General features: G+C 35.5%; 49 protein-coding genes (1 of these 49 running past the window's edge). 28 read left to right on the forward strand and 21 right to left on the reverse strand.

Features of this window, described 5'->3' with window-relative positions; genetic code table 11:
• Positions 1 to 95: 95 nt before the first annotated feature.
• The 9 genes from Q5N69_RS02540 to Q5N69_RS02580 all read left to right on the forward strand — a co-directional run bounded on the left by Q5N69_RS02540 (position 96) and on the right by Q5N69_RS02580 (position 10,842).
• The gene (locus tag Q5N69_RS02540) at positions 96 to 1,253 is read left to right on the forward strand and encodes a bifunctional tRNA (adenosine(37)-C2)-methyltransferase TrmG/ribosomal RNA large subunit methyltransferase RlmN (RefSeq protein ID WP_304367272.1); all 1,158 of its coding nucleotides are present in this window, start codon (positions 96 to 98) and stop codon (positions 1,251 to 1,253) included.
• A gap of 52 nt (positions 1,254 to 1,305) precedes the next feature.
• A complete protein-coding gene (gene pilW / locus Q5N69_RS02545; RefSeq protein ID WP_304367273.1) occupies positions 1,306 to 2,685 on the forward strand; it encodes a type IV pilus biogenesis/stability protein PilW in 1,380 nt (459 codons plus the stop codon).
• 13 nt (positions 2,686 to 2,698) lie between these two features.
• Entirely contained in the window at positions 2,699 to 3,655 is a 957-nt protein-coding gene (locus Q5N69_RS02550) for a RodZ domain-containing protein (RefSeq protein ID WP_304367274.1), read from the forward strand.
• Between the two features lie 32 nt (positions 3,656 to 3,687).
• A complete protein-coding gene (gene ispG / locus Q5N69_RS02555; RefSeq protein ID WP_304367275.1) occupies positions 3,688 to 4,806 on the forward strand; it encodes a flavodoxin-dependent (E)-4-hydroxy-3-methylbut-2-enyl-diphosphate synthase in 1,119 nt (372 codons plus the stop codon).
• A 118-nt stretch (positions 4,807 to 4,924) separates the two neighbouring features.
• Positions 4,925 to 6,199: a histidine--tRNA ligase gene (gene hisS / locus Q5N69_RS02560; RefSeq protein ID WP_304367276.1), complete on the forward strand. Its 1,275-nt coding sequence runs from the start codon at positions 4,925 to 4,927 to the stop codon at positions 6,197 to 6,199.
• Between the two features lie 9 nt (positions 6,200 to 6,208).
• Positions 6,209 to 6,844 (forward strand): tetratricopeptide repeat protein, encoded by a 636-nt coding sequence (locus Q5N69_RS02565; protein WP_304367277.1) that lies wholly within the window; start codon positions 6,209 to 6,211, stop codon positions 6,842 to 6,844.
• 119 nt (positions 6,845 to 6,963) lie between these two features.
• The gene (gene bamB, locus Q5N69_RS02570; protein ID WP_304367278.1) at positions 6,964 to 8,172 is read left to right on the forward strand and encodes an outer membrane protein assembly factor BamB; all 1,209 of its coding nucleotides are present in this window, start codon (positions 6,964 to 6,966) and stop codon (positions 8,170 to 8,172) included.
• Positions 8,173 to 8,361: 189 nt separating this feature from the next.
• On the forward strand, positions 8,362 to 9,825 hold the full coding sequence (der, locus tag Q5N69_RS02575) for a ribosome biogenesis GTPase Der (RefSeq protein WP_304367279.1): 1,464 nt from the start codon (positions 8,362 to 8,364) through the stop codon (positions 9,823 to 9,825).
• Between the two features lie 339 nt (positions 9,826 to 10,164).
• Complete coding sequence (locus Q5N69_RS02580) at positions 10,165 to 10,842, forward strand: PilZ domain-containing protein (protein ID WP_304367280.1); 678 nt, start codon at positions 10,165 to 10,167, stop codon at positions 10,840 to 10,842.
• 46 nt (positions 10,843 to 10,888) lie between these two features.
• On the opposite strand, the gene xseA is transcribed toward Q5N69_RS02580, so the two are convergent.
• Positions 10,889 to 12,235 (reverse strand): exodeoxyribonuclease VII large subunit, encoded by a 1,347-nt coding sequence (gene xseA / locus Q5N69_RS02585; RefSeq protein ID WP_304367281.1) that lies wholly within the window; start codon positions 12,233 to 12,235, stop codon positions 10,889 to 10,891.
• A 181-nt stretch (positions 12,236 to 12,416) separates the two neighbouring features.
• On the opposite strand from xseA, the gene guaB reads away from it, so the two are divergent.
• From guaB to Q5N69_RS02600, 3 genes are all read left to right on the forward strand, one after another.
• Positions 12,417 to 13,889: an IMP dehydrogenase gene (guaB, locus tag Q5N69_RS02590; protein WP_304367282.1), complete on the forward strand. Its 1,473-nt coding sequence runs from the start codon at positions 12,417 to 12,419 to the stop codon at positions 13,887 to 13,889.
• 372 nt (positions 13,890 to 14,261) lie between these two features.
• Positions 14,262 to 15,839: a glutamine-hydrolyzing GMP synthase gene (gene guaA / locus Q5N69_RS02595; protein WP_304367283.1), complete on the forward strand. Its 1,578-nt coding sequence runs from the start codon at positions 14,262 to 14,264 to the stop codon at positions 15,837 to 15,839.
• A 392-nt stretch (positions 15,840 to 16,231) separates the two neighbouring features.
• The gene (locus tag Q5N69_RS02600; RefSeq protein ID WP_304367284.1) at positions 16,232 to 16,582 is read left to right on the forward strand and encodes a RidA family protein; all 351 of its coding nucleotides are present in this window, start codon (positions 16,232 to 16,234) and stop codon (positions 16,580 to 16,582) included.
• A gap of 51 nt (positions 16,583 to 16,633) precedes the next feature.
• Here Q5N69_RS02600 and Q5N69_RS02605 read toward each other — a convergent pair whose 3' ends face one another.
• On the reverse strand, positions 16,634 to 16,852 hold the full coding sequence (locus Q5N69_RS02605; protein ID WP_304367285.1) for an EF-hand domain-containing protein: 219 nt from the start codon (positions 16,850 to 16,852) through the stop codon (positions 16,634 to 16,636).
• Positions 16,853 to 17,577: 725 nt separating this feature from the next.
• Here Q5N69_RS02605 and Q5N69_RS02610 point away from each other — a divergent pair.
• Positions 17,578 to 20,205, forward strand: coding sequence for a TonB-dependent siderophore receptor (locus tag Q5N69_RS02610; RefSeq protein WP_304367335.1), 2,628 nt, complete (start codon positions 17,578 to 17,580; stop codon positions 20,203 to 20,205).
• 265 nt (positions 20,206 to 20,470) lie between these two features.
• On the opposite strand, the gene Q5N69_RS02615 is transcribed toward Q5N69_RS02610, so the two are convergent.
• Positions 20,471 to 21,697 carry a multifunctional CCA addition/repair protein gene (locus tag Q5N69_RS02615; protein ID WP_304367336.1) on the reverse strand — a complete coding sequence of 409 codons (1,227 nt, stop codon included), beginning with the start codon at positions 21,695 to 21,697 and terminating at the stop codon, positions 20,471 to 20,473.
• Positions 21,698 to 21,836: 139 nt separating this feature from the next.
• Here Q5N69_RS02615 and Q5N69_RS02620 point away from each other — a divergent pair, with 139 nt between their 5' ends.
• On the forward strand, positions 21,837 to 23,465 hold the full coding sequence (locus tag Q5N69_RS02620) for an AAA family ATPase (protein ID WP_304367286.1): 1,629 nt from the start codon (positions 21,837 to 21,839) through the stop codon (positions 23,463 to 23,465).
• Positions 23,466 to 23,521: 56 nt separating this feature from the next.
• Here Q5N69_RS02620 and Q5N69_RS02625 read toward each other — a convergent pair whose 3' ends face one another.
• Positions 23,522 to 24,760 (reverse strand): HD-GYP domain-containing protein, encoded by a 1,239-nt coding sequence (locus tag Q5N69_RS02625; RefSeq protein ID WP_304367287.1) that lies wholly within the window; start codon positions 24,758 to 24,760, stop codon positions 23,522 to 23,524.
• A gap of 236 nt (positions 24,761 to 24,996) precedes the next feature.
• Here Q5N69_RS02625 and Q5N69_RS02630 point away from each other — a divergent pair, with 236 nt between their 5' ends.
• Genes Q5N69_RS02630 through Q5N69_RS02640 form a run of 3 tightly spaced genes read left to right on the forward strand, consistent with a single transcriptional unit; the run spans position 24,997 to position 26,695 of the window.
• Positions 24,997 to 25,677, forward strand: a complete 681-nt coding sequence (locus tag Q5N69_RS02630) for a CsgG/HfaB family protein (protein ID WP_304367288.1) — start codon at positions 24,997 to 24,999, stop codon at positions 25,675 to 25,677.
• A 15-nt stretch (positions 25,678 to 25,692) separates the two neighbouring features.
• Complete coding sequence (locus Q5N69_RS02635) at positions 25,693 to 26,055, forward strand: DUF4810 domain-containing protein (RefSeq protein ID WP_304367289.1); 363 nt, start codon at positions 25,693 to 25,695, stop codon at positions 26,053 to 26,055.
• 1 nt (position 26,056) lies between these two features.
• Entirely contained in the window at positions 26,057 to 26,695 is a 639-nt protein-coding gene (locus Q5N69_RS02640) for a GNA1162 family protein (RefSeq protein ID WP_304367290.1), read from the forward strand.
• 87 nt (positions 26,696 to 26,782) lie between these two features.
• On the opposite strand, the gene leuD is transcribed toward Q5N69_RS02640, so the two are convergent.
• From leuD to leuA, 4 genes are all read right to left on the reverse strand, one after another.
• The gene (leuD, locus tag Q5N69_RS02645; RefSeq protein WP_304367291.1) at positions 26,783 to 27,379 is read right to left on the reverse strand and encodes a 3-isopropylmalate dehydratase small subunit; all 597 of its coding nucleotides are present in this window, start codon (positions 27,377 to 27,379) and stop codon (positions 26,783 to 26,785) included.
• Between the two features lie 9 nt (positions 27,380 to 27,388).
• Complete coding sequence (leuC, locus tag Q5N69_RS02650; RefSeq protein ID WP_304367292.1) at positions 27,389 to 28,807, reverse strand: 3-isopropylmalate dehydratase large subunit; 1,419 nt, start codon at positions 28,805 to 28,807, stop codon at positions 27,389 to 27,391.
• A 2-nt stretch (positions 28,808 to 28,809) separates the two neighbouring features.
• Positions 28,810 to 29,904, reverse strand: coding sequence for a 3-isopropylmalate dehydrogenase (leuB, locus tag Q5N69_RS02655; RefSeq protein ID WP_304367293.1), 1,095 nt, complete (start codon positions 29,902 to 29,904; stop codon positions 28,810 to 28,812).
• 112 nt (positions 29,905 to 30,016) lie between these two features.
• Positions 30,017 to 31,567, reverse strand: coding sequence for a 2-isopropylmalate synthase (gene leuA, locus Q5N69_RS02660; protein ID WP_304367294.1), 1,551 nt, complete (start codon positions 31,565 to 31,567; stop codon positions 30,017 to 30,019).
• A gap of 438 nt (positions 31,568 to 32,005) precedes the next feature.
• Here leuA and Q5N69_RS02665 point away from each other — a divergent pair, with 438 nt between their 5' ends.
• Positions 32,006 to 33,043, forward strand: coding sequence for a CDP-glycerol glycerophosphotransferase family protein (locus tag Q5N69_RS02665; protein WP_304367295.1), 1,038 nt, complete (start codon positions 32,006 to 32,008; stop codon positions 33,041 to 33,043).
• Positions 33,044 to 33,061: 18 nt separating this feature from the next.
• Here the strand turns inward: Q5N69_RS02665 and Q5N69_RS02670 are convergent, their stop codons facing one another.
• Both Q5N69_RS02670 and Q5N69_RS02675 read right to left on the reverse strand, forming a co-directional pair.
• Positions 33,062 to 34,561, reverse strand: a complete 1,500-nt coding sequence (locus tag Q5N69_RS02670; RefSeq protein WP_304367296.1) for a capsule assembly Wzi family protein — start codon at positions 34,559 to 34,561, stop codon at positions 33,062 to 33,064.
• Positions 34,562 to 34,675: 114 nt separating this feature from the next.
• Positions 34,676 to 35,278, reverse strand: coding sequence for a TIGR04211 family SH3 domain-containing protein (locus Q5N69_RS02675; RefSeq protein WP_304367297.1), 603 nt, complete (start codon positions 35,276 to 35,278; stop codon positions 34,676 to 34,678).
• A gap of 241 nt (positions 35,279 to 35,519) precedes the next feature.
• Here Q5N69_RS02675 and Q5N69_RS02680 point away from each other — a divergent pair, with 241 nt between their 5' ends.
• Positions 35,520 to 37,025: an inorganic triphosphatase gene (locus Q5N69_RS02680; protein ID WP_304367298.1), complete on the forward strand. Its 1,506-nt coding sequence runs from the start codon at positions 35,520 to 35,522 to the stop codon at positions 37,023 to 37,025.
• Between the two features lie 23 nt (positions 37,026 to 37,048).
• Positions 37,049 to 37,534, forward strand: coding sequence for a GNAT family N-acetyltransferase (locus Q5N69_RS02685; protein ID WP_304367299.1), 486 nt, complete (start codon positions 37,049 to 37,051; stop codon positions 37,532 to 37,534).
• A gap of 61 nt (positions 37,535 to 37,595) precedes the next feature.
• On the opposite strand, the gene Q5N69_RS02690 is transcribed toward Q5N69_RS02685, so the two are convergent.
• The 8 genes from Q5N69_RS02690 to Q5N69_RS02725 form a co-directional block, all read right to left on the reverse strand.
• On the reverse strand, positions 37,596 to 38,054 hold the full coding sequence (locus Q5N69_RS02690) for a potassium channel family protein (protein WP_304367300.1): 459 nt from the start codon (positions 38,052 to 38,054) through the stop codon (positions 37,596 to 37,598).
• Positions 38,055 to 38,092: 38 nt separating this feature from the next.
• Positions 38,093 to 38,419 (reverse strand): hypothetical protein, encoded by a 327-nt coding sequence (locus tag Q5N69_RS02695; protein ID WP_304367301.1) that lies wholly within the window; start codon positions 38,417 to 38,419, stop codon positions 38,093 to 38,095.
• Between the two features lie 2 nt (positions 38,420 to 38,421).
• A complete protein-coding gene (locus Q5N69_RS02700) occupies positions 38,422 to 39,063 on the reverse strand; it encodes a hypothetical protein (protein ID WP_304367302.1) in 642 nt (213 codons plus the stop codon).
• A 97-nt stretch (positions 39,064 to 39,160) separates the two neighbouring features.
• A complete protein-coding gene (locus Q5N69_RS02705; protein ID WP_304367303.1) occupies positions 39,161 to 39,850 on the reverse strand; it encodes a PspA/IM30 family protein in 690 nt (229 codons plus the stop codon).
• Between the two features lie 29 nt (positions 39,851 to 39,879).
• On the reverse strand, positions 39,880 to 40,293 hold the full coding sequence (locus Q5N69_RS02710) for a YjfI family protein (RefSeq protein ID WP_304367304.1): 414 nt from the start codon (positions 40,291 to 40,293) through the stop codon (positions 39,880 to 39,882).
• 230 nt (positions 40,294 to 40,523) lie between these two features.
• Positions 40,524 to 42,236, reverse strand: a complete 1,713-nt coding sequence (locus Q5N69_RS02715; RefSeq protein WP_304367305.1) for a polyamine aminopropyltransferase — start codon at positions 42,234 to 42,236, stop codon at positions 40,524 to 40,526.
• Between the two features lie 121 nt (positions 42,237 to 42,357).
• Positions 42,358 to 43,260 carry a DUF350 domain-containing protein gene (locus Q5N69_RS02720; RefSeq protein WP_304367306.1) on the reverse strand — a complete coding sequence of 301 codons (903 nt, stop codon included), beginning with the start codon at positions 43,258 to 43,260 and terminating at the stop codon, positions 42,358 to 42,360.
• Positions 43,261 to 43,283: 23 nt separating this feature from the next.
• Entirely contained in the window at positions 43,284 to 44,255 is a 972-nt protein-coding gene (locus tag Q5N69_RS02725) for a hypothetical protein (RefSeq protein ID WP_304367307.1), read from the reverse strand.
• Positions 44,256 to 44,590: 335 nt separating this feature from the next.
• On the opposite strand from Q5N69_RS02725, the gene glnE reads away from it, so the two are divergent.
• Positions 44,591 to 47,461 carry a bifunctional [glutamate--ammonia ligase]-adenylyl-L-tyrosine phosphorylase/[glutamate--ammonia-ligase] adenylyltransferase gene (glnE, locus tag Q5N69_RS02730; RefSeq protein ID WP_304367308.1) on the forward strand — a complete coding sequence of 957 codons (2,871 nt, stop codon included), beginning with the start codon at positions 44,591 to 44,593 and terminating at the stop codon, positions 47,459 to 47,461.
• A 74-nt stretch (positions 47,462 to 47,535) separates the two neighbouring features.
• On the opposite strand, the gene Q5N69_RS02735 is transcribed toward glnE, so the two are convergent.
• Together Q5N69_RS02735 and lpxL are read right to left on the reverse strand one after the other, a co-directional pair.
• Positions 47,536 to 48,216, reverse strand: coding sequence for a TcpQ domain-containing protein (locus Q5N69_RS02735; protein ID WP_304367309.1), 681 nt, complete (start codon positions 48,214 to 48,216; stop codon positions 47,536 to 47,538).
• A gap of 54 nt (positions 48,217 to 48,270) precedes the next feature.
• Complete coding sequence (lpxL, locus tag Q5N69_RS02740; RefSeq protein ID WP_304367310.1) at positions 48,271 to 49,209, reverse strand: LpxL/LpxP family Kdo(2)-lipid IV(A) lauroyl/palmitoleoyl acyltransferase; 939 nt, start codon at positions 49,207 to 49,209, stop codon at positions 48,271 to 48,273.
• Between the two features lie 153 nt (positions 49,210 to 49,362).
• Between lpxL and Q5N69_RS02745 the strand changes: the two genes are divergently transcribed.
• Positions 49,363 to 50,457 carry a glycosyltransferase family 4 protein gene (locus tag Q5N69_RS02745; RefSeq protein ID WP_304367311.1) on the forward strand — a complete coding sequence of 365 codons (1,095 nt, stop codon included), beginning with the start codon at positions 49,363 to 49,365 and terminating at the stop codon, positions 50,455 to 50,457.
• A gap of 346 nt (positions 50,458 to 50,803) precedes the next feature.
• Here Q5N69_RS02745 and tolC read toward each other — a convergent pair whose 3' ends face one another.
• Entirely contained in the window at positions 50,804 to 52,129 is a 1,326-nt protein-coding gene (gene tolC, locus Q5N69_RS02750) for an outer membrane channel protein TolC (protein WP_304367312.1), read from the reverse strand.
• 378 nt (positions 52,130 to 52,507) lie between these two features.
• Between tolC and Q5N69_RS02755 the strand changes: the two genes are divergently transcribed.
• The 6 genes from Q5N69_RS02755 to Q5N69_RS02780 form a co-directional block, all read left to right on the forward strand.
• Positions 52,508 to 53,149 (forward strand): NUDIX domain-containing protein, encoded by a 642-nt coding sequence (locus tag Q5N69_RS02755; protein ID WP_304367313.1) that lies wholly within the window; start codon positions 52,508 to 52,510, stop codon positions 53,147 to 53,149.
• 48 nt (positions 53,150 to 53,197) lie between these two features.
• The gene (locus tag Q5N69_RS02760; RefSeq protein WP_304367314.1) at positions 53,198 to 53,653 is read left to right on the forward strand and encodes a DUF1249 domain-containing protein; all 456 of its coding nucleotides are present in this window, start codon (positions 53,198 to 53,200) and stop codon (positions 53,651 to 53,653) included.
• 16 nt (positions 53,654 to 53,669) lie between these two features.
• Complete coding sequence (locus Q5N69_RS02765; RefSeq protein ID WP_304367315.1) at positions 53,670 to 54,452, forward strand: metallophosphoesterase; 783 nt, start codon at positions 53,670 to 53,672, stop codon at positions 54,450 to 54,452.
• An 8-nt stretch (positions 54,453 to 54,460) separates the two neighbouring features.
• On the forward strand, positions 54,461 to 55,042 hold the full coding sequence (locus tag Q5N69_RS02770; protein WP_304367316.1) for a YqiA/YcfP family alpha/beta fold hydrolase: 582 nt from the start codon (positions 54,461 to 54,463) through the stop codon (positions 55,040 to 55,042).
• Positions 55,043 to 55,127: 85 nt separating this feature from the next.
• On the forward strand, positions 55,128 to 57,017 hold the full coding sequence (parE, locus tag Q5N69_RS02775; protein ID WP_304367317.1) for a DNA topoisomerase IV subunit B: 1,890 nt from the start codon (positions 55,128 to 55,130) through the stop codon (positions 57,015 to 57,017).
• 316 nt (positions 57,018 to 57,333) lie between these two features.
• On the forward strand, positions 57,334 to 57,671 hold the 5' portion of the coding sequence (locus Q5N69_RS02780; protein ID WP_304367318.1) for a hypothetical protein. The gene runs 286 nt beyond the window's last position; the window shows 338 of its 624 coding nt (coding positions 1-338); its start codon is at positions 57,334 to 57,336; the stop codon falls past the right edge of the window.

Consider the following 57,671-nt stretch of genomic DNA (forward strand, 5'->3'; position numbering starts at 1 on the left):
TTATAATGGGGTAGAGATCAAACCTTATGAGATATTTCTCTTTATAAAAGATGAATATTTCACCTATTTAAATGTGTTTCTGAGATTTGTTTATCATGAGTGAAGTGGCTGAAGTATCGCAAGAGTCTATTAAAAAAGTAAACCTACTTAATTTGGACCACCAAATGATGCGTGAGTTTTTAGCGTCGTTAGGTGAAAAGCCATTTCGAGCGGATCAATTAATGAAGTGGATATATCACTTTGGTTATGATGATTTCGAACTAATGACTAACATCAATAAAAAGCTACGTGAAAAACTTCAACGTACTGCTGAAATTGTTGCACCTGATATCTCTGAAAAGCAGGTGTCTAAAGATGGCACCATAAAATATTCATTAAGGCTTGAAGGCGGTCAAGAAGTTGAAACTGTTTGGATCCCTGAAAATGATCGCGCTACTTTATGTGTTTCTTCACAAGTAGGTTGTGCACTTGAATGTACTTTCTGTGCAACAGCGCAACAAGGTTTTAACCGCAACTTGTCTATGGCTGAAATTATTGGTCAAGTGTGGCGTGTAGCTAACGATATTGGCGCAACACGTATCGCAGGCAAACGACCTATCACGAACATTGTAATGATGGGAATGGGCGAACCTTTATTAAATATGAAGAACCTTATTCCTGCACTCGATACCATGCTTAATGATTTAGGTTATGGCTTATCTAAACGTCGAGTTACGGTAAGTACTTCAGGTGTTGTTCCTGCTTTAGACATGCTTAAAGAAAAAATTGATTGTGCTTTAGCTATTTCAATTCATGCGCCTAATAACAAGTTGCGTGATGAACTAGTACCTATTAATAAAAAATATCCGCTAGAAGACTTTTTAGTTGCAGCAGGTAGATACATTGAAGGTTCAAAAGCCAATAAACAAGCAACTATTGAATATGTAATGCTTGATCATGTTAATGACAGCACAGAACAAGCGCATGAACTTGCTATCGCTTTGAAAGATTTACCAAGTAAAATCAATTTAATACCTTTTAATCCATATCCAGGTTCTCCGTATAAAAGATCAAGTAATTCGCGTATAGATCGTTTTGATAAAGTCTTACAAAGTTACGGCTTAACCGTTATTACACGTAGAACTCGTGGTGATGATATAGATGCTGCTTGTGGTCAATTAGCAGGTGATGTTTTAGATAGAACTAAGCGTACAGCAATAATAGATGAAAAAAACAAAGCAAAAACAGAAGAAATTACAGTAAAAGTTATCTGATATGGTTATGATGCGTATGCAATTTATTCTAAATTAAGGGACTTTGCTTCTAATGCTAAAAATTCGTCACATTATTACAGTGAGTATACTGTCCACTTTATTGGGTGGCTGCGTTACAAAAAATTACGAAAATAATGCGGATACGCCTAGAGTTGAAAATACTTCAACTAATAATGAAATCGCGATGACACGTATTTCATTAGGTATGGGGTATTTGAATATGGGTAACACCACGCAAGCAAAACTTAATTTAGAAAAAGCCAAACGCTATGCTCCTAGATTAACTCAAGTACATACAGCCTTTGCGCAATATTTTGATGTGGTTGATGAGCCTGAACAAGCGATAGCTTCTTTCGAATATGCGTTGTCATTAGATGAGGATGATGCTGACACCTTAAATAATTATGGTGTGTTTCTTTGTAAGCGCGAAAGGTATGATGAATCTGAAACTATTTTACTTAAAGCTATTGCGGTTCCAAGCTACCTTTTAGTTGCTCAAAGCTATGAAAATTTGGCTACTTGTCAACTGGAAGATAACAAGTTTGAAAAAGCCGAAATGTACTTAGCTAAGTCTATTTCTCACAGTCCAGGTCGTTCGTCATCATTATTGCAAATGCTACGTTTACAATATGCTATGGGTAAATATGACGAGAGTATCCAATATCTTAGACGCTATGAAAAATCAACGAGACGCTTTACACCTGATGCATTAGCCTTAGCTTATAAAGTTTATGAAAAAATGCATAATCAGCGTATAGCAAAAAATTATGCTGGTTTATTAGTGAAAATGTTTCCAAACTCATATGAAGCAAAACAGTATATCTTAAATAATTTACAACATATTGAAGCCGATGATTTAGCTGAAAAGTATTTATCGTTCAATAGCCAAAAAAGCGATAAACCTAAAAAACGCGTGATGGTACTGTCGCCAAATAAACAATCTGGAATTTCAGTTGCTTCAGCTTCTCAATCTCAAAACAAAGCTGAGATAGTTGAGTCTATTCAAACTAAAGAAAAGTCAGTGGAACCAACAATAAACAAACAAACTGATGATGCTAGCGAAGATATTATAGAGGAATTAACTCAAAGTCCTGCAATTGAAGCTAATGTTAATAATCCTAAAGAAGCTGAAGACGTTGAATCTTTAGTATCAGAAACAACCAATAAATTGAAGGAAGAAGCGGCGGCACTAATAGCTGATGATTCATCAAACACTGGTATAGCTAAAGCTTCAAGAGATGATGATGGCAACAGAATGTTGACTTTGCCTATTCACGTTATTGCAAAAGGCGACAGCTTATATTCAATTTCTAAGCGGCATAATATTAAAATGTACCTTATAGAGCGATGGAATGGTTTCAAGCGCTCTAAAATTTTAAAGATTGGGGATGTTATATATTTAGCTGACCCTAAAAAAGCAGTTAAACACTAGTGGGTTTACTTAAATGAGTAAAGAATTACCTGAAGTAGAAAACGTAATAGCTGGTCCTGGTAAGCTTTTAGCTGAAGCTAGAACTAGCCGAGGTTTAAGTGTTGAAGATGTAGCTGCTAGATTAAATTTTAGAGTGTCGTTAGTTAAAAATATGGAAGCTGATATTTATGATAAAAGCTTGCCTGACACTTTTAATCGTGGTTATTTAAAAAACTACGCAAAGTTACTTAATATCCCTAATGCTGATGTTATTGGCTTATATGAAAGCATGAATGGCGTTGCTATAAATCCGGCACGAATGCAGAGCTTTTCAAATGGCACCGCTAAAAAAGCCCAAAATAACCTATTAATGTGGATTACTTATTTGATTCTTGCCATCTTTATTGGCTTCACCGTGATGTGGTGGCTGCAAGATGATGATAAGGCGATTCAGAAAGATGATATAGCTGCTGTCGAAAATGCCTCAAATTCAGAAGCTAACCTCGTTAACTCTAATTCGTCAGATGAATTATTAGATACAAATACAGAAATACTTGATGAAGAGAGTAATGATGTTAAAACACCTGAAGAGCAGGCTCAGTCAGCAGTAAATACAGCAATAAAACCTTTAATTGATGATAACTTAACAGAAAGTATCGTGAATGAAGGCACTGCAGATAATAGCTTAGCTTCTCAAGAAGAGTCTTCATCTGCAGCAAGCACTATAGAAAAGGCAGAATTAACCCAAGTTGTTTTTACTTTTTCTGGTGATTGTTGGGTAAATATTTATGACGCATTAGGTGAAAGGATCGCTTGGGGTATTAAAAAAACAGGTTATGTAATGACGATAGATGCACAAGCACCTCTAAAAATAACGATCGGAAAGCCAGAGTTAGTGGAAATAGACTTTGGAGGTGAAAGCATCGATATGTCTGTTTATCCTGAAGGGCACATTGCTAAATTAACTTTACCGCTATCCTCACAATCTTAATAGTAAAATAATAAGTAATCGAAAGAATAATTATGTTTAAAGAATCTCCTATTATAAGACGCAAATCTCGTCAAATCATGGTTGGCAATGTACCTGTTGGTGGCGATGCACCTATTACTGTGCAATCAATGACAAATACATTAACAACAGATGTTGCTGCAACTGTCGCGCAAATTAAAGCATTAGAAGCTGTTGGTGCTGATATTGTTCGTGTCAGTGTACCTACTATGGATGCAGCAGAAGCTTTTAGAGAAATTAAGAAACAAGTTAATGTTCCATTAGTTACTGATATCCATTTTGATTATCGTATCGCCCTTAAAGTGGCTGAATATGGTGCTGACTGTTTAAGAATTAATCCAGGTAACATTGGTAGAGAAGATCGTGTTAGAGCTGTAGTTCAATCAGCTCGCGACAATAATATTCCAATTCGTATTGGTGTAAACGGCGGCTCTTTAGAAAAAGACATTCAAGAAAAATATAGTGAACCAACACCTGAAGCTTTATTAGAGTCAGCGATGCGTCATGTTGATATTCTTGACCGTTTAAACTTCGACCAGTTTAAAGTAAGTGTAAAAGCTTCTGATGTTTTTTTAGCTGTTGGAGCATATAGACTATTAGCTAACCAAATAGATAATCCATTACATTTAGGTATTACTGAAGCTGGTGGCTTACGCTCAGGCTCGGTTAAATCTTCTGTGGGTTTAGGTTTGTTATTATCTGAAGGTATAGGTGATACTTTACGTGTGTCGTTAGCGGCGGATCCGGTAGAAGAAATTAAAGTAGGCTTTGATATTCTAAAGTCACTTAAATTGCGTAGCCGTGGTATTAACCTTATTGCTTGTCCGAGTTGTTCACGCCAAGAGTTTGATGTTATTGCTACAGTCAATGCCCTTGAACAACGTATCGAAGATATTATGACACCTATGGATGTTTCCATTATCGGTTGTATTGTTAATGGTCCAGGCGAAGCTATTGTTTCAGATTTAGGCTTAACAGGTAGTAGTAAAAAAAGTGGTTATTATCTTGATGGCATAAGACAAAAAGAGCGTTTTGATAATACTAATTTAGTTGATCAACTTGAAACGCGTATTCGAGCTAAAGCTAAAATGCTTGATAAAGAAAATAGTATTGACGTGAAAGAGATAGATTAATATCTAAATAACACACCAATAACTAGGCTAAGCAAGGTATTATTTACGTTTAGCCTTAATACCCCTATAATGCCCGCAGCAATTTAAGCATTTTGATTATACAAAGAGAAGTACATTAGTGAGTAAAGCAATACAAGCAGTAAGAGGCATGAATGATTGTCTGCCATCTGAAACCAATATTTGGCAAATGGTTGAAACAGTATTAAGACGTGTAGCTAGCAATTATGGTTTTGCTGAAATTCGTATGCCGGTTGTAGAATCTACTGCACTTTTTAAACGTTCTATCGGTGAAGTAACTGATATCGTTGAAAAAGAAATGTACACTTTTGATGATCGAAATGGCGACAGTTTAACCCTTAGACCTGAAGGTACAGCCTCTTGTGTGAGAGCTGCAAATCAACATGGATTACTATATAACCAAGAACAACGCTTGTGGTATATGGGGCCAATGTTTAGACATGAACGCCCTCAAAAAGGTCGTTACCGTCAGTTTCACCAATTCGGTATTGAAGCTTTTGGTTTAGCAACACCAGATATTGACGCAGAAATTATTACCTTATCATCACGCTTATGGCGCGAGCTTGGTATTAGCGAACATGTAACACTAGAACTTAATTCTTTAGGTTCTAATCAAGAGCGTGCAGAATACAGAGATGCATTAGTGGCGTTTTTAACTGAGCGAGAAGATCAGTTAGATGAAGACAGTAAACGCAGAATGCATACAAATCCTTTACGTGTTCTAGATAGTAAAAATCCAGCAGTTCAAGAAGCTTTAATTGGCGCACCTAAATTATCTGACTACTTTGGTGAAGAATCTAAAACGCATTTCGAAGAAGTGTGTCGTCGCCTAGATGCTGCAGGTATTAGCTATGTAATAAATGATCGTTTAGTTCGTGGTTTAGATTATTACAATCGCACAGTATTTGAATGGGTAACAACAAGTTTAGGTTCACAAGGTACAGTTTGTGCTGGCGGACGTTATGATGGATTAGTTGAACAGTTAGGTGGTAAAGCAACTCCAGGTTTTGGTTTTGCCTTAGGTATTGAACGCTTAGTATTAATGTTGACTAGCCTAGAAAAAGTAAACAATGTTCGACCGCAAGTTGATGCTTACTTAATTATGTTAGGTGAAGCCGAAGAGTTAAAAGCCATTGAGTTAGCTGAACAATGGCGTAATTCAGTGCCAGAATGTAGATTACAAAATCATTGTGGTGGTGGAAATATGAAGAAACAAATGAAGCGTGCTGATAAGTCAGGCGCTCAAGTTGCCTTGATAATAGGCGAAAACGAATTAGCAGAGCAAACAGTAACAGTTAAATATTTGCGCGGCCAACATGAACAAGAAAGCATAGCATTTGATCAAGTGCCAAGCTTATTAGAAAAATTAATTTAAGGAAAAGTTGTGGAAATTTACGAAACAGAAGAACAACAAGTAGATGCGATTAAAAGTTACTGGAACAAAAACGGTAATATGATAATTGCAGGCATCGTTCTTGGCTTATCAGGCTTTGTCGGCTTTAATTATTATAAAGATGCACAACTAGAAAAAGAATTAGCAACATCTGATGCTTATCAAGCTTTAGTTGAATCAATTGAGACTAAGCCTGAAGGTTTTATTGCTGCTGGTGAAAAGTTTATTGCTGATAATAAAGATTCAACATATTCAGGTTTAACAGCTTTATCTTTAGCAAAGAAAGCGGCAAGTCATCAAGATTGGTCACAAGTAGAAAAGTATTTAATAACAGCTATTGAGTCTTCTAAAGACGAAGGTATTAAAGCTATTGCAACGTTACGTTTAGCGAGAGTTCAAATACAGTTAGATAAAGTAGATGCGGCGCTAACTACATTAAGTGCGCCTTTACCATCATCGTTTAAATCTGCAATTGAAGAAATCAAAGGTGATGCTTACTTACTTCAAGATAAAAAAGATCTAGCGCGTACTTCATACCAAGACGCGATAGCGGCAACAGCTGGAGCAGCAAGTCAATCACTTCAAATGAAGTTAGATGATTTAGCGGAAAATATTATTTTAAACTAGAACATTAACTTCTGTTTTTAAAATAATGTAAAAAATAACATATTGAGTGACTTTTTTTCGAATTGTGTTGTCTTAAGATAACGCTCGATATGTTTTATGACCAATAAGTGGATTTTGATGTGCTAATTTTTGATAAGAAAAGTTTAAAAAATAAAATTGCTGTAGTTTTTTTAATGACATTAGGTATTTCAGCATGTTCATCAACAGACGAGATTGATGAAACATTACCCGTTGAATTAACAGAAATTAATCAACAATTCGAACCCGAAGTATTATGGGAAGAAAATATTGGTGGTGGTGCAGAAGGTTACTTCTCTCGAATTACTCCTGTAGTTGCTTACGACAAGCTATTTACAAGTAATCGTAAAGGTGATGTTGCAGCTATTGACCTTAAAACTGGCGATGAGATCTGGACTGCTGATTTAAGTGATATTGATAACAAGCGTGGCTTTTTTGAAAGCCGTAAATCAGCGCTAATTAGCGGTGGTATTGTTGCTGGTATTAATAAGATATTTTTAGGCAGCGAAAACGGTAAAGTTTACGCGCTAGATGCTGAAACAGGTAAGTTAGACTGGCAAGCAGATATTAAAGGTGAAGTATTATCAGCTCCTGCTATTGATTCAGGCGTTGTTGTTGTAAATAGCTCGTCAGGTGTTATGAAGGCATTTAATGCAACTAATGGCGAAGAGCTTTGGAAGATTGACCAAGACACTCCAGCATTAACCTTACGTGGTATTAGTGCTCCAGCTATTGCTTCTGGTGGTGTATTTATTGGTACTCCAGATGGTAATTTATCTGTTTATATTTTAGAGAATGGACAACAAGGTTGGTCAGCGATCGTAGGTGAACCTTCAGGTTCTACTGAGTTTGAACGTGTAATTGATGTTGATTCATCGCCTGTTATATTTGGCGATAAAGTTTATTCAATTTCTTCTCGTGGAAATTTAGCGGTAATTGAATTACGAACAGGTCAAATAGCATGGAAACGTAAGTATTCGTCTTATACAGATTTGTTAGTAACACCTAGTACTATTTATTTAACAGATATAAAAGGTCATGTTTATGCTGTTGATAGATTAAATGGTACTGAGAAATGGAGCCAACTTTCTCTAACAAATCGTGATGTTACTGCCCCTGTTGAAGTAAAAGGTTATATCGTTGTTGGTGATTATGAAGGTTATTTACATTGGTTAGATAGTACTACAGGCGAAATAGTTTCTCGTCATGAGCTTGATTCAAGCGGTACTCATGTTGCACCCATTGTTTATGAAGACATATTATATTCACAAGCACGAAATGGTGATTTACAGGCAATTCAAACGCCTTAAATTACACAGGTATTACATCTAATAACGGCTCCTCACATTTAGTGTTGGAGCCGTTGTTTATTTTAATAAAAACATAAATCATCTAAATTTGAGATAATGTATTTCTTAATTAATTATCTCAAATTTAGGTTATATATTGAGTTTTGTCAGAAGTACAAAACTTATCATTCTTTTTAAATCGAGGTATTCATGCTTCCAGTTGTAGCGCTTGTTGGTCGTCCTAATGTAGGTAAATCAACGCTATTTAATCGTCTTACTCGTAGTCGAGATGCACTTGTTGCAGATTATCCGGGTTTAACGCGTGATCGCCAATATGGTAAGGCTGAAGTTGAAGAGCACCCATTTATCGTTATTGATACTGGTGGTATTCAAGGTGACGAAGAAGGAATTGATGCACTCATGGCTGAACAGTCATTAATGGCTGTTGATGAGGCTGATGCTGTTCTATTTATGGTTGATGCTCGTGCAGGCTTAACTTCTGCTGATTTGGGTATAGCGAGTTACTTACGTAAACAAGATAAAAAGATTTTTCTTGTTGCTAATAAGGTTGACGGTATAGATGCTGATTCTGCTGTTGCAGACTTTTATTCGCTAGGTCTTGGCGATACAGTTCATCAAATTGCTGCGGCTCATGGTCGTGGCGTAACTCAATTGTTAACTTTGGCACTAACGCCTCATATTGAAGCATTATCTGCTCCTAAAGCAGAAGAAAATGATGAGTTTGATGGCGAGATGGAAAGCGAGTTATCAGACCAAGAAAAAATTGATGCTGCTCCAGAAGAAAATGATCGTATCAAGCTTGCTATCATAGGAAAGCCTAATGTAGGTAAATCAACATTAACTAACCGTATTTTAGGTGAAGAACGTGTTGTTGTTTACGATATGCCGGGTACTACACGTGATAGTGTTTATATTCCTATGGAACATAATGGGCGTGAATACACATTAATTGATACGGCAGGTATTAGACGTCGTAAAAATGTAACGGATATTGTTGAGAAATTCTCTGTTATTAAAACATTAAGAGCGATTGAAGACTCTAACGTATGTTTATTAATTATAGATGCTCAAGAGGGTATTACAGATCAAGATTTGAGTTTACTTGGCTTTATTTTAGAATCAGGTCGTTCTTTAGTCCTTGCTGTTAATAAGTGGGACGGCTTAGATGACCATGTAAAAGATCGCATTAAAACTGAATTAGATAGACGTTTAGGTTTTATTGACTTTGCACGCATTCACTTTATCTCTGCTTTGCATGGTACCGGTGTTGGACATTTATACGAATCAGTTGAAGAGGCTTTTGTTTCGGCAACTAAACGTATATCAACGTCTATGGTAACTAAAATATTAGATATGGCTGTGTTTGATCATCAACCGCCAATGCATCAAGGTCGCCGTATTAAATTAAAATATGCTCATGCAGGTGGTTATAATCCACCTATTATTGTTATCCATGGTAACTCAGCTAAAAAGTTACCCCCATCTTACAAACGTTATTTAATGAACTATTACCGTAAATCATTAAAAATAATGGGAACACCAATAAGAATAGAGTTTAGAGAAACAAGTAATCCGTTTGCAGGCAAGAAAAAGCTCAATTATACCGAGCAAAAGAAACTTGCTAGATTAACGCAAGGTTATAAGAAAGATTAAAAATTAGGGTCGAGTTAATTAAAATAAAGCAGCTTTAGGGCTGCTTTTTTATACCTAAACTGAACTTGCTTTAATATTGTTAATTTATTGAAATATTACTAATCAAAGTTTAACGTAAGCGCTAGTTTGATAGTTTCACTTTAAGACAGTCCTTGCGTCAATACCGAGCTTATTACAAGTAAACTTAACAATGAAGCAAGAATAACTAGATGCTAGAGAAGAATCTATCCAACTGAATTGAGGTTGTTTATCTAACTGAGTTGTAATGGGTATATATTGCTTTTAAGTACCGATTTAGCTACTGTGGATTGCAATAACATTAGGAATAGGTCAAATGGCGTGAGCGCTAAAGAAGTTAATACAACTAATAGGTTAAGTAATCACTTAGCTCTTCTTTTACCAGGGACTACGGTATCTTTAGATATTGTCACTCCCGCAGGGCAAAGAGGAAAATTTAGAACTTGTTTTATTGGTTATTTCCCCAAAAAATATGTACTTGTTCAATTCCCAGATAGCAATAGATTAGGTAGTTTTACAAATTTTATATCTCAAGGTACATCAATTACTGTACGCGGGTTAATTGAAGGTCATGAAGGCTCAGTTGTTGCTTTTGCTTCAACTGTAAAACAAACTGTACAAATACCTTCTCGAATGATTGTTCTAGAGTTTCCAAAAAGAGTTACGTTACAAAGTTTACGTTCCTCTCTTCGTATTGACGTTAACATTCCAGTGAAATTGAAAATTGATAATGAATACTGGAAAGGTAGTATTAGTAATATCTCAGTTCATGGCTGTCAAATAACCATAAATAATGGTGAGTCATTAGCACTCACCTCAGATAAAAAAATTAATATTATTGTTGAAGATTTTCTCGGTTTACAAAACATCAATTTAAGTGGTGATGTTTGTAATTTAAAAGCACAAATTGCAGGTGTTTCATTAGGTGTTAAGTTTTTGGAACAAAGCAAAGAGAATGTCACTAAGTTAGTTCAGTATGCTGTGGTTGCTGAAATTTAGCTTTACTCATAAAAAAGATAAACTTGGGATCAGGTTCAGTTAATCTCTATTTAATTTCAGTTTTGTTATTCACTCTTGCTGAAATAAAGCCATCAACTAACTGTATTGAAATATCATTACCTACTTGTATTTGCGAAATACTGGTGATGACCTTATCTTTATTATCTTTAGTAACACTATAACCTCTAGCTATTGTTGCTAAAGGGCTAACTAAATTTAATTGCTCAATCGTGTATTTAAATTGATTTTGCTTACTTTTATTGGTTGAGTGAATAGCATTAATAAGCCGTGCTTTTAGTTGACTTATTTGTTGCTGCTTATCATGAATCCTTTTAAGTGGCGATTGTAGTAATAAACGTTGGTCAAGTTGTTCTTTTTGTAGTGCTAAACGAGATTTTAACTGTTTTAAATTATTATTGAGTCTAAAGCTTAATTCATCAAACCTCTGTTGTTGTACTGTTAACTTTTGCGCAGGATGTAATAAAGATAACCTATGCTTTATATGGCCCAGTCTGGTTTTGTGATGAATAAGGTTTCTTTGTTTTACCTGACGAATTCTTTGATTTAGTAATGAAAATCTTTGTAGTTTCTCTTCAATATCTGAAGATACTAATTCTGCAGCTGCTGAAGGCGTTGCCGCACGAAGATCTGCAGCATAGTCTGAAAGCGTTGTATCTATTTCATGACCTACGGCACTAATAACAGGGATTTGACTACGATAAATTGCTCTAACAACATTTTCCTCGTTGAAAGACCATAAGTCTTCTAGTGAACCTCCACCTCGGCCGACAATCAGTACATCACATTCTAGTCTATGATTAGCTGTGTTAATCGCTTGTTCTATTTCAAACTTAGCTTGAGTTCCTTGAACTAAGGCAGGGTAGATAATGACATTAAGCAGAGGATTTCTACGCTTTAAAACGGTAAGTATATCTTTCACAGCAGCGCCAGTGGGCGAGGTAACAATACCTACAGTGTTTATATGTTTAGGTATTTCTTTTTTATATAAAGAGTTGAATAAGCCTTCAGCAAGGAGTTTGCTTTTGAGTTGCTCAAATTCTTGTCTAAGTAGACCTTCGCCGGCATCATCAAGTTGTTCAATAATTAATTGAAAGTCGCCTCGAGGTTCATACAGTGAAACTTTAGCCCTTACTAAAACTTGTTGACCATTTTTAGGTAATCCAGAAGACAATCTTACTTTGCGATTATTACCTTTAAACATGGCACATTTTACTTGAGACTTACTGTCCTTTAACGACAAGTACCAATGACCTGAGCTTGCAGCAATAAAGTTAGAAACTTCGCCACATAACCACACGGTATTGAGTTCGCTCTCTAAAATAAAGCGTACTTTTTTGGTTAATTCACTAACTTGTAAAATATGATGATTCATGTCGACTTTTCGTTTGATTTTGGTTTTTAAGAGCTGAAAACAACATTATATCGTGGTTAATTATTTTAAAGGTGATTTATTTTGCATTTTACGAAAATTTAAGTTTACCTTAGGTGCGAAAGCGGTTAAAATTCTGCCGCAATATTTACTCCTGATCACCCCTTATTAGTGAGATGTTGCGATGCTAAGAATTGCCCAAGAAGCGTTAACTTTTGACGATGTTCTACTTGTACCTGCCCATTCCAAGGTACTTCCTCATACAGCTGATTTAAAAACTAAATTAACTCGTAAAATAGATCTTAATGTACCCATGATCTCAGCATCTATGGATACAGTTACCGAAGCTCGTTTAGCTATTACGCTTGCTCAAGAAGGCGGAATCGGTTTTATCCATAAAAATATGACAATTAAAGAACAAGCCAAAAATGTTTCTAAAGTTAAGAAATATGAAAGTGGTATTGTTTCTGATCCTGTTACTGTTTCTCCTGATGATACAATTGAAGATGTAATGAAGCTTGCAGACAAGCTAGGGTTCTCTGGTTTTCCTGTTGCTGATGCTGATAACAAGTTAGTGGGTATTATTACTGGTCGTGATTTACGTTTCGAAACTGATTTAACTTTAACTGTTTCTAAATTGATGACGGTTAAAGAAAAACTTGTCACTGTAAAGTCAGGCGCTAAACGTGAAGAGATTCTTGGTTTAATGCATGTGCACCGTATCGAAAAAATTCTTATGGTAGATGACGCCTTTAAACTTGAAGGTTTAATTACAGTTAAAGATTATCAAAAAGCAGAAAGTAAGCCTAATGCTTGTAAAGATGAATTAGGTCGCTTACGTGTGGGGGCTGCAGTTGGTGTTGGTGCAGGTACCGATGAGCGTATTGATGCTTTAGTTGCGGCGGGTGTTGATGTTTTATTAATTGATACTTCTCATGGTCACTCTCAAGGTGTTTTAGATCGTGTAGCTGAAACTCGTAATAAATACCCAGAATTGCAAATCATTGCAGGTAACGTAGCAACAGGTGCTGGTGCTAAAGCATTAGCCGATGTTGGTGTAGATGCAGTTAAAGTAGGTATCGGCCCAGGCTCAATTTGTACTACTCGTATTGTTACTGGTGTTGGTGTTCCACAATTAACAGCTATTTCAAATGCAGTAGAAGCATTAAAAGGTACAGGTATTCCTGTTATTGCTGATGGCGGTATTCGTTTTTCTGGTGACATTGCAAAAGCTCTTGTTGCTGGTGCTCATTGTGTAATGGTGGGTAGCATGTTTGCTGGTACTGAAGAGTCTCCAGGTGAAGTAGAACTATACCAAGGTCGTTATTATAAATCATACCGTGGTATGGGATCTTTAGGCGCAATGAGTCAAAAAGAAGGTTCTAGTGATCGCTACTTCCAAAAATCTGATGGTGAAGCTGATAAATTAGTTCCTGAAGGTATTGAAGGTCGTGTTGCTTATAAAGGTCCTGTTGCTGCAATTATCCATCAACAAATGGGTGGGTTACGTTCATCTATGGGACTAACGGGTTCAAAAGATATTGAAACCATGCGTACTAAACCTGAGTTTATGAAAATAACTTCAGCAGGTATGGGGGAGTCGCACGTACATGATGTGACCATCACGAAAGAAGCTCCAAACTACCGCATGGGCTAATCGAATAGATTATTTCTTTGCTAGTTAAAATAATAACGGCATTAGAAGTACTCACTGACTATTGTCAGCTCTGTGCTTCTGCTTTGTTCTTGTATTAACTATCTTCGAACTAATCCATTCTTAGTTTTTTGATTTACATTTTTGTTGATAACTTTATCAGAAATACTCACTTACATCCGTAAGCTCCGTGTTTCTTCTTCGTTATCAATCAAAACTATTTTTCAAAACATTATTAATCTCTTTGTTAAATAAGAGATAAAAAATTCAAATAGGCTGAGTTGAAATCTTGTAATGAGAAAGCTCAGCCTTTTTACTTAAAATACTCTGCTTTAAATGAACGATCTTTAAAGCCATTAATATGAGAGAAGAACCATGAGTAAAGACATTCATGATCACCGCATACTAATTTTAGATTTTGGATCACAATACACTCAGTTAATCGCACGTCGCGTACGTGAAATTGGTGTTTACTGTGAACTATGGGCTTGGGATGTAACTGAAGAGCAAATTAAAGGTTTTAATCCTACAGGTATTATTCTTGCTGGTGGGCCAGAGAGTGTTACTGAACTAAATTCACCTCGTGCACCTGAATACGTGTTTAGTGCTGGTGTACCTGTTTTAGGCGTATGTTACGGCATGCAAACTATGGCGGAACAATTAGGTGGCGGCGTTCAAAGTTCTGAGCATAAAGAATTTGGTTATGCTTCTGTTGAAGTGATCACTGAATCTGCTTTATTTAAAAATATTGAAGATAGTGTTAACGATGCCGGTAATGCTTTATTAGATGTATGGATGAGCCACGGAGATAAAGTTTCTGCTATTCCAGAAGGTTTTGTATCTGTTGCACAAACACCAAGCTGTACTTATGCAGCAATGGCTAATGAGGAGAAGAAATTTTACGGTGTTCAATTTCATCCAGAAGTAACTCATACCAAACAAGGTTTACGCATTTTAGAGCAATTTGTGCTTGATATTTGTCAGTGTGAAAAGCTTTGGACTGCAGCGTCTATTATTGAAGATGCTATCTCAAAGATGAAAGAACAAATTGGTGACGATGAAGTTATTCTTGGTTTATCTGGTGGTGTTGACTCTTCAGTAGTGGCTATGTTGTTACATAGAGCTATTGGCGATAAGTTAACGTGTGTATTTGTTGATAACGGCTTGTTACGTTTAAACGAAGGCGAGCAAGTGATGGATATGTTTGGTGACCACTTTGGTCTCAACATAATCAAAATTGATGCTGAAGATAGGTTTTTAGATCGTTTAGCGGGTGAAAATGATCCAGAGAAGAAACGTAAGATTATCGGTAATGTGTTTGTTGATGTTTTTGAAGAAGAATCAAATAAATTAGAGAATGCTAAATGGCTTGCACAGGGTACTATTTATCCTGATGTTATCGAATCAGCGGCTTCAGCTACAGGTAAAGCACACGTTATTAAATCTCATCATAACGTAGGTGGATTACCTGATTATATGAAGTTAGGTTTGGTCGAACCGTTACGTGAACTTTTTAAAGATGAAGTACGTAAAATTGGTTTAGAACTCGGTTTACCTTACGACATGCTTTATCGTCATCCATTCCCTGGTCCTGGATTAGGTGTGCGTGTTTTAGGTGAAGTGAAGAAAGAATACTGTGACTTACTACGTCGTGCAGACCATATCTTTATTGAAGAACTACATAAACATGATTTGTATAATAAAGTAAGCCAAGCGTTCACCGTTTTCTTACCTGTACGTTCAGTAGGTGTTATGGGTGATGGACGTAAATATGATTGGGTAGTTAGTTTAAGAGCGGTAGAGACTATCGATTTTATGACAGCAATTTGGGCGCATTTACCTTATGATTTCTTAGGTTTGGTTTCTAATCGTATTATTAACGAGATAGATGGTATTTCTCGTGTGGTTTACGATATATCAGGTAAACCACCAGCGACTATTGAATGGGAGTAGTTTTTTTGTAAGCTTGTTATAACATCCAACTACCGCGTTGGAAGTACTCACCTATAGTCATAGGCTCCGTATTTCCGCCTTGTATTTGAATGTTTTACCAACGCTTTCAATAAAAACTCAGCTAATTAATTAGCGCTTAAACAATACTTAAGCAATAAATTTTAATCAAACCTCATTGTTGAAAAACCTTGGGGTTTTATTTTTTAACACACAAGGAAAGCTAACTAGTTAGAAATTTAGCAAAGCCATTGAATGCTTTATTTATGTTCAGGATGAACGGTATGTCACAGTGGCTTGGATGCCAAAGAGTGACTAGCTTATGACTATAAGTGATGAAATAAAGTATGAAAATAATGCCGATAAAGCTTCTACTAGGACGAGCAAAAATTTTTATGACAATTGAAAGACTAGAAACAAAGCAACGTATGAGTCGTATAGTTAAACATAACGGCACAATTTATTTATGTGGCCAGGTATGTGCTGATGCAACTAAGGGCATTACAGAGCAAACGCAAACTATGTTAGATAAAGTAGATGAGTTATTAATTGCTTCTGGTAGTGACCGTGAACATATTTTGTCTGCAACTATTTATCTGAATAAAATGGATGATTTTCAAGAAATGAATGCCGTATGGGATGCTTGGGTACCTGAAGGGCATGCGCCTGCTAGGGCTTGTGTTGAAGCCGCTATGGCACGTGATGCTTTATTAGTAGAAATAAGCGTGATTGCAGCTGAGAAATAATTTCGTTTTGACGAATGTTACTTATTGGTAGCATTCGTCAAAAAAGACTGCTTATAAAGCGAGCTCTATAACCATCTCTTTAAGTTCACTTTTAGATATAGAATTGTCGTGATTTTTATCAAAACGATGGAAAATCGTTTCACACATTCTAATCCCTTTATCTTGTAATAATACATCGATTAATTCAACGAATTCGCTACGGCTGATGACTCCGTCTTTATCTACGTCAAACACTTCAAATAATTCATCAACCCATTGATTCAATTCCATGAGTATACCTCGGTTATCAATTCTAATTATGTGTGACTTTATCGCTTATCAATCAGTATGTGAATGTTTAATTGTTATTTTTTACTATTTGATATTAAAAAATTCTTTATGAGTTTGTTTTGACATATTTTATTGCATTCTATTTCTAAAAAATAAGTTAAAAAATTACCAGTTTAAAAGTTTATGCTTGTTAAATAAGTAAACTTTTATGATTTAAGGTTCTTGTTTTTGTGGTTTTTTATTCGTGTTAAGTGTTTTTTTATTCACTTTTGTTTTTTGTAAATAAAAAGTAAATTTAATTTAATTTAAAACCTAAATATAAAATCTGGTTAAAAAATAGCTTATTTTTATTATTACTCTATATTTATAGATGAAAGTTTTTGTATCGTAATTTGTAATATTTTTGTTACATTTAAGTACGAAGCTTATACTACTAATTTTTTTTAGGAAATATTTTAACTTATTGTATTTTTGAGGTATTTTGTTTTTGTTGTTTTTATCGGAAAAAATCAATAAAAAAATAATTCTCGAAATAAATTGTATTTAAAATAAGAATATTAATTAAAACAATTATTTTAAGTGCTTGTAATGGGTTATTACGTGTTCTATAAAGAAACCAGCTTATTTAAAGCTATATACATAATATGTATTTTAATTAATTATAAAAATAAATAAAAATTCAAAAATAAAGTTAGTCTTAAAATTTATAAGGGAAAAATATGTCTATAAAATTTCGTAATGCTACATTAGCTATTGCTGTGAGTGTTGCTTTAGGAACTACTGCTAGTGTTTCAGCTGCTGAAAATGGTTCTAATGCTAAAGAAGAGAAAGTGGAACGAATTGCTGTAGTAGGCTCGCGTGCTGCTCCTCGTTCTGTTGCTGACTCGCCAGTACCAATTGATATCATTGGTGGTGATGAATTAGGTAAAAATGCATCAAGCGATATGCTAGATATGCTTCAAGCTACTGTTCCATCATTCTCAGTTCGCCAACAACCTATCTCAGATGCTGCTTCATTTATCCGTCCTGTTAACTTACGTGGCTTATCATCTGATTCAACGTTAATCCTTCTAAACGGTAAACGTCGTCATCGTGCATCTGTAATTGCATTTCAAGGTGGTGGTGTGAATGATGGTGCACAAGGGCCAGATATTTCAGTTATCCCAAGTGTTGCTTTAAAGCAGGTTGAAGTATTACGTGACGGAGCAGCAGCACAATACGGTTCAGATGCTATTGCTGGTGTTATGAATTTTGTATTAAAAGACGCTTCAGATGGAGGTTCAATCTCTGTTCGTCGTGGTGAGTATTACGAAGGTGATGGTGATTCAACTGTTGTCGACGGTAACATTGGCTTACCTTTTACCAAAGACGGTTTTGTTAACTTAAGTTTTCAATATAAGAATGCTGATGCTACTAGTCGTTCAGTTCAACGTCCAGATGCTCAAGCTTTAGCTGATGCAGGCAATACATACATTAATGATCCTGCACAAACTTGGGGTAATCCTGAGATTGATGAAGATATTACTTTATTTGGTAATATGGGATTAGATTTAGGTAATGATAAAGAATTCTACATGTTCGGTAACTATTCAGACCGTACAGCAACTGGTGGTTATTATTACCGTAACCCTCAGAATCGTGGTGGTGTATTTACTGGAGTAAATCCAGCTATTTTAGCCGCAGACCCAACTGCTTACGATGGTATCGATAATCCATTACTTGTAGGCGATTCAACAGGTGATTTATCTGGTAACTGTCCTATTATTGACGCATCTCAAGCTAATGTTTTAAATGATCCTGCATATATTTCTGGAATTCAGAATAATGATGATTGTTGGGCATTTAATGAGTTATTTCCTGGTGGTTACACGCCACAATTCACAGGTGTAATTAATGATACATCATTAACTATGGGAACACGTGGTGAGATTAAAGGCGGCTTCCTAAATGAAACGTTTTATGACATCAGTGGTTCTGTAGGTCGTAACAAGTCAACTTATACATTAGTTGATACTGTTAACCCATCATTAGGTGCATTAAATCTTGATCAGCCTAATAATGCATTTGAAGCTGGTTCTTATACCCAATTAGAAAAATCATTTAATATTGATCTATCTAAAGGTGTAGATATTGGTCTTACTGATCCTGCAAACGTTGCAGCGGGTTTAGAATGGCGTCAAGAGAGCTTTGAAATTACATCTGGTGAGCAAGCTTCTTGGGAACAAGGAGACTTAGCAACTCAAGGTTTTAGTGTTGGTTCTCATGGCTTTGCAGGTTTCTCTCCTGAAGCTCAAGGTATCAATTCGCGTCAAAGTATTGCCGCTTATGTTGATGTAGAAGCTTATTTAACTGATGACTTCTTGCTAGGTGCAGCGTTACGTTATGAAGACTTCTCTTCTTTTGGTGATACGCTTAACTATAAGCTTTCAGCACAATATACGCTTAATGATGAATTATCATTCCGTGCTTCACATAGTACAGGTTTTAGAGCGCCAACTGTTGGTCAAGCTAATGTTGTAAATACACAAACTTCATTGGTTAGTGGAGAGTTAATTCAATCAGCTACTTATCCGCCAACTCACCCAGTTTCTGTTGCATTAGGTGGTGTTGAGTTAGAACCAGAAGAGTCAAAAAGTTTTGCTGTAGGTCTTGTTTATCAAAGTGGTGATTTCTTCATGACTGTTGATGCTTATAACATTGAAGTTACAGATCGTGTTGCTCAGACGGATAAAATATTTGTTACTCAAGCACATGTTGATGCTCTACAAGGTTTGTATGCTAGCCCTGAATTATTATTAGGTGGTTCTGTTACTTTCTTTGCTAATGATTTTGATACTAAAACTCAAGGTGTTGATGTTGTCGCTAACTACGCAATGGAATTAATGGGTGGCGACACTAAATTAAGCCTTGCTTATAACTATAATTCAACAGATGTTGAAGATGCCGGTGAATATACGTCAGGCTTTAAAATACGTCGTCTAGAAGAGGGTATTCCTGAGCATACTGGCACACTAACGTTATCTCAAAACTGGGAAGATATTAGTATGTTCTTACGTGCTAACTATTATGGCGAGTGGTTTGCAACGCATGCTGATGAACCAGATGAGTTTAGCTCGTACGGTTGGTCAGAAACTGTTGGTTCTTCTGTTACTTTTGATGCTCAAGTTAGTTATTTCGTAAATGACAGCTGGACATTATCTGCAGGCGCTAACAACATATTTGATAAAGATGCGCAAGAATTACAAAAAACTGATGGTGCTGCTTTTGGTGCTGTAAGTGGTGTGTACTATGAAAGTGGTCCTTATGATTATAACGGTGGCTATTACTACGTAAAAGCAACTTATAACTTTTAAGTTATAGTTTTATATACAAAAAACCACATCAATTGATGTGGTTTTTTATTCTCTTTCATCAGGTTTTCTGTGTAAAAAGTTTAATAGATAAGATCTGAAGCATTACTAATGCATATGAATTTCACCAAACTTAAAGGTATCATTCATATTAACGTGTAAATTGTGTTGATTAATACTTGAACTCTTTGTATAAAAAATTATGTAAGTAGGGGACTTAAGAAAGTGTTATTTCAAGTAATTAACTTAGATAGAGTCTATACTTGCTTTAACTAAAGCTTTCTTTCACTAATTTAATCTCATCTAACCTTTCTTTTTCAATAGCTTCTTTAATAGCTAAACCTTTTAATCCTTGTTCTACAAATGCTTTAGCTGTTACTTTTTGTGCTGCTTGTAAACATGCATGTAAAAAATCAGCTTGAGGGTATTCTTTATCTTCAAAACCTGTTCGACCACGCATGTCTGCTGTACAAGCTAAAATGAAATCATTAAATTCTTCAGGCTTTCTCCACACATCTAACGCATTAAATACTCTTAAGATAGTGCTAGGTTTTAGTTCGAAGGCTTTATGACAATGTAGGTGGTATTCACATACTTTAAGTGCTAACACTTGATATGAATTAGGTATCTTTAGGCGTTTACATAGAGCTTTTACTAGCGGTAATCCTGATTTCTCATGGCCTCGATGACTAGGCCATTCTTCTTCAGGTGTAATGCCTTTACCTAGGTCATGGCATAGTGCAGCAAACCTTACCTCAGCTTTATTTGATAATTTACCCGCTTGCTGCAATACCATCATGGTATGAATACCTGAGCATATTTCAGGATGCCACTTTGCAGGGTTAGGTATACCCCATAGGGTTTCTATTTCGGGTAAAAGAACCGACAATGCTCCACAAGATTTAAGTGTTTCAAAGAACACTTCAGGGTGCTCTTCAAGTAAACTTTTATTGAGTTCAATAAAGACACGTTCACTACTTAGTGATTGCAGTTCGTTACTTTGAGATATCTGCGTCATCAAAGCTAAAGTTTCTTCAGCAATGGTAAAGCCGTAGCTGTGGTAACGGGCTGCAAATCTTGCAACTCTCAGGACTCGTAATGGATCTTCAACAAAAGCATCAGACACATGACGAAATATTCTGTTTTTTAGATCTTCTTGGCCATTGTAAGGATCAATTATTTCGCCATTGGGTTTTAAAGCCATGGCGTTAATGGTTAAATCTCGTCTGAGTAGATCATCTTCTATAGTAACAAACTCAGAAGCATCACAGGTAAAACCAGTATATCCAGTATCAATTTTTCTCTCGGTGCGAGCTAAGGCATATTCGTCTTTGGTTTTGGGATGTAGAAAAACAGGAAAATCTTTACCGACTTGTGTGAAACCTAAGGATAGCATTTGTTTAACAGTTGAACCCACCACAACATAATCGTGATCGTAACTATTTCTGTTAAGTAGTTTATCTCTAACTGCACCACCAACAAGGTAACTGGTGATTTGTGATTCTGGGTCTGACATTTAGCTTCCGATAAGAATAAGTTTATTACGCGTTAAGTTTACCATAAATGAAATAGTGTTTTGACATATGCTGAGCTAAAGGTTAGCTTCTTTATGTGAATTTTTTTGATGTTAATTTATGTATACAACTTATTTTGGTTTAAAAGAAAAACCTTTTTCAATTGCCCCTAATCCTCAGTATTTATTTATGAGCGATCGTCACCGTGAAGCACTTGCTCATTTAACTTATGGTTTGGGCGATGCAGGCGGTTTTGTTTTACTTACAGGTGAAGTTGGAACTGGAAAAACAACGGTTAGCCGGTGTTTGATGGAGCGCTTACCTGAAAATACTCAAGCGGCTTTTATTCTTAACCCTACTTTATCAAGCCACGAATTGCTGGCGACTATTTGTGATGAACTCAAAATTCGTTATCGGAAAACCGGTGCTACATTAAAAACACTAACAGATAAGATCCAAGATAAATTATTAAAGAATCATAAAGCAGATATTAATACCTTATTGATCATTGATGAAGCTCAACATTTAAAGCCAGAGGTTTTAGAGCAGTTAAGGCTATTAACAAATTTAGAAACTAATACTAAAAAGCTATTACAAGTTATTCTTATTGGGCAGCCAGAATTACAAACGTTATTAAAAAGAAGAGATCTGCGCCAACTAGCTCAACGGATAACCGCTAGATACCACTTATTACCGTTAAATAAACAAGAAGTCACTCAATATATAAAACATCGTTTGTCTATCGCTGAAGGGGTGAGGGCGTTGTTTTCTGCATCTGCGATGAATGCTATTTATAATATTTGTGGCGGTATTCCCCGATTAATTAATTTAGTGTGTGAACGTGCACTTATTAATGCTTACAACAGTAATATTGCGGTTGTAGATAAAAAAACTGTTTTGTTATCGGCTAAAGAAGCTTTGGGTGAAGATCATCAGATAACACCTTGGTGGCAATTTAGAATAGTTAAAATTATTTTTATTCTCTTAATCATGATTGGGTTTTCAGTCGGTGCTTATTTTGCTGGTTCATACTTTTCTGATAATAAAAAAGATGATGTTTTAGGTGAAAAAGTAGAAACGACTGAGTCAGATGTTAGTGGTGATGGATTAAAGCTGTCAGGAACAAGCCTAGAAGACCTAAAAGATGTTAAGGCACAAACAACTAATAGTGATAATTCGGAACAAGCTTTAAATGAAGCTTTAGAGCCAAAACCAGAATTAGATAGTACTCCAACAGATGTTGTCGCTTCAGCCGTTAAAGAAGAAGTTACGCCAAGTGTTAAAGAGTCTACTGTATTTAAAGATGATAAATCTTCTGAAAGCGTCAACAATATAGTTAGTTCCCCTGTTATTGAAGAAACAAAAGAATTAAATAAAGAGCTGGAACTTACCAAAGTTGAGGGTGTTTCTGATGAACTATTAGAGCAGTTTAAAAAAGCACTTAGCCATAATGATAATCAAAATACATTGAATAGCAGTACTTACCGTAATAATACAGAAAAGAATTCTGTCCAAATTGAGCCCATTGAAAATATGCCTTCTTGGGTGCAAGATGGTATTCCACCATTACAGTTTGAACAACATATTTACGCTAGTGATAGACAAGGTTGGGTTAAAGTAAATGGAAGAGATAGATATGAAGGTGATACTATTTCTCGACAATTAATCTTGGTGGAAATTTTACCTCAAAAAGTAGTACTTAACTTTAGAGGTGAGAAGTTTACTATGAGAGCTTTATCTAGTTGGTAAACTTCTACAAAAAGCGCAGGATTATCTGCGCTTTCAGGTATATTCAAAGCTTTCTGTTATTCTAGAAATGCACTTTTAAAGAATTTCGTAAAGTCTAAATTAAACTCTTCAGGTTTAACGCATGACTCTATTTGATCGTTATACTTAGGCTTACTTAAATCAATCTCTTCCATTGAGATCACCTGATTCAAACGAGTGTTATAAAATACTCGAACAAAAGGTTGTAGTGGTTTGTTTTTATTGAGTTTGCTAATTAAGCCTACCTTTCCACTATTTAATTTTACTAGCGTACCGATAGGATAAAGACCTAAGCATTGGATAAACTGCTCTACTAACTTTTTGTCAAAAGCACTTGGTGACTCGCTGATCAGTATTTTAAAGGCTTTGATAGGGTGCATACCTGCTTTATAAACTCTTTCTGCTGTCATAGCATCATAACAATCAGCTATGGCTATCATGCGGCTGTATTGAGATATTTGTCCTGCGGTTAATCCGTAAGGGTAGCCTTTTCCATCTAAGCGTTCATGATGTTCTTTTACTACCATCATTGATGTTTCAGGAATGTTAGGTGTATCTTCAAGTATTTTTACACCTAACATGACATGTGTTTTCATTATTGTGTATTCTTCGTCGGTAAACTTTCCTGGCTTTTGCAGCACTTTATCAGGTATTAGTGTTTTACCAATATCATGCAAGAAAGCACCTAAAGCTAAATCTTCCATTGTTTTTCGTTCTATTTTCATATGTTTGCAAAATATGGTCATTAAAATAGAAACGTTTAGCGAATGCTCTACTAAGTAATCATCTTTTACTCTTAAACGCGACATACACGAAAGAGCATCTTGATTACGGAAAATTGAGTCGACAATAGCATCTGTACTTTCCTGTACAGACTCCAAATCAATTGCTTTATCTTGAGTTATATCGTGCAATATCTTCTTTTGCAGAACTTTTGCATTATTGTAAAGCTGTTCGGCTTTTTTCATTTCGCTATCTAAAGAGGCTGTGGAAGTTATTTCTTCAGCTTCTTGAGTTGCAGAGTCTGAAGAAGGCAGAGTGTTTTTTTCTTTTTCTTCACTTTGTTTAGTTCTTGTTGGATCGATATCGACAAACGTCACATTCGACTTTTTAAGTTGTTGGATGCTTGCCGTTTTTAATATATAACCTTCAGATTTTATATTTACTGATTTATTTTTAGTATAAATAGATAAAACATACATACCTACTCTTAATTCTGATAGAGATATCTTTTGTGTTTTTACAATTTTAGACTCTGAAGCTGTTGAATTCGACATGAAGTTCCTAAGAAATAATGTAGAGTTTTTTATTGGAATTATTAAGTGACTCTCAATAAAAGTAGTCCTTTTTTATAGATCTGTAAATGTTTAATTGGTTTATTAATAAAGCAGGTTAACAATTTTTAATTTTTTGTTATCACTAAGTTAAACTTTGGGTGATGAACAATTAATTGCCTGTTAATTGATACTTTCTTAATAGATAATAAAGGGAAATTTATTTAAGGAAAAATATTATGAAGTTATTAGGTATCAATAAATCTTGGGTATGTTTAAGCGTTTTAGTGATGACTCTTATGGGGTGTACGACTCAATCACACAGAAAAATAGAAATAGAACCAGTACAAGCTGTTAATCAAATCTATACCGGTGTTAAGTCTACTCTGGTTATTGGTCAATTTAATAATCGCTCTAATTACATGCAGGGATTGTTTTCTAGCAATACTGATAAATTAGGTAATCAATCAAAGACTATTTTAATGGCTCTGTTACAACAAACTAATCGTTTTAAAGTTGTTGACCGAGATAACTTAGCTCGTATGAAAGAAGAAGCCAAATTATTGGGTGTTGAGCAAAATATTAAAGGTGCTCGATATACGATTAGCGGCGATGTTACAGAATTTGGACGTAAAGCTGTGGGCGATAGTCAGTTGTTTGGTATTTTAGGTCGAGGAAAGAGCCAAATCGCTTATGCTAAAGTTACTCTAAATGTTATTGATGTTTTAACTTCTGAAGTAGTTTACTCAACTCAAGGTGCTGGCGAATATTCTTTAAGTGAGCGTCAAGTTGTAGGTTTTGGTTCTACTGCAGGTTACGATGCAACGTTAAATGGCAAAGTTCTTGATTTTGCAATAAAAGAAACCGTAAATAATTTAACGCGCGATATTGATTCTGGCGTTTTAGTTTTATCTGAATAACCGTTTAGGATCACTATGAATAACTATTTAATAGCCAGTATTGCTGTACTGGTTTTAGCTGGATGCGCTAATAATAAATCAATGTACTACTGGGGGGAATATGAAAACTTAATCTATAAAAGTTATCGTACTCCTGGTGAGGCAACTCCTGATATTCAGGTTATAAAATTAGAGGAAGATATTGAAAAAGCTAAAGCTAAAGGAAAAAAAATTCCGCCGGGTATCTATTCTCATCTCGGGATGATGTACGCAGCAACAGGGAATCATTCTTTAGCTTTGGAAGCACTAGAAATGGAAAAAACATTATTTCCTGAATCTAGTGTTTTGATTGATGGAATGATCAGTCGTTCTTTACAGTCTCCTAAGGAAGGTGAGTGATATGATGTCTTATTTTAAATTTTATCCTCTGGCTTTTCTCTTCATAGCTGGTTGTGCAACAGTTCAGCCTTATAACTACGAAGCGTTAATTAATGAAGCGCCACGTTCAATTTTAGTTATTCCACCGGTTAATAATTCTGTTGATGTGAATGCCTCTTATACTTACTTATCTACAGTTACCCAACCCTTAGCTGAGAAAGGGTACTATGTCTTTCCTGTTAGTGTTATTGATAATTTCTTAAAAGAAAATGGCTTGCCAACTCCTGCAGAAATGAACAATATCCCATTAGATAAAATACATGAACATATTGGTGCTGATGCTGTGTTATATGTAGTTATTGAAAATTGGGGGCAAGAGTATCAAGTGCTTTCTTCTGTAACGGTGGTTCAAGGGTATGCGAAGTTAGTCTCCGTTAAAACGGGAGAATTACTTTGGGATGCGCCAATTGTAGCTCAACAAAGTTCTAATAATGGTAATCAGGGATTAATTGGTGCTTTAGTGACTGCAGCTATTACCCAAATTGCAGGTAATGTAACTGATTACAGTCCAGCTGTATCTCGACTAGCTAATAATGTAGCTTTTAATTCAGCTAAAAGAGGCTTGCTTAACGGTCCTTATAAATTAAAGACTGAGAAGTAACTCTAGTTGAAAAGCTGTTACAAAAAAGCCGTGATATTTTACATATCACGGCTTTTTATTTTTAGATATTTAATTCAGATTCAGACTTCATGCCCAGCTTGGACGCTTAGACTCAAAATCTTCAATCATATCTATTTTATTCAATGTCCAACCAACACTATCTACACCTTCAGCTAAACAATATTTATGAAATGTATTCATCTGAAAGTTAAAAGTTAAGTCACCACATGAAACACTTTGGCTAGGTAAATCAACTGTGATATTTATGTCGTTAGCTTCAGCTGCTTCGAATAATTGTTGCACTTCTTCATCAGTCAATTTAACCGGTACAATACCAATATTAATGCAGTTACCGTAGAATATATCAGCAAAACTTGGTGCGATAATTACATCAAAACCAAACTCTTGTAATGCCCATGGAGCATGTTCACGACTTGAACCACAACCAAAGTTTTCGCGTGTTAATAAAACACTCGCACCTTTATATTTTGGATAATTTAAAACAAAGTCTGGGTTTTCTTGTGTGCCATTATTATCTAAGTAGCGCCAGTCATTAAATAAATGCTGACCAAAACCTACACGTTCTGTTTTTTGTAAAAACTGTTTAGGGATGATTTGGTCTGTATCAACGTTAGCCATATCTAACGGAGCAACTAAACCTGTATGAGATGTAAATTTTTCCATTACTTGCTCCTATTTATTGTTAGCATTAAGGTCTACAAAGCGACCTTCAATTGCGGCAGCAGCTGCAACTTCTGGACTGACTAAATGAGTACGGCTATCACGACCTTGACGGCCTTCAAAGTTACGGTTTGATGTAGAAGCACAACGATCACCAGGCTCTAAACGGTCATCATTCATACCTAAACACATAGAACAACCAGGTAGACGCCATTCAAAACCAGCATCGATAAATATTTGTGATAAACCTTCTTCTTCAGCTTGAGCTTTTACACGATAAGAACCCGGTACAACAATAGCATCAACAGTATCTAATACTTTCATACCTTGCTTGGTATAGTCGCTTACAATACTAGCAGCGGCACGTAAGTCTTCAATTCGTGAGTTAGTACAAGAACCAATAAAAACTTTATTAACCGTAACATCAGTTAATTTAGTACCAGCAGTTAATCCCATATATTTTAAAGCTTTAACACATGAGTCTTTTTCAACAGGGTCTGTAAAATCGTCTGGAGATGGAACAACTGAATCGATAGAAGTTACTTGGCCTGGCGTTGTACCCCAAGTCATTTGTGATTTAATATCTTCACCTTTTAAGGTTAATACATGATCAAAACTTGCACCGTCGTCAGTTTTTAATGTTTTCCAGTAGGCTACAGCAGCATCCCAGTCGTCTAACTTAGGTGCATATTCTTTATGCTGTAAGTAATCAAAAGTTGTTTGGTCAGGAGCAATAAGACCAGCTTTAGCTCCAAATTCAATACTCATGTTACAAATAGTCATACGTTCTTCCATGGTTAATGCTTCAATAGCATCACCACAGTATTCAACAACATAACCTGTTGCACCAGCCGAACCTGTTTTTCCGATAATTGCTAAAATAATATCTTTAGCGCTAATCCCTTTACCTACTTTACCTGTTACTTCAATTTTCATGCTTTTTGCACGACTTTGACGTAGTGTTTGAGTAGCTAATACATGTTCTACTTCTGAAGTACCAATACCAAAAGCTAATGCGCCAAATGCACCATGTGTTGCCGTATGAGAATCACCACATACAATAATTTGACCAGGTTGAGTAATACCCAGCTCAGGCCCCATTACATGAACAATACCTTGGTTCTTATGACCCATGCCAAAAAGCTTGATACCAAATTCTTTACAGTTTTCTTCTAAAGTACGTAACTGGTTAGCAGCACCAGGACCTGCAGCATCAATATCAGCTTTACGTGTTGATATGTTGTGATCCATTGTTGCTATTGTTTGTTGTGGACGACGAACCACACGGTTATGAAACTTTAAGTTAGCAAACGCTTGTGGAGTAGTAACTTCATGAATTAAATGACGATCTACGTATAAAAGTGGTGTTTCACCTTCTTTGCTCTCAACTAAATGTTGAAAATATAATTTTTCGTATAAAGTAGTTGCCATGATTACTGCTCCTTAATGTTTGCGCAGATGATGTCACCCATTTCTGCTGTGTTTTTAGCTTTAACTGTACTGTCTGGCGTTAATAAGTCACCAGTTAAGTGACCATCATCTAATGCTTTTGAAACTGCTTTTTCGATAGCATCTGCCGCTTCACTTTGGTTAAGGCTATGACGTAGCATTAATGCTGCAGAAAGAATTTGTGCTATAGGGTTAGCGATACCTTTACCTGCGATATCTGGAGCACTTCCGCCTGCTGGCTCATACATACCAAAACCATCTTGATTTAAACTTGCTGAAGGTAATAAGCCCATAGAACCAGTGATCATGGCACAGATGTCTGACAAAATATCACCAAATAGGTTTGAACAAAGCATAACGTCAAATTGAGCTGGATTTCTCACCAACTGCATTGCCGCGTTATCAACGTACATGTGCTCTAGTTCAACTTCTGGGTATTCTTTTGCTATATCTGTAACAACTTCACGCCATAGCACTGAAGCTTGTAATACATTAGCTTTGTCGATAGAGGTTACTTTGTTGCCACGCTTTTGAGCAGCTTGAAAAGCAAGATGAGCGATGCGACGTATTTCTTTACGAGAATACACCATAGTATCGTAACCATATTCATCTTCACTACCTGGCTCTCCTTCACGACCTTTAGGTTCGCCGAAGTAGATGCCACCTGTTAATTCGCGCATTACTAAAATATCAAAGCCTGTACCAGAAATATCAGCACGTAATGGTGAAAGATGAGAAATAGCAGAAATTAAGCTAGCAGGACGAATATTACCAAACAAGCTGAAGTGGCCACGTAAGCCTAATAAAGATGCACGTTCTGGCTGTTCAGCTGGTGGTAGGCTTGTCCATTTAGGGCCACCTACAGAGCCAAATAAAATAGCATCAGCTTGTTCACACCCTTCAATAGTACTTTGTGGGAGTGCTTGACCGTCATTATCAATGGCATAACCACCAACATTGTAATCATTTAAGGTAAGGTCGAAATTAAATTTTTCAGCAACGGTTGCTAATACTTTTTTTGCTTCAACCATTACTTCTGGTCCGATACCGTCACCAGCTAATACTGCTATCTTAGACATTTTTTATCTTCTCTCTTAAGTGTTACTTAACTTTGAACCTAGCCAACATTCAACTTATTTATATTCAATGTCTTTTGTAAGTTCGCCTTCATTACGTAATATTTATCTTTTATTATTTATTTGCTTTACGCTCTTCACGTAGCGCGGCAATGTGTTTTGCGCGTTGAATGGCATTTAATGCCGACACAAATGCTTGGCCAGATGCTTCAATTACGTCAGTAGCAATACCATAGCCATGAAAGTTACGTTCTTGCCATTTTACAACTAAATTTGCTACACCTAGACCGTCTTCACCTGCGCCTTTATTTGATATTTTATAATCAGCAACCTGAATCTCATCATCTACCGCTTTTTTAATAGCTTGGTATAGTGCATCAACAGGGCCATTACCCGTAGCAGATTCAGTTTGAATATTACCGCCAACATTTAATTTAACGCCAGCCGTTGCAAACTCACCACTGCCAGATTGAACGTTAATATCAATTATTTGATAATGTTCTTCATTGTCTTGTTGCTGAATGTTAAATAATAAAGCTTCTAAATCATCATCAAACACTTGACCTTTTTTATCAGCTAACTTTAAGAAATCTTCATATAAAGCTTCAATATCGAAATCATCTTCGTTGTAACCTAAAGTTTCCATTCTATGCTTGATAACATGACGGCCACTTCGTGAAGTTAAGTTCAATTTTGTTTTACTAATACCGACACTTTCAGGTGTCATAATCTCGTATGTGTTTGATGCTTTAAGCATACCATCTTGATGAATACCTGAGGAATGACTAAAAGCATTGCTTCCTACAATTGCTTTGTTTGGTTGTATTGGCATATTACATAAATGGCTTACAAGCTTTGAAGTACGGGCGATTTCTTGATGATTAATATTTGTGTGAACATTCATTAAATCTTGACGAGTTTTCATGATCATCGCGATTTCTTCTAATGAACAATTACCTGCGCGTTCACCAATACCGTTAACGGTACATTCAATTTGTCTAGCACCTGCTTGAACTGCTGATATAGAGTTAGCTACAGCTAAACCTAAATCGTTATGACAATGCACTGAAATAACCGCTTGATCGATATTTGGTACACGATTAAATAGTTGCGTAATAATGCCACCAAATTCATTAGGTAATGTATAACCAACAGTATCAGGAATATTAATAGTTGATGCGCCTGCTTTAATCGCATTTTCAACCATACGACATAAATTATCGATTGGTGTACGACCTGCGTCTTCACATGAAAATTCAACATCATCAGTAAGATTACGGGCAAATTTGATTGCATGTAATGCCATGGCTTCAACGTCATCAAAACCTTTACGTAATTTTTGTTGTACATGAACATCAGAGGTAGAAATAAAAGTATGAATTCTGAATTGTTCTGCAACGCTCATTGAATCTGCACAGGCTTGTATGTCGCCTTCTACAGCACGAGATAAACCACATACAATTGAGTTCTTAACAGTACGAGCAATTTCTTGCACTGAGTGGAAATCACCAGGTGAAGATACCGGGAAACCCGCTTCAATAATATCTACACCAAGACGCTCAATTGCTTGTGCGATTTGAATTTTTTCGTTTACAGATAAACTAGCCGTTAAAGCCTGCTCACCGTCTCTTAAGGTGGTATCAAATATTATTACTTTATCATTCATGGTTATGTCCTTAGCGGTTTTAAACTTACTATACGCAGGCAAAAAAAAACCCGCGAATTATAGCGCGGGTTTGATATTTATTCTTTATAAATTTTAAACAATAATAGACCATCCGCGTATTTTAAATACGAGGAGGAGTAAGCTGTTTAATGTGAAATTTATATTTTGCATGTGGCTTTTAAGAAAATCCCTTAAAATTAATACAGTTAACGAATAAATAGTTTCTATGGTCTATTAGTATCAAATTTATGGCTATATAGTCAAATACTAATTTCGTAAAATAGTTTAAAAAAGCATATATCATAACCATTCAATTAATTTGACTAAATAACAGGCTTTATTCAGTTTTATTGCTTAAGACTGACTTAGGTTGTATAGGTAATTTTTATGCTTTACGTTAATATATGTAATTATTAACAATTAATTAAGTGTGTATCAGTGTCTCGTTATTTATTTTATATTTCTCAAAATTACAGTTTTGCTATATTAAGACCATTGCAAAAGGCCATTCTTGCTAGAGGAGGCGAAGCTGCTTGGTTTGTTGAAGGTGATAATGTTAATCATGAATTTTTTAATAAAGATGAGGTTTTATTGCCGAGTATTGATGCGGTTAAAGAATATAACCCTAGAGCGGTTTTTGTGCCTGGTAATGTTGTCCCTTCATTTGTCCCAGGATTAAAAGTGGGAGTATTTCATGGTTTCAATTCCGGTAAACGAAATAGAAAAGGTAAAGAAGACCATTTTAACATTCGTGGTAGTTTTGATTTGTATTGTACACAAGGACCAAACACCACAGAAACATTTAAGATTTTAGCAGAAAAAGCGGGTTACTTTGATGTTAAAGAAACTGGTTGGCCAGCAATTGATCCTCTCTATGAGCCACTTCTAGTTAAAAAGGAAATAGAGCGACCTACAATATTATTTTGTTCTACATTTTCTCGAAATTTAACCAGCGCTCCACATCTTTTTGAAGAAATTAAACGTTTAAGTATAACTGGGAAATACCGTTGGCTTGTTCAATTTCACCCTAAAATGCCAAAAGAGATTATTGAACAATACAAAGCTATAGAAAGTGAGCATTTAAGCTTTGTTGAAACTGATAATGTTATTCCTCTTTTACAAGAAGCAGATCTTATGGTGTGTGATACTTCTTCAGTATTACTTATGTTTTTATTATTAAATAAACCTGTTGTTACGTTTAATAACATATCACCTAAAGAGTATCTCATTAATATCTCTGAGCCTGAATTACTTGAAAGTTCGATTGAACTTGGTTTAACAAAACCTAAAGGATTGATGACGAATATAGAGTCTTTTATTGAACAAACACATCCATATCAAGATGGCGGATCATCTGAAAGAGTATTGGATGCGGTTGATGAAATATTATCACGACCTCAGAAATCAGTTAAAAAGCCCTTAAATTTATTAAGACAATTTAAAATGAGGAAGAAGCTTGGTTATTGGAAACTTTAGTAAGCTAATACGCTTAGCTTACAAGTTATATTCAATATTTAAATAACCATTAAAGTCTGTGTCGTCTTTAATATCATTATCAAAAGATGATTGGCTATATGAACTACCTACTGTAAAACGCCAGTTTTTATAACTGTGTTGTACTTTAGCTGATAGCATTACCATATCTTCTGCAATAGGGGTTAAAGGATTGCCTATTATTGGGTTATTAGGGGCTTTATCTGAATTGTCGTAGTTAAGTTGTAACTTACGTAATTTTAATTCTAAATGAGTATCTTTCCCCAGTTCTGACATGCTACCCAATACTAAAGCTTTAGCATCATTATCATAAATGTTGCCAATAGCTCTTAAGTTATAGCGCATACCTGTTTGGTAAATATGATGCTCATTAAAGCAATTACCGTTGTCAAAAAGATCACCATCACTACAGTCAGCGAAAGTATCGGTAAATTCAAAATACACGGTTGTAGGTTTATTGAATGGTCGTATATGACTATCTATACCCACTAAAGTAACTGGTTCAGTTAAAAAACCAAATGAAGAATTGTTATCACCATCTTCAGCATAATACTGCCCGTAAAGTGATAATGGAGTATCAAAAAGGTTAAACGAATAACGCAAGTCGTAACCCGCTTGTTGGTTACCTGGTTCTAATTCTCTATTTTCACCACAGTCTAAACCACCGGCACCACAATTATCTTTACCTAATAATACATTCCAAAAGGTAGAACTACCTTGAGGACGACCTTCGCCACTCCATTGAGCTAAGCGGCTAATGCCTATTTCTAGGTTTTCGAAAGGTTTAAAATTGAGACGAAAACCCCATAAAAGCGTGTCTTCAATAACTCTTTCATCATCCATCACACCCATAAAAGAGGTGACTGTCCATGGAATACCATAATCAGTGAATGGAATAACAAAAGGTTCAGCTGATTTACGTGAGAGTGCTAATGCAGGAATAGGGCGAGCATTATTTGATAAGGCTAAGCTACTATCCCATCCAGGTCCCCACCAGCGATCTTGCATGCCAACTGATACAACCCAATTTCCTATATACCCAGCAAGATAACTGCCATCATAACGAACTTTGTCGCCATCAATAGGTGAAGGATTGTAGCTTGTAGATAGTTTAACTGCGAAAGAATCTGTCATCCATGTTGTATGAATGGTGATGTTGTTTTTATCTCTAAAATCGTCACCGAAGCTTGTAAATCTTTTATCTTCTAGCGAAGCGTTTAACTCAATTGTTTTTTGATTACGTTTAGCTAATCTCAGTTGATTCATTACATAATGATAGGCATTTTCGCTACTTTCATTTAATGATCTATACGACACATTATTTAAATTTTTTGCAATATCACCCCACATAAGTGGGTAAGTCGTGGTTGGTGTTTTGATAATACCAACATCGGACAAATATTGAATTTGTGCTCTAAGAAATATATTTGAAGTGTCTACCCAAGGTTCAGCAACACTTGGGAGAGATAATAATGCGATTAGAGAGAGATATTTTTTCAATGTGAGTAGAGTCTTTAATGGTGGAGTAGGGAATTCAATTACCTGTTTATTAAAGATAGAATACAGTAAATTAGCTCTGTATTCTATCTCGGCAAGCTAACAAGATGTTTTGTTTTATTTCCAGCTGCCCATGTTACTTTTCTTGCTAGATGATAATCTTGGCAACACTAATCCTAAAACTAAACCAATACATAAAACGATAGCACCATTAAAAAACCATTCTTTTTTAATGCTTGTATCTTGATCTTTTAGTTTTAATGAAACTTCGCTAAGGGTTTTGTTCAGTGACGATATTTCGTTATTGAGTTGTGTTTTTTCACTACTATATTGGTCTACTTTTTTATTAGCACGTAATAAGCTTTCAGATATTGCGCTTGAATTACCTTCTAAATCAGCTAATTTACTATTAAGTTGAGCAATAATAACTCGTAAGCCTGGTTCAGATGTTACGTATTTGCTTTCTAGCCAAACAGTACGATCTTTATCATCAATCACTTCTGAATAATCGTCTTTAGAGTTACCTGTAATTTGAACTTCAGAGCCAGAAGTCACGGTACCTAAAATACGATAATTTTTCCCAGGACCAGAATGAACAAAAATAGGAAGCTCATCAGAAATATAGCCTTGAGTCGTATTTGCTTGAGCGCTTGCTTGTAAATAAATACTTGATGAAATGAGCAGTAATAAGAAGGTGAATAAAGGTTTTGACAATGTCATACGATAACCAAAGTTTAGTTTAACAAGAATGGCTGAAAATATTAGGGCTTTGCTACTTTGATAGCAAGTATAAAGGCAATTATTTTCGGCTATTTTAATATATGCTTACAATTTTAAAAAGATTGCCTATAGGTACAAGCTTTTGTATTGTAGTCATTCATGAGCTATATCATTTATTTTGAGGGCAAACTTGAAGATAAATTATCCAATATAGCGACTAAAAGACTTAACTCGAGACACCATGGCTACAGAGATAGAGCTAAAATATTTAGTTTTTAGCAAAAACACAGCAGAAATCATTTCATCCTTATTATCAAAAAATAATATTGAGTTTATCGAAAGTAGAACTCAACTTGGTAATTGCTACTTTGACACACCTGATTTAAATCTACGAAAGCATGACATGGGTTTACGTATTCGTGAAAAAGATGGAATGCTGGAACAGACCATTAAAACAGCTGGGAAAGTGGTTGGTGGCTTACATCAAAGACCTGAATTTAATATTCCTATTACAGAAAAACAGCCCGATTTAAGCTTATTTCCTGATGAAATATGGGCATCAACACAAACATATCAAAATATTCAATCGCAGCTTGTTTCTTTATTTACAACGGACTTTGAAAGACAAATATGGTTAATTAATACTGCTAGAGGTGGTGTTGTTGAAGTTGTATTTGATCTAGGTGAAGTTTCTAGTAATGGTTTAGTTGATCCTATTTGTGAAATTGAATTAGAGCTTATTCGTGGCGATGTTTCTGAATTGTTTGATTTAGCTGAATTATTTCTAACTGAATTAGATTTAAGACCAGGCCTTAAAAGTAAAGCTGCTCGCGGATATGGCTTGTGGGGCGGCGTAAAATCTGTGCCTACATGTATGCCACTAACGTTATTACCAATAAATAGTAGTGATAATATTAGCGACGTTTTTATAGCAGGGTTAACTCATACTCTCGGACATTTACAAAAATCAGTAGACTTTTACATTGATAAACCTACTTTATCAGCGTTGGCTGTAATTAAAGAAACCCTTTCTTTAATGGAGCACGGCTTCTTGTTTTTTGAAGAGTATCTTAATTCAGAGCTTACCGAGACTAAAAGTGAATTAGCTTATTTTTCTCGTGTGTTTTCTTGGGTAGACCATCTGATTTACTTGAAGGAAATAGTGAATAAAACAGGTAACTATCGTAAGAAAATTAATTACAGTGAAGACCTAGTAACAGCATTAAAATTAGAAAAAAGAAGATTTCCTGATATTGATGAAGTGAAGCAAATTTTCCATTCACAACGTTTTAACCAACTACAGCTTTCTATTCTTAAAATGTTAATGCCTAACAGAAAACTATTTACTCAAAAAGTTGATGATATTCGTATGGTGAGCTTTGCTACTGCGCAATTATCTAAAAGTTTAAATGTTTTAATTGAGGCGATGGCAGGTTCCAAGTCTTTAACAAGTGATCAATATATAGAATATGCACCGCTATTGAATACTAGCCTTCATACTGGGATCTGGTTTGCTGATTTATTTGATGAAGAAGATCGTACTAAATACAGAGCGCCGTGGTTAGATATTCGAGAGGGTATTAATGAGTTACAAGTATTATGGCTTATTCAAAAACAGCTTCAACGTTTACCTGAGCAACCTGAGAAATTAGTTAACTGGCAAAATAGTAAGGTTGATAACTTATTGCATGCGTTAGATCACTCTAAACAAAGTGCCATGGCCACGCAGCCTTATTGGTTATATTAATTTTGACTTAAAGGAGCTATTACTTGAGCGCTTTATCTGTTCGTACTGCTGTGAAAGACGATGCGGCAACCATTTTATTTTTTATCCGAGAACTCGCTATTTATGAAAAAGCAGAGCATGAGGTTTTAGCAACTGAAGAGACGATAGTGGAAACTATTTTTTCTGATGCTAGCCATGTTAATGCTCTTATTTGTGAGCTTGATGGTAAAGGGATTGGTATTGCTATTTATTTTTACAATTACTCTACTTGGTTAGCTAAACCAGGACTGTACTTAGAAGATCTTTACGTTTCAGCTGATGCTAGGGGTAAAGGAGCGGGTAAGTTATTACTACAAAAAATGGCTAAAATTGCTTTAGATAAAGGGTGTGGTCGTTTTGAATGGAGTTGTTTAGATTGGAATAAGCCATCTCGCGACTTTTATGAATCTATCGGTGCCGTATCTCAAGATGAGTGGGTTGGCTATAGAATGTCAGGTGAAACTTTAGTTAACTTTGCTGCTGGGAAATAACTTCTCAGTATTTTTACTATTTCCCAGTATTTCTCATAATTTGATGAAATGGATATAAAACCTAAGACTTATTCATTTCATCAATTTTCTTTTCAAGCTCTAATAATTTAGCGTAAATATCAGCATTTTGTTTACGCAGCTCTCTGTTTTTAATATTAGTATCAGCAAAGCCGAAAATACGATTAGCAAAAATAGCACCTAATGTACCTAAAGTACCTACGCCCAATAAAAACATAGTGTATACAGCGATTCGTCCCATAAGGGTTATAGGATAAACATCACCAAAACCTATTGTTGAGGCAGACATCACCATAAGCCAAATAGCATCACCATAAGACTTTACTGGAGAGTTTGGATTTTCAATTTCGAATATGTAGGTAATATGGCCTAATGAAAGTGTAAGACAAGCCATGACTAAAAAAAGAAAACAAGTTAATACCAAAAAATTATAATTTTTAACGCCAAAGTCATCTACTTTGTATAAATGCGTTTTTTCCATAACAGATTCAAATATTAACACAGCTTGTTACCTTCTTTTTATGCGCTTAATTCTACAAGTTATTTATCATTATTATTAACGTGATTGACTAAATCGTCCATAAGTCTTTTTTTGATCTCGAGTTGTTGATCTGGAGATAGGTCATACTTTTTCGCAAGTAACTCATAATCAGCAGGTGCTAAACTAACAGTCAAACGAGGGCGTTTAGGACGTTTATTTGTTGGTAATCCAAGGATGTCGCGTATTTGATCTGAAGGACTAAAGCCTGCATCTAATGCTTCTTTTCGAATAGCCAGTTGGATCTTTTCATCCATATCAAAAGCGACTTGAACCGCTTTAACTGCCTTAAGTGATGATTCCCATTTTTCAGGTATTTTACGCGCCACAATTAGCTTCCTGGATACATGTCTACAATATCAGTTGTTGGTCTAAATAAAGTTAGAAATACTTCGGTATCGCCATCTTGCCATACTTCAATATCAACACCTCTGGTTTCATCTTTATCGAACAATGCATAAAGTTCGAATTGTTCACCAGCGTCTTTACCTTCATATTCTGAGATTGATTCTACTCGATTATCTTTTCTGTGAAAATAGCCAACTTGCGCAAAGGTATGTTGTTGGTATTGCTCACTACTCCATGAAGAGGTGGTTGAGCTGTCAGATTGCCTATCAAGAAAAGCATTGCCTGGTTCGTCAAATATTGTTGAGAAGTCATCTAAAATAAATAAGGTTTCAACATCTTCATGTTGTATTTTTAATGAAAATTTAAGATAGGTTTTGTCGTCAATATCCAATGTTAGGAATATTTGAATATTGTTTGTGCCTTGAAGTACCCATTCAGTTTCTGTTTTATGTTCATATTCATAACTATTAATAGCAGACACTTGGAGCTCTTGACCACGTAATGCTTCTGGTAAACCAAAGCTATCGCTCAGTACTATAATATCGTTAATTTTTAGTTGATTAGCGTGTGTTAATTTACGTTGTTCTGCTTTTTCTGTTTTAAAAATATTCTTAAAAAATCCCATATTTACCACCATAAAAATCGCCTGCTATTTTCATAGCAAGCGATTGTTTCAGTATTTACTTAATTTACGTTTTTATTTTTACGCTAACGTATTAAGTTTATTTTTGCTTCGCTTTTATACGATCAAGTACTGAGTTTGCGCTTGCATCAGCTGAACCAATACCGGCTTCTTTGAGTTGAGCTTCAAGAGAAGTATCAGAGTTTTCAGATTCTAATATTTCTGCAGCTTTCATTTGGTCATCAAATTTCTGCTGTTTTGCTTTGATACGCTCTAAAGAGTCTTTCGCACTTAATAGTTTAGAGTTACTTGAAGAAAAGTTATCTGTAATTGCTGATGTAGCTTTTTGAACACTTTCAGTGGTTTTTACCATTGAAAGTTGACGCTTGTGCTCAGCAACTTGACGTTCACTTTTCTTAACTAATTCTTTTAAGCGATTTGCACTACCTTCAAAGCTATCTAAAGATTGTTGTTGGCCGCTTAATTCACTTTCTAATGATGCGATTTTCTCTGCTACAGCTAATGCTAAAGTTTCGTCACCTTTTTCAAGTGCTTGAACAGCATAACCTTCGTGTTCTGTAATTTCACGTTTAATACGGTCAACTTCACGGCTTGAAGCCATTTGTTGAGCCATAACGCCTGTAAGGTCACGTTTAGCTTTAGTTAAATGATTTTCAGCATCACGGATTTCTTGTTCGAAAATACGTGTAGCATTTGAGTCGATAATTGCTTCACCAACTTCAGACGCACCACCACGGATAGCCGTCATTACCTTTTTGAAAATACTCATTTTGTTACTCCTAATAATAAGGTGGTCGTTTAAACTAAAAATTCAGTCATGTCGTCGATTATTTCGACAGCATTGTTGCTTAAAACTGCGAGCTCATGCTCGATATCGTCGTAGGTTGAGTTAATTGACAAAGCGCCGAAAATTACATATTTATCGCCAATTTTCGAAAATGACGATAATGGCATAGGTATATTCATTTCTAACATACTCTCATGCATTTCGTGTATCTTGTCAGATTTAACTTCTTCTGCGCCCCAAAGGTAAGTTATGCAAAGAATTTGATCATCAGATATTGATAAAAAAATAGGTAATTCTTCACGATCTACCACTGAGATTTGTAAAACATCAACTTCACCTGAAATTGGTTGGCAATCAAAAACCATTCCTGTATCTGAATTATCAGCCATTGTATTCAAGTGGTTTGCTATCGTATGAATGTTCATGTTGTTCCTCTTCATGTTAATTCTTTGCAATATCGAATATTGAGTTGCTAGTAGACGATTTTGCTATCGACATATTATGTCAATGAGGTTAATTTAACACTTAGACATAATATGTCAAGCATGTTTTTTCTATTTTCTAATTTATTACTTAAATTTGTTGAAACTTATGGTCTGTTAGAAACTGAAATTACCTGCCAACAGACCTGTAGATTTTTTGTTACTATCTTTTATTATTGTTGCAAGTGAGAGTTATTCAAGCCTTGCTGATCTTGCCAAGCACTTTGGTGTAATTGGTAAATAGCATGACTACCTAAATAATTTATCGGGATAGCGTCTTTGTCGCGATAAAAATTATGCGGAAATTCAAATGAGCTCTTAATCATAGGTAGAGTCAGCCAAAAATGTTCTACGGGTAATTTTTCTAGTGCTTGCAGTCGTTGTAGTGGGCTAGCGCCCATTTTACTTGCTATTGTCCAACCCCATTCGCCAAAGCTTGGTACATTGTCATGATATTGCTGAACAGAAGAATAATTAGCAGCTTCCAAGGTTTTTAATACGGAAATAAAAGAGTTTTTAGCGTGATAAGGACTTGTCGATTGAATACCAATAAGTCCATCACCTGCAAGCATTTGTTTTAAGCGTGCATAAAAGTTAACAGAGTAAAGTTTATTTAAATCTGGATGGCTAGGATCGGGTAAATCTACAATAATAGCATCAAATACTTTACCTTGAGCCAACAGTTCGTCTATCGCAATAAAGGCATCACTTTTTATTACATGTACCTTTTTATCTTGCAAACTATTCTGGTTAAGTTCTGTTATATGTTTAGCTAATTTAGGAGGTAGTTTATCTTCTGGCTTGGTGAATATATCAATTAATTCATCGTCTAAATCGATAAGAGTTACATGCTCTGGCGACCATTGCAGTACATCGCGTAAAGCAAGCCCATCACCACCACCTACAATAAGAATATTGTCGTGTCGGGCTGAGCCTGCTAGTACAGGAGTCACTAGATAACTGTGGTAAATAAACTCATCTGAAGATGTAAACTGTAAGCGACCATTTAAATAAAAGCTGATAACGTTTGATTGTTCTGCGCCCATATAACGTTGAGTAAAAGTTAATTGTTGGAATCTTGTTTTGTCGGTGTAAACAACTTTATCAATGTAGAGGAGGTTACTCATTTGATTTAACCAAGTATTACCTTGTTGATACACAACTCCGACAATAACAAACAAAAGAATATGTAAGGTAACGATGGTTTTTTTCCAGTTAAGCTTATGCCAGTAATAGCCAATGAACATTGAACCAACAATTAAGTTTAGTGCCGCCGTTAAAGCACTTGCTTTACTAATATCTATTGTTAATAAAAATAAAACCCAAATAGCAGCGCCAATTCCTGCGCCTATATAATCAGCCCCGTAAATTGTGCCTATATTATTTTTTAAATGTTTTTCATGTATCTCTTCACGTATTCGGGCAATTAAAGGTATTTCCATACCAATAAAAAAACCAAGTAAAAAACCAAAAAAGTAAGGGCTGTTAAAAGCAATAAAACTCAGTTGTTTGAATATTCCACCACGAGGTAAGGCATCTGGTGGTAGTGAAAACATATCTGAGATAATAAGAGGGAAGGTTTGTGTGATCGCGATAAAACCACCAATAACCAGAATCGATAAGCTACCCAATATAGCAATAGTTAGTTCAAGCCACACAAAACCATTAAAAGCACACTTAATATTACGAGCAGCAAATGCTCCTAAACCCATTGCAACTATCATGAGACCGATCATTGCGTAAATAGTACTTTCCATTGCTCCTAATACGCGTCCTGCGTAATGAGAGAGAAGATATTCGTAAATTAAGCCACAACCTGCAAGGATAGCCATTGCTAAGATGAGAAAGGAGTCGTGCCAAAATAGAGAGTTTTTATTGGATTTCATGAAGGCTTATTTAAAGTTGTTTAAAAAGATAAGCCGCATAAACTCTGAGTTAACATGAGTTGTATACGGCTTTATTGATAAATGAGTTATCACTCGTCAGTACTAGGCTGAATATGTTTTGTTATGCCATTAACCCGGTAAGGATTAGGGCAATTGAAATACTAATAGCCATTTCAACACTGGCGACACCAATGTTATGTTGTTGATCAACTTCTTCAACTAAGTTAATTCCCCATAAAATAAGTTTTTTAGCTATGGTTGTTAGTACAAATACTAATACTGTCATAATTACACTGAACACCAACCAACCTAATAGATTCATAATAATGGTGTCTGGCGAGTAAGTTAAAAAGTAACTTGCTGCGGTAACAGCTAATGCTGTACTTATCACTTGTCCTGCATATCTAATAGCTAATGCGGTTTGACCATCAGCAAATGCTTCTTGCATACAATCACCTTGGTTATTATTTGCATATTGCTTTTCTTTAATACGAGTAACAAGTACGAGCATCGCTTGAGAAACAACAAAACCTGCGGCAATAGCGATGAAAGTATTTAAGTCTAATCCGTGCACCCACAATAAAACGGCTTTAATGATAATTGCGGTGGCAATTGCACCAGCAGCATCAACAATACCAACTGATATGTTATGAGCTTTAATTTGCGCCGTTTTATCAATTTGATTTAGAGCGATGCGATCGTGAACTATACGACCAATTTTTATTAGAATCAATCCAAATAGACCATAAGACAACATACCCACGGCTTCAAGCATATAGCTACTGGCACTTTCACCTGTAATAGCACCCGTTAGCACAATACCCATGGCGGCCACACTACCAGCTACACTTATACCAAAAGCAAAGTTATCTTCTTTGGATAGCTCATCGGTGGAATTTACTTTTGCACTAAAACCTGAAAGAAAGCGCATAGCACCAAGTAGCAATATAGCGATTGTAATATCAATGGCTAAGTAAATAAGTAAATCTTGGTTTAGATTGGTTATATCAATTAATGTATTCATTATTTTTCCCTATTCTCTACTCGTTATTTGCCGCGTGAAAAGCCACGAGAAGTAGAGCTTGAGCTATTTCTGAAACTGGCGTTTTTTGATGAACTTTTTGAATACGAGCTTTTCGCTTTGCTCGTAGACTTGAATTTATTTGCACTGGTTTGCGCTGTTCTACTTTGGCTAGATAGCGAAGAAGAACCAGTACGGTTTTTGCTGTAAGCGCTAGTAAATTTTTGTCCACGACTTTCAAAGGTTTTACGTGTACGGTTTTCTACTGATGTTTGCTTACTAAGCTGACTTGGCGAGCTGTAGCGTTTTCTTCCATAGTCGTTGTAGTAGCTGTAATTTCTGCCGCGGCTCCAATCATTATAAGAAGTTCTACGTGAACCAAATACATCACCAATCATAGAGTACATGCCATACCATGCCCAGAATGACATACCATTACTGCCAGTACTCCATTGGCCATAATTTGGGTTACCAATAAGTTGTTCTCCGGTACCAAAATCTTGTGCATTATTAATTTGCGCGCTTTGATTTTTTGCAAGAGAATTAATGCGCGGTAATTGACCGTCAGACATATCTGCTAGTACATTCAGAGGATCACTTAAAGCATCAGAATATAATGTAGGATCTGCAGCTTGATAAATATTAAGTAACTCATCATAAATAGCTTGCTTACTGGCGAACATATTAGGCTGAGTTTTAATGGTGTTTAAACGATCAATTAACGCCAAGTACATTGGACCTTTAACGGTAGCGTCTTTTTTGAATTCATTAATTAGGGGCGATAATTCTGGTTTTAGTTGAAGCACTTTTTCAGCATACTGATTAATAAGTGTCGCGTTTCTAACGCCACCATTTGTTAATGCTTGACCTAGTGTTTCAACTCGTTGCTCAGAAATAGCTGTTTGTTGGATTATTTGATCATCTAATGGATCAGAACATCCTGCTAAGCCAATAATGAGTATAAGTAGTAGTATTTTTATGTATTGCATTCCTGCCATAGGGTCCTCAAAAGTGCTATGGTTATCCTACATTAATATCATTTTTGACATAATATGTCTAATGGTTAGATATTAATGTAAATATAAAACACTTGGGTTGTCATTCACATTTTGCCTATAAATAATCTTCTATAAACATGTTACTCGAGTGTATATCTTTTAAGGCTCTGAAGCCTGTATTTTGAATAGTAACGAGTATATATTGCTATAAAACAATAACTTTTAACTTTTAACTTTTAACTTTTAACTTTCAATTTTATCTAGGTTCAAATAGATTTGATCTACTAGAATTAAATAATTCGATAAAAATATGCAATTTATTGATGGAGTATATGATGCATAGCCACGTAAAAAAAGTAACTTCTGCTTGTTTAATGGAGCAGAAAGAAAAAAGTTGGTTACAATTTTCTTCTCAGCATCCTGATGCTACACAATCGTTAACACCTGAACAGCTAGAACACTTTAAAACTGCACTTATGTTAAGTGACTATATTTTAACAAGTGCGCTGCAAGCTCCTGACATTGTTATTAATGTATTTGTATCAAATTATGTTTATCAAGAGACAACACCAAATTATGAGACTCAACTAAACGAGCTCACAACAACTTGTGTTACTGAAGATGAATTACATCGTGTGCTCAGGTTATTTAGATTACGTGAAATGGTTACTATTGCAACTGCAGACCTTGTTTTAAACATTCCATTAGAAGAATCTCTCAAACGTTTGTCCTATCTTGCTGATGCATTAGTACAGGGCGCGCTAAATTGGTTAAGTACATTTTGTTATAGTAAATGGGGTGAGCCTAAAAATAGTGAAGGTGAAACTATTCCTTTGCTGGTTTACGCCATGGGTAAACTTGGTGGAAAAGAATTGAATTTCTCTTCTGATATTGATCTTATTTTTGCTTATCCAGAATCAGGTGAAACTCAAGGTGTAAGACGCTCAATCGATAATCAACAGTTCTTTACTCGTTTAGGGCAAAAGCTGATCACCGCACTGCATCAAAAAACAGCTGATGGTTTTGTCTATCGTGTTGATATGCGTTTGAGACCCTTTGGGGAAAGTGGACCTTTAGTTTTAACTTTTAGCGCAATGGAAGACTATTACCAAGAGCAAGGTCGAGATTGGGAACGTTATGCCATGCTTAAAGCGCGTTTAATTGGAGAAGGTAAGTACCAAGAACAATTAGACAAACTACTAAAACCTTTTGTGTACAGACGATATATTGATTTTAGTGTGATAGACAGCTTACGTCGTATGAAAACCATGATTGCTCAAGAAGTAAGACGTAAACATCTTATCAATAATATTAAGCTAGGCGCTGGTGGTATTCGTGAAATTGAATTTATTGTTCAGGTATTTCAGCTAATACGTGGTGGGCAAGTAAAAACGTTAAGACAACGTAATGTGCTTACTGTTTTGCCTTTACTTGTAGAAGAGGGCGAAGTACCCGAAAGTAGTATGTTAATACTAAGAGAAGCTTACGTATTTTTACGACGAGTTGAAAACATTATTCAAGCCCTTGATGACAAGCAAACACAAACTTTACCTGATTCTGAACTCGATAGAATGCGAATTCTAGCAGCCTTAGAGCAAGAGGGGTTAACAACTTGGGAGTTATTTTTAGAACAGTTAAAAATACATATGAATGGTGTACATAAAGAATTTATTGCACTTATCGGCGAAGAAAGTTCACATGAACATATTAAAGACGCTCATTGGGTAACTTTGTGGTACAGCGATTGGGGTCATGAAGAAAGTTGTGCCTGGATAAGCCAAGTAAATAAAACTTGGCAGGTAGAAAATGTGTGGAGTCAAATAAGTCATTTTAGAGATGATTTAACAAAAAAAGGTATTGGTAATCGAGGTCGTCAAACCTTAGATAAGTTAATGCCATTACTTTTGTATTTTTTAAATGAAGAGAATGCGGTCGATACAACTTTAGATCGTGTGTTATCTATTTTTAATAAAATAATCACGCGTACAGCCTATCTTGAGTTACTTAATGAAAACGAAGGTGCCCTTAAACATCTTATAAAATTATGTCGTTCAAGTTTATGGGTAACTGAACACATTGCTAAATACCCAATATTACTTGATGAGTTAATTGATCCTGAGCTTTTGAATAATCCACCGTCAGAGAAAAGTTATGGTGCAGAACTAAGAGAAGCCATGTTGCGTATTCCTGAAGATGATCTCGAAGCGCAAATGAATATGTTACGTCAATTCAAACAAGTGCAGCATTTGCGTTTAGCTGCGGCTGATATTTCAGGTGCGTTACCTATTACAAAGGTGAGTGATCACTTAACTGCTATAGCCGAGAGTATTGTAACTGAAGTGATTAATGTCGCTTGGTTGCAAGTGACTCAGCGTTTTGGTCAGCCCATTTCAACGGAAGGTTCTGACGACAAAGGTTTTGCGGTAATAGGCTACGGAAAAGTTGGTGGTATAGAGCTAGGTTATGGCTCAGATCTCGATCTTGTGTTTTTACATAACAGTTCAGCCAATGATATGACTAACGGCAGTAGAGAAGTTCCTGCTAGTCAATTTTATGGGAAATTAGCTCAACGCATTATGCATATATGTAACACGAATATGGCCAGTGGTATGTTATATGAACTCGATATGCGTTTAAGGCCTTCAGGTAATTCTGGACTGTTGGTTGTAAATATTAATACCTTTGAAGAATATCAAGAAAAAGAAGCTTGGACATGGGAACATCAAGCACTCGCTCGAACTCGTTGTATTTATGGCACTGAATTTTTTGTTAAACGCTATAACGAAATTAAGGGCAATATAGTTTCATCTAAACGAGACCCTGATAGCCTTAAAAAAGATGTTGTTGAAATGCGACAGAAGATGAAAGCGCATTTAGATAAGTCGACAGATGAGATTGTTGATATCAAGCAAGGTGAAGGTGGTTTAGTTGATATCGAATTTTTGGCGCAATATTTAGTATTATTAAATGCCAATGAATATCCGAGTTTAAGTCTTTATTCAGATAATATTAATATCTTTAATGAATTAGCTAAACTTGCTTTGATTAGTGAAGAGGATAAATATGCATTGATTAATGCATATTGTCATTTACGTGATTTCGGTCACAAAGCCACATTGCAAGGCCTTGATGCTTTATTAACAGTGAGTGAGTTTTCAAGTATTACGCAGAAAATATCATTAATAAAAGACAAATATTTACTGTGATTTTGTCTGTTTTGTTTTCAGAAAGCACCTACTTCCATTTGGATTAGGTGCTTTTTTATCTTTCAATAATAAGCTTAATATCTTGAATTAGATTTTAGTAAAGAACAGCGTTCGTCAAGGTAAGACTTAGTACCTTCAATAACTACAATTGAACGTGAGCTATAACAAAAATAAATAGAAACACCATTTTGAAAATGACCATTAATACCTTGTCCTAACTGTAATGCTGTTTTTAAAATAGTTTTGTTAATTCTAAAAGCATCTTTCACAACATAGTCACGATTAAGTCGCCAAAATACAGCTAACTTTTCTTCTTTTGCATACTCAGCCAATTTTTCATGAATAGTTTCGCCTAATCTGAAAGGGCGAGATTCAATAGAGCCTTGCCAATTTTTAGGGTAAGGGCGAACCACTTTTTTTCTAGCATCTAATAAAAGTTCTAAATCATCTTCAGGTTCTGGTAAATAGACAATATTATTTCGTATTGTTGGCGTTTTAACATTCGGATCACCATTTATATTGGCATAAAATTTAGATAAACCAGTTGCTGCTTTATTTTCTTTTTTCTGTGGTTCTGCTGACGCTTTTTCTTTTACTTGTGGCGCTGCAACCGTATCAAGTTTTTGTACAGGTGTACTTGCGCTTACTTCAGTGTCATTACCAAATGATAGAAGTAAATCCTGATTGGCAAAAAAGAAGTAGGCCAAAGTGGCTAATATACAACCAAAAATAATATTACGTATCCAAAAGCCCATAGAACACCTTACTTATTAATAACGTTAGATAAGTTATACCTTAACTAACAACGTTTATTTATACAAACTTGCATCGTTTTCATTAGGTCGAGTTTTAAAGCGCCTATGTAGCCACATGTATTGCTCTGGTTTGCGGAGGATTGCCTTCTCAACTTCTTGATTAATACGAGTTGTATCTTCAATATCATCTTCACTAGGGAAGTTATCCAGGGCAGGCGTAATTTCAACTGTATAGCCACTACCATCATCTTTACGTTGGGGTATTAGCATAAATGTTTTGGTTTTAGGCTGGCGCGCAAAAATGAGAGTACCTGTTGTAGTAGCCGTTTCTTTAACATCAAAGAAAGGCACAAATACACTGCGATTTCGGCCATAGTCTTGATCCGGTAAGTACAAACTAGATTCGCCCGTTCTAATCGCTTTAATTAGGCCTTTTACATCTTTCTTACCTAACATGTATTTATTAGATCTTCCTCGGCCTCTGAACTGAAAAAACTCCATCAGTTGATTGTTATGCGGGCGATAGAAAATAACTAATGGATGACTATGACCAAAGCCTCGGCCAATAATTTCAGCACATAAATAGTGCATAGCTAAAATAAATACATGATGACCATCTGCTTTAGCTTTCTCAATATGTTCTAACCCGGTCACTGTAAATTTTCGTTTTATACGCCAATCTGGCCACCACCAACCCATGCCAGTTTCGAGTAACGCTATACCTGTGCTTTCAAAGTTTTTGCGTAACAGTTCTTCGCGCTCAGTTTCTGGCATTTCTGGGAAGCATAATTCGATATTACGTGCCGCGACTTTCTTTCGACTTGAACCCATTTTAAATAATAATTTACCAATTTGACGCCCTAAAAATATTTGAAATTTATAAGGTAGCCAGCTGATCGAGTACATAATGAGTACTGCTATCCAGGTTAACCAATATTTTGGTAATAAAAATGATAGTTTGAAATTTGGTTGTAAAACTTTATTTTTACTCACGATAACGATCTTAATTATAGGTGTGATTAGGCAAAAACAATTATACCCAAGTTATTTTGAAATAGGTAACCTATTGGCTTTTAAGTTATTTAAATCGACTATCCTTTAACGTAGAATATGAGCATATTTTAAAGAAATTGGTTTATATATTCGATGAGTTCAAACACAAAGCAATCAGGTAATTCAGATGAAGTAGAGTTAATTATTGGTAACTCAAATTCAAACTTTTCAGGTGTTACCTCTACAATGCTACAAGTCTTATCGGAACAGCAAAAGTTAATTAATTTACGTGTTATGGGCAAGCATCACCTAAGTGACGAATCATTGAATATAAGCTTTTGGGATGTAGTGAAGATGTGCCGAAAACCATTAAGTGATGGTCGATTCCGTATTTTTCATGCACGTCGTGTAGATGAAATGATCCAGGCGCTATTATTGAAGTATGTGTTTGGCGCAAAAATCAAAATGATTTTTAGTTCTGCCGCGCAACGCAAGCGTGCAGGTTTTACAAAATGGCTCACCAATCGAATGGATGCTGTATTAGCTATGTGTAAAGCTTCTGCAAGTTATTTACATAAAGCACCAGACGCTATCATTTATCATGGTATTAAAACCGATATGTATACGCCACCTGAAAACAAAGAAGCAGCCTGGCAATCACTAAAATTATTACCTGCAACAGCACAGCAAGGTAAATACGGTATAGCTATTTTAGGGCGTGTTAGAAAACAAAAAGGCGTGCATCTTTTTGTAGAGTCTTGCATTAAAGTATTAGAGAAACATCCTGATTACACTGCTGTTGTGGTGGGGGCGTTCAGAAGTGGTGATGAAGAACTTGTTGAATCGTTGAAAGTAAAAATAGAAGAAGCAGGTTTAAGCCATCGAATTATTTTTGCTGGAGAACAAAACTTTGCCGATATTCCTAATATCTTCCGTTCATTATCTTTGGTTGTTGCCTTAAGTGATAATGAAGGTTTTGGTTTAACCATATTAGAAGCTATGAGTAGCGGTTCAGCTGTACTTGCAAGTGAAGCAGGTGCTTGGCCAGAAGTTGTAGAAGAAGGTGAGCAAGGTTATGTTGTGCCTACGAAAAACTTGCCTGCAGTAGTTGAGAAAATGGACTTGTTATTAAGTGATCCTGAAAAGCTTGTGCAAATGGGAATATCAGGTAGAAAACGAGTACTTGAGCACTATACCGTAGAAAGAGAAGCTAACGAATTAATCGCATTTTATCGCACTCTAATGTGAAGTTATTCTGATATTAAGGTTGACATAAAAGGTAGCTTCTCAGAATAATTAATAGAATGTCAGAACAAAAAAAGAGATATTTTATTCAAATATCTCTTTTTTATAAGTGTTACAGAGTTAATTAACCTCAACTCGGGTTAATGGATTTAATAACTCATTGATTTATTAAAGTATCTTTATCAAGATTAATAACATAAAAGGCCTTAATTCTCTCTCAATGATGAAATTTATGTGATTATCAAGGCATTTTTATAAACCAATAGCTGGCTATTGGGCGTAAAAATAACGTAGATAGGCGCTTAAATAGCATTATTGAGTAAAATAGCTTAACCCGAGCTGAGGTTAATTACACTGAAGGTAATAAACCTTTATTAATATCTATTAAATCTTGCTCTGTAATAGTACCAGCAGCTTGTTTTAAAGATAAAATTGCTTGAATGTAACTGTATCTTGTAGATGAAAGGTTACGTTTAGCGTTATACAAATTACGTGTACTGTTTAACACATCAACAATTGTACGAATACCTACTTCCATACCTGCTTGTGTTGCGCGTAAAGCACTTTCAGCACTAATTACAGATTGCTCTAAAGACTTAATCGCAGATACAGCTGTAATAACTGTGTTGTATGCATTACGTGTACTTCTTACAACACTGCGGTGTGTTTGAGCTAAATCTTGACTTGCTGAAACATAATTACTTTGTGCTTGGCGAACGGAACTAGAAATTGCTCCACCAGAATATAATGGTACATTTACTTCAATACCAATAGATTGATTATTGTAATTAGAATCAAGTCGATTAAGTAATTTATCTTCAGTATCTGTTTTCGTATAAGAGCCCGTTAGGCCGATCGTCGGATAATGACCTGCACGAGAAATATTTATAGTATCTTTAGCGACATCTAAACTGATTTTTTGAGCAATCAAGTTCAAATTTTTAGCTTCAGCTGTTTTTTGCCACGCATCTGCACTATCTGGAGACGGACGATAAGCACTAAAGCGTTGAGTGTTTAATTCATCTAAATTACGCGGGTAAACATTAGTAATTTCACGTAAAGCTTCTTCAGCATTATAAACGTCGTTTTCTGCACTGATTTCAGCGGTAATTGTATTATCGTATTGTGCTTGAGCTTCATGCACATCAGTGATATCAGTTAAACCAACATTAAAGCGTTGTTTAGTTTGATCTAATTGACGTTCAACAGCTTTCTTTTCAGCTTTAGCAAATTCAAGATCGTCTTTTGCACTTAATACATCAAAGTAAGCTTTAGTAACTCTAATAATTAATTCTTGTTGAGCTACTTGATATGCAATATCACTTTGATGAGCCGTTTTCTTAGCTGTACCTAATTTTAACCATGAAGCATGATTATAAAGTTCCATTGATAAGCTAGCACCAATGGCTTTAATTCTGTCATCTTCAAAGTCTACATCATCTAATTCACTTTTAGAGTAGGTGTAGCTACCATAAGCAGACAATTGTGGTAATAACACTGCACGCGCTTGAATAATGTTTTCTTCAGAAGCATTAAATTGTGCTTGAGCTTTTAGTACAACAGGATCGTTCGCTTGTGCTTGTCGGTAAACATCAACTAAGTTTTCAGCAGATGAGAACTGAGATGTTGCCATAGCGCTCAAGCCAACAATGAAAGATATAAGTTTTTTTTGCATGGATACACAATCCCTTTAGGTATTTTTTCATCTAGGTAGATAATTTTTAGGTACCTAGAGCTAAGCATTCTATTATACTTATTTTCCTCCGTTTGGGTTATTCGCCAAACGAAAAAAAGTTGTTATAAATCTATTCTAGTGTAACAAAATATTTATGGATAGCGATACAGCCAAAACTGCATAATTATTATAAAATTAGTCAACTAAAACCTAACTATTTTCCTTGATATTTTCACTTCTCTCTGTACAGCTTTAAAGGTTTATTTACTTTAAAGTTGCTCACTTCTATCTCTTTTACTTTCAAACTATTAAAATTACTAAATTGAGTTGATAGGCGTTTGGTTGAATACTTTAAATTTATACAAGGAAAAATAAGTCATGAGCATTAAGAAATCATCACCTGATATTTTAAGATTCAGTCATAAAGATATGACTGTTGAAAAAGTAGAGCAAAAATTTAAAGGCTTTTTTTCTATTAATGAAGTTCATGTTAATCATCGTTTATATGAAGGCGGTACAAGTATTACTTTGAAAAGAGAAATATTTGAAAGAGGCGATGCTGTTGTACTTTTACCTTACGATCCTGTTACTGATAAAGTTGTGATTATTGAGCAGTTTAGATTAGGTGCAATGAATGATAAAACACCTTGGCAATTAGAGTTTATTGCTGGCATGTTTGGTGAAAATGAACATCCAATCGATGTCGCTATTAGAGAAGCCAAAGAAGAAGCAAATTTAGACATTACTAAGGAAGATATTATTGAAGTGAGCCGATTTTTTACTAGTCCCGGAGGTACCAGCGAATGTATTTATATGTTTGCAGCAAAAGTTGATATAACTGATGTGGGTGGTGTGCATGGTTTAGAAGAAGAGGGTGAAGATATTCTTGTTCATGTTATCAGTCGAACAGACGCTATAGATTTGCTCGCACAAGGAAAAATTAGCAATGCCTCAACAGTAATTGGGTTACAATGGTTACAGCTAAATTATGCTCGTTTACAAAAGTCTTGGTCATCATAGTATTTCTTAGATAAAACAAAATCCATTTTTAAAAGTTCAGGTTGTTTAATGAAAGTACACGCAAAAAAATATAAACCGCAACTAGCCACATTAATGAATTTATGTGATGTGAACTACATGCTGTTAATAAAATTGCTGGCAGACAAAGAAGAAGTTGGACAAGCACGTAAGTTTTTTATTTCAGACTTTTTATCTTATGTAGTAAGCGTAAATGAAGTCACTCGCTACACAACTTTAGTTACTATAAGCCAAGATACGATAGAAGTTGGCAAAGAGTTGTCTCAGTTGTTTCAACCTAAAATGGTGATCCGTTTATATCATGATGCGCGTATGGCTGAAGTTATAACATCTCAGAATATTCGCCAAGTTAAACCTCGATACGATTACCCGAACAGTGAAATGCATTTACCTGATGAAAAACAACAGATTAATATGTTTTTAAAAGAATGGTTACAGCTATGTCATGAACTTGGGCAAGTTAAAGTCGCACTTAATTTAAAATAAGCATTTAATAATTCGTATGAATAAATCTTTAAAAATAGCGCAAATCAGTGATACACATTTATTTTCTGACGAAAAAGCTTTGCATTGCGGCGCCAATGTACATCAAAATCTTATTCAAGTACTTAGCCATATTACATCTGTAGAAATGCCTGATGCGATTATTTTTACAGGCGACTTAACACAAGATCATACTGATGCTTCTTACCAGCAGTTTGTTGAAATTTTTAAACAGCAAAATATACAAATACCTGTTCATTTTATTGCAGGTAATCATGATGAATTCTCACAATTAGATAATCACTTAACAGGTATGCCTTTTAATACTGCAAAAGAGTTAAGTAATGATTTTTGGCAAATACTGTTAATTAATAGCAAAAGTGAAACACCCGCAGGTTATGTTTCTCAAGCAACTTTAGATGAGTTAACTGATAATATTGATGTAAGTAAAAAGCAATTGGTTATGATGCATCATCATGCCATTGATGTCGGGTATTCTATTGATAAACATGGGTTAGAAAATAAAACTATGTTCTGGGATGTTATAACTCAACAGCCAACAATTAAATTGCTAGCATGTGGTCATGTTCACAACGATTTGGCTATACTTCCTGAAAAGTCAGGATATCCAGTTCCGTTATATGCTTGTCCTGCAACCTCTATTCAATTTGATCAAATCCAAAATACCTCGGCTTGTAATGGACAGGGCGCTGGTTATAGAATATTTGAATTATTTACTGATCAAACTTTTAGTACACGTACTCATTTTGTTGGTTCAAAAACAGCTATAGATTTAACTTAAGGGAAATGATGAATAATATACTTTTTATCCATGGTTTTAATTCTTCGCCTTTATCAGAAAAAGCTCAATTAACTAAACGTTATTTGGAACAACATTTACCTGATGTTAAATTTCATTGTCCTCAAGTAGCGACAACTCCTAAAGCGGCTATTGAACAACTTGAACAATACTTTATAGATAACAATTCATCTACAGACACTTGGACATTAATAGGCTCATCTTTAGGTGGATATTTTTCTACATACCTTAGTGAAGTTTATAAAGTAAAAGCTGTGCTCATTAATCCTGCTATCAAACCTTACGAATTATTGTCGGGATATTTAGGTGAACAAGTGAATCCGTATACCAAAGAGCGTTATCAAGTAGAAAGTAACTACCTTAATGACTTGATAGCTTTAGAGCAAAAGTCTGTCTCTAAAGATAACTATATGGTGATGGTTCAAACGGGTGATGAAGTGCTAAATTATCGACAAGCTGTTGATAAATTTCAAGGTAGTCAGGTTATAGTTCAGCCTGGTGGCGATCACAGCTTTGTTGATTATAAAAATATGCTACCGCAAATTGTAGAATTTCTTCAGCTAAAAGAGTAAATTGGCAGTTATTAATGGAATAACTGTACCAAAGTGAAAACAAACAACCTTCTTAATTATTTAATACAACAAATAGATGGCTCAAATGACCGAACAATATAATTCTGATTCTATCGAAGTTCTTAGTGGTTTAGATCCAGTAAGACATCGTCCGGGTATGTATACCGATACATCTCGTCCTAATCATTTAGGGCAAGAGGTTATTGATAACTCAGTGGATGAGGCTTTAGCGGGTCATGCTCAAAATATTACTGTGATTTTAGATAAAGATCAGTCTCTGGAAGTTATTGATGACGGTCGAGGCATGCCGATTGATATTCATCCTGAAGAAGGTGTAACAGGTATAGAGCTTATATTCTGTAAGCTACATGCTGGCGGTAAGTTCTCAAATAAAAATTACCAATTCTCTGGTGGTTTGCATGGCGTAGGTATTTCAGTTGTAAATGCTTTATCAACACGTGTCGATGTATCGGTAAGACGCGACAGCAAAGTATATGAAATGGCGTTCGAAAATGGTTTTAAAGTTGAAGAACTTCATGAAACCGGCACAGTAGGCCGACGTAATACAGGAACCCGTGTTAAATTTTGGCCTGATGCGAACTACTTCGACTCACCTAAATTTTCTGCTCGTCGTTTAATACATTTATTAAAAGCTAAAGCGGTATTATGTCCAGGTTTAACCATTAAGTTTCATGATAAAAACGAAGACAAGAAATACCAATGGTTTTATGAAGACGGTTTAGTTGATTATTTAAAAGATTCAACCAAAGACTATGAAACTTTACCGAAAGAACCTTTTGTAGGAACCTTTACTTCTCAACAAGAAGCAGCTGATTGGGCTGTTACTTGGTTACCTGAAGGTGGAGAAGGAGTCGGTGAAAGTTATGTAAACCTTATTCCTACGGTGCAAGGCGGTACACACGTAAATGGCCTAAGACAAGGTTTGCTTGAAGCTATGCGTGAGTTTTGTGAATTCAGAAACTTAATACCACGTGGCGTTAAATTAGCACCAGACGATGTTTGGGACAAATGTTCGTATATTCTTTCTGTAAAAATGCAAGATCCTCAGTTTGCAGGACAAACAAAAGAGCGTTTATCATCACGTCAATGTGCTGCATTTATTACAGGCGTAGTTAAAGACTCCTTTAGTTTATGGCTGAACGAACATACAGAAATAGCAGAAGCACTTGCTGAATTTTGTATTTCAAATGCGCAAAGTCGTTTACGTGCAAGTAAAAAAATCATTCGTAAAAAGGTCACACAAGGACCCGCTTTACCGGGTAAATTAACCGATTGTGGCAGCCAAGATATTACGCGAACCGAACTGTTTTTAGTGGAAGGTGACTCTGCTGGCGGTAGTGCAAAACAGGCACGAGACAGAGAGATACAGGCAATTATGCCACTGCGCGGTAAAATTCTTAATACCTGGGAAGTAGACTCTGGCCAAATATTAGCGTCGCAAGAAGTACATAATATTTCAATCGCGTTAGGTATAGACCCTGACTCTGACGATTTATCAGAACTGCGTTACGGTAAAGTATGTATCTTAGCCGATGCCGATTCAGATGGACTTCACATCGCAACATTACTTTGTGCTTTGTTTACTCAGCATTTTCTACCTTTAGTTCAAGCTGGGCATGTGTATGTTGCTATGCCTCCGCTATATAGAATCGATGTAGGTAAAGAAGTGTTTTATGCATTAGATGAAGCTGAAAAAGATTCTATTCTAGCGCGTATCGAAGCAGAGAAAAAACGTGGTAAGGTGAATGTACAACGCTTTAAAGGTCTGGGTGAAATGAACCCATTACAATTGCGTGAAACAACCATGGATCCAAATACTCGTCGATTGGTACAACTAACCATTGATGAGTTTGATACTACGATGGAATTGATGGACATGCTGCTATCTAAAAAGCGCAGTGGCGACCGTAAAGAATGGTTACAAGACAAAGGAAATATGGTTGAACTAATATAGTTTTTTTGACTATTTATTACTACGGTTTTTGAAATATTAAAGGCTTCTAATTATAAAGTTAGGAGCCTTTTTAAATTAATAAATTATAATTACTGCAATCAGTTATAGGTATCGTAATATCAATATATTAAAAAAATTAGTCTTAATTATTATTATTATAATCTTAATCCCAGTACTGGTAACTATTCTATATAGTGTTTATTTCTTTTGGGCTATACCACAAGATAGCAAAAACAGTCCGGTGATAGGTGACTTAGGGGGCGTATCAGTCGAGATTCCTAGAGATTATGCCCGTTTTGTTGGATACAACAAAGATGTGCATCTGAAGGAGAGCAATACAGACAAAAAATTAAACCCTGCCTACCAATCACAACTTCGTAGTTTAGGCTTCGAAGTGCGCTATCCAGATATGGCTTCAGTTAAAGTACAAACTAAAGAAGAGAAAGATATTTTTACCACTATGTGGATGCGAGTAGGTGTTAATACGGGAGAAGACTATGGTGTTCACGGTTATTTGAATAGAAAGAAAGAGCGTTATATCAATCCAACCCTGCCATGTTTCTCAAAGTGCTTTATTTATCACTCTTTGAGTAATGATATATATGGGTTAACAGGATATACCCCCACAGGAACAGGAGTTGATATTGAAAAAAG

Origin of the sequence: Pseudocolwellia sp. AS88 (genome assembly GCF_030551755.1) — a bacterium.
Classification (GTDB): domain Bacteria; phylum Pseudomonadota; class Gammaproteobacteria; order Enterobacterales; family Alteromonadaceae; genus Pseudocolwellia.

What these genes read in the sequence shown, in the direction of transcription:
- ispG (WP_304367275.1), top strand. Translation starts at nt 3,688, where the DNA reads ATGTTTAAAGAATCTCCTATTATAAGACGCAAATCTCGTCAAATCATG.
- der (WP_304367279.1), top strand. Translation starts at nt 8,362, where the DNA reads ATGCTTCCAGTTGTAGCGCTTGTTGGTCGTCCTAATGTAGGTAAATCA.
- Q5N69_RS02720 (WP_304367306.1), bottom strand. Translation starts at nt 43,260, where the DNA reads ATGAATACATTAATTGATATAACCAATCTAAACCAAGATTTACTTATT.
- Q5N69_RS02620 (WP_304367286.1), top strand. Translation starts at nt 21,837, where the DNA reads ATGTATACAACTTATTTTGGTTTAAAAGAAAAACCTTTTTCAATTGCC.
- leuB (WP_304367293.1), bottom strand. Translation starts at nt 29,904, where the DNA reads ATGTCTAAGATAGCAGTATTAGCTGGTGACGGTATCGGACCAGAAGTA.
- Q5N69_RS02605 (WP_304367285.1), bottom strand. Translation starts at nt 16,852, where the DNA reads ATGGAATTGAATCAATGGGTTGATGAATTATTTGAAGTGTTTGACGTA.
- guaA (WP_304367283.1), top strand. Translation starts at nt 14,262, where the DNA reads ATGAGTAAAGACATTCATGATCACCGCATACTAATTTTAGATTTTGGA.
- xseA (WP_304367281.1), bottom strand. Translation starts at nt 12,235, where the DNA reads ATGAATCATCATATTTTACAAGTTAGTGAATTAACCAAAAAAGTACGC.
- Q5N69_RS02710 (WP_304367304.1), bottom strand. Translation starts at nt 40,293, where the DNA reads ATGAACATTCATACGATAGCAAACCACTTGAATACAATGGCTGATAAT.
- leuA (WP_304367294.1), bottom strand. Translation starts at nt 31,567, where the DNA reads ATGAATGATAAAGTAATAATATTTGATACCACCTTAAGAGACGGTGAG.
- Q5N69_RS02765 (WP_304367315.1), top strand. Translation starts at nt 53,670, where the DNA reads ATGAATAAATCTTTAAAAATAGCGCAAATCAGTGATACACATTTATTT.
- Q5N69_RS02770 (WP_304367316.1), top strand. Translation starts at nt 54,461, where the DNA reads ATGAATAATATACTTTTTATCCATGGTTTTAATTCTTCGCCTTTATCA.
- Q5N69_RS02630 (WP_304367288.1), top strand. Translation starts at nt 24,997, where the DNA reads ATGAAGTTATTAGGTATCAATAAATCTTGGGTATGTTTAAGCGTTTTA.
- guaB (WP_304367282.1), top strand. Translation starts at nt 12,417, where the DNA reads ATGCTAAGAATTGCCCAAGAAGCGTTAACTTTTGACGATGTTCTACTT.
- leuD (WP_304367291.1), bottom strand. Translation starts at nt 27,379, where the DNA reads ATGGAAAAATTTACATCTCATACAGGTTTAGTTGCTCCGTTAGATATG.
- Q5N69_RS02600 (WP_304367284.1), top strand. Translation starts at nt 16,232, where the DNA reads ATGACAATTGAAAGACTAGAAACAAAGCAACGTATGAGTCGTATAGTT.
- Q5N69_RS02725 (WP_304367307.1), bottom strand. Translation starts at nt 44,255, where the DNA reads ATGGCAGGAATGCAATACATAAAAATACTACTACTTATACTCATTATT.
- Q5N69_RS02680 (WP_304367298.1), top strand. Translation starts at nt 35,520, where the DNA reads ATGGCTACAGAGATAGAGCTAAAATATTTAGTTTTTAGCAAAAACACA.
- pilW (WP_304367273.1), top strand. Translation starts at nt 1,306, where the DNA reads ATGCTAAAAATTCGTCACATTATTACAGTGAGTATACTGTCCACTTTA.
- Q5N69_RS02675 (WP_304367297.1), bottom strand. Translation starts at nt 35,278, where the DNA reads ATGACATTGTCAAAACCTTTATTCACCTTCTTATTACTGCTCATTTCA.
- glnE (WP_304367308.1), top strand. Translation starts at nt 44,591, where the DNA reads ATGCATAGCCACGTAAAAAAAGTAACTTCTGCTTGTTTAATGGAGCAG.
- Q5N69_RS02700 (WP_304367302.1), bottom strand. Translation starts at nt 39,063, where the DNA reads ATGGGATTTTTTAAGAATATTTTTAAAACAGAAAAAGCAGAACAACGT.
- Q5N69_RS02640 (WP_304367290.1), top strand. Translation starts at nt 26,057, where the DNA reads ATGATGTCTTATTTTAAATTTTATCCTCTGGCTTTTCTCTTCATAGCT.
- Q5N69_RS02635 (WP_304367289.1), top strand. Translation starts at nt 25,693, where the DNA reads ATGAATAACTATTTAATAGCCAGTATTGCTGTACTGGTTTTAGCTGGA.
- parE (WP_304367317.1), top strand. Translation starts at nt 55,128, where the DNA reads ATGACCGAACAATATAATTCTGATTCTATCGAAGTTCTTAGTGGTTTA.
- Q5N69_RS02735 (WP_304367309.1), bottom strand. Translation starts at nt 48,216, where the DNA reads ATGGGCTTTTGGATACGTAATATTATTTTTGGTTGTATATTAGCCACT.
- Q5N69_RS02625 (WP_304367287.1), bottom strand. Translation starts at nt 24,760, where the DNA reads ATGTCGAATTCAACAGCTTCAGAGTCTAAAATTGTAAAAACACAAAAG.
- leuC (WP_304367292.1), bottom strand. Translation starts at nt 28,807, where the DNA reads ATGGCAACTACTTTATACGAAAAATTATATTTTCAACATTTAGTTGAG.
- Q5N69_RS02540 (WP_304367272.1), top strand. Translation starts at nt 96, where the DNA reads ATGAGTGAAGTGGCTGAAGTATCGCAAGAGTCTATTAAAAAAGTAAAC.
- Q5N69_RS02705 (WP_304367303.1), bottom strand. Translation starts at nt 39,850, where the DNA reads ATGAGTATTTTCAAAAAGGTAATGACGGCTATCCGTGGTGGTGCGTCT.
- Q5N69_RS02715 (WP_304367305.1), bottom strand. Translation starts at nt 42,236, where the DNA reads ATGAAATCCAATAAAAACTCTCTATTTTGGCACGACTCCTTTCTCATC.
- Q5N69_RS02755 (WP_304367313.1), top strand. Translation starts at nt 52,508, where the DNA reads ATGAGCATTAAGAAATCATCACCTGATATTTTAAGATTCAGTCATAAA.
- tolC (WP_304367312.1), bottom strand. Translation starts at nt 52,129, where the DNA reads ATGCAAAAAAAACTTATATCTTTCATTGTTGGCTTGAGCGCTATGGCA.
- Q5N69_RS02550 (WP_304367274.1), top strand. Translation starts at nt 2,699, where the DNA reads ATGAGTAAAGAATTACCTGAAGTAGAAAACGTAATAGCTGGTCCTGGT.
- Q5N69_RS02745 (WP_304367311.1), top strand. Translation starts at nt 49,363, where the DNA reads ATGAGTTCAAACACAAAGCAATCAGGTAATTCAGATGAAGTAGAGTTA.
- Q5N69_RS02760 (WP_304367314.1), top strand. Translation starts at nt 53,198, where the DNA reads ATGAAAGTACACGCAAAAAAATATAAACCGCAACTAGCCACATTAATG.